The organism is Paracoccus sp. MC1854, from assembly GCF_014164635.1.
Taxonomy (GTDB): Bacteria; Pseudomonadota; Alphaproteobacteria; order Rhodobacterales; family Rhodobacteraceae; genus Paracoccus.
The window spans coordinates 113,153-169,447 of sequence record NZ_JACJFU010000006.1 but is presented as its reverse complement, the minus strand read 5'-3'; the positions used below and the strand labels follow the sequence as shown (position 1 = coordinate 169,447).

At 68.1% G+C, this 56,295-nt stretch carries 50 protein-coding genes, 2 tRNA genes, 1 other RNA gene, 1 pseudogene and 1 riboswitch (2 of these 55 only partly in view); of the genes and pseudogenes, 29 read left to right on the top strand and 25 right to left on the bottom strand.

What is annotated here, in order from left to right:
* On the top strand, window positions 1-450 hold the 3' portion of the coding sequence (locus H5395_RS07490) for a 5'-methylthioadenosine/S-adenosylhomocysteine nucleosidase (protein ID WP_182791941.1). It extends 291 nt beyond the left edge of the window; the window shows 450 of its 741 coding nt (coding positions 292-741); the start codon falls outside the window, past its left edge; its stop codon occupies window positions 448-450.
* Between the two features lie 55 nt (window positions 451-505).
* Window positions 506-919 carry a PaaI family thioesterase gene (locus tag H5395_RS07485; protein ID WP_182791940.1) on the top strand — a complete coding sequence of 138 codons (414 nt, stop codon included), beginning with the start codon at window positions 506-508 and terminating at the stop codon, window positions 917-919.
* A gap of 13 nt (window positions 920-932) precedes the next feature.
* On the opposite strand, the gene H5395_RS07480 is transcribed toward H5395_RS07485, so the two are convergent.
* Window positions 933-1,184: a PepSY domain-containing protein gene (locus H5395_RS07480; protein WP_182791939.1), complete on the bottom strand. Its 252-nt coding sequence runs from the start codon at window positions 1,182-1,184 to the stop codon at window positions 933-935.
* Window positions 1,185-1,263: 79 nt separating this feature from the next.
* On the opposite strand from H5395_RS07480, the gene ssrA reads away from it, so the two are divergent.
* Window positions 1,264-1,619: a transfer-messenger RNA gene (ssrA, locus tag H5395_RS07475) on the top strand.
* Between the two features lie 105 nt (window positions 1,620-1,724).
* Window positions 1,725-2,984 (top strand): glutamate-5-semialdehyde dehydrogenase, encoded by a 1,260-nt coding sequence (locus H5395_RS07470; protein ID WP_370576410.1) that lies wholly within the window; start codon window positions 1,725-1,727, stop codon window positions 2,982-2,984.
* A 6-nt stretch (window positions 2,985-2,990) separates the two neighbouring features.
* On the opposite strand, the gene H5395_RS07465 is transcribed toward H5395_RS07470, so the two are convergent.
* On the bottom strand, window positions 2,991-3,638 hold the full coding sequence (locus tag H5395_RS07465; protein WP_182791937.1) for a histidine phosphotransferase family protein: 648 nt from the start codon (window positions 3,636-3,638) through the stop codon (window positions 2,991-2,993).
* Window positions 3,639-3,680: 42 nt separating this feature from the next.
* Between H5395_RS07465 and H5395_RS07460 the strand changes: the two genes are divergently transcribed.
* The 3 genes from H5395_RS07460 to H5395_RS07450 all read left to right on the top strand — a co-directional run bounded on the left by H5395_RS07460 (window position 3,681) and on the right by H5395_RS07450 (window position 5,623).
* Window positions 3,681-3,860 (top strand): DUF3553 domain-containing protein, encoded by a 180-nt coding sequence (locus H5395_RS07460; protein WP_182791936.1) that lies wholly within the window; start codon window positions 3,681-3,683, stop codon window positions 3,858-3,860.
* Window positions 3,861-3,989: 129 nt separating this feature from the next.
* Complete coding sequence (locus H5395_RS07455) at window positions 3,990-4,772, top strand: GNAT family N-acetyltransferase (RefSeq protein ID WP_182791935.1); 783 nt, start codon at window positions 3,990-3,992, stop codon at window positions 4,770-4,772.
* Window positions 4,769-5,623, top strand: coding sequence for a 1-acyl-sn-glycerol-3-phosphate acyltransferase (locus tag H5395_RS07450; protein WP_182791934.1), 855 nt, complete (start codon window positions 4,769-4,771; stop codon window positions 5,621-5,623). Before H5395_RS07455 ends, H5395_RS07450 begins: the two co-directional genes overlap by 4 nt.
* Window positions 5,624-5,698: 75 nt before the next feature.
* Here H5395_RS07450 and H5395_RS07445 read toward each other — a convergent pair whose 3' ends face one another.
* Together H5395_RS07445 and H5395_RS07440 are read right to left on the bottom strand one after the other, a co-directional pair.
* Window positions 5,699-7,477 (bottom strand): SLC13 family permease, encoded by a 1,779-nt coding sequence (locus H5395_RS07445; protein WP_182791933.1) that lies wholly within the window; start codon window positions 7,475-7,477, stop codon window positions 5,699-5,701.
* A 94-nt stretch (window positions 7,478-7,571) separates the two neighbouring features.
* A complete protein-coding gene (locus H5395_RS07440) occupies window positions 7,572-8,384 on the bottom strand; it encodes a TIGR00282 family metallophosphoesterase (protein WP_182791932.1) in 813 nt (270 codons plus the stop codon).
* A gap of 120 nt (window positions 8,385-8,504) precedes the next feature.
* On the opposite strand from H5395_RS07440, the gene rarD reads away from it, so the two are divergent.
* A complete protein-coding gene (rarD, locus tag H5395_RS07435; protein ID WP_182791990.1) occupies window positions 8,505-9,380 on the top strand; it encodes an EamA family transporter RarD in 876 nt (291 codons plus the stop codon).
* Window positions 9,381-9,383: 3 nt separating this feature from the next.
* Here the strand turns inward: rarD and H5395_RS07430 are convergent, their stop codons facing one another.
* From H5395_RS07430 to glmU, 3 genes are read right to left on the bottom strand one after another with little or no spacing between them, the layout of a single operon-like run.
* A complete protein-coding gene (locus H5395_RS07430) occupies window positions 9,384-9,989 on the bottom strand; it encodes a phosphatase PAP2 family protein (protein WP_182791931.1) in 606 nt (201 codons plus the stop codon).
* A gap of 57 nt (window positions 9,990-10,046) precedes the next feature.
* Window positions 10,047-11,864 carry a glutamine--fructose-6-phosphate transaminase (isomerizing) gene (glmS, locus tag H5395_RS07425; protein ID WP_182791930.1) on the bottom strand — a complete coding sequence of 606 codons (1,818 nt, stop codon included), beginning with the start codon at window positions 11,862-11,864 and terminating at the stop codon, window positions 10,047-10,049.
* The gene (gene glmU / locus H5395_RS07420) at window positions 11,864-13,207 is read right to left on the bottom strand and encodes a bifunctional UDP-N-acetylglucosamine diphosphorylase/glucosamine-1-phosphate N-acetyltransferase GlmU (RefSeq protein ID WP_182791929.1); all 1,344 of its coding nucleotides are present in this window, start codon (window positions 13,205-13,207) and stop codon (window positions 11,864-11,866) included. Before glmU ends, glmS begins: the two co-directional genes overlap by 1 nt.
* Window positions 13,208-13,308: 101 nt before the next feature.
* Here glmU and H5395_RS07415 point away from each other — a divergent pair, with 101 nt between their 5' ends.
* Window positions 13,309-13,995 (top strand): HAD-IA family hydrolase, encoded by a 687-nt coding sequence (locus H5395_RS07415; RefSeq protein ID WP_182791928.1) that lies wholly within the window; start codon window positions 13,309-13,311, stop codon window positions 13,993-13,995.
* Between the two features lie 80 nt (window positions 13,996-14,075).
* Here the strand turns inward: H5395_RS07415 and nagZ are convergent, their stop codons facing one another.
* From nagZ to argS, 3 genes are all read right to left on the bottom strand, one after another.
* Window positions 14,076-15,098: a beta-N-acetylhexosaminidase gene (gene nagZ, locus H5395_RS07410; RefSeq protein WP_182791927.1), complete on the bottom strand. Its 1,023-nt coding sequence runs from the start codon at window positions 15,096-15,098 to the stop codon at window positions 14,076-14,078.
* Window positions 15,095-16,231 carry an SPOR domain-containing protein gene (locus H5395_RS07405; RefSeq protein ID WP_182791926.1) on the bottom strand — a complete coding sequence of 379 codons (1,137 nt, stop codon included), beginning with the start codon at window positions 16,229-16,231 and terminating at the stop codon, window positions 15,095-15,097. The genes nagZ and H5395_RS07405 overlap by 4 nt, the downstream gene beginning before the upstream one ends.
* 76 nt (window positions 16,232-16,307) lie before the next feature.
* Window positions 16,308-18,050: an arginine--tRNA ligase gene (argS, locus tag H5395_RS07400; RefSeq protein WP_182791925.1), complete on the bottom strand. Its 1,743-nt coding sequence runs from the start codon at window positions 18,048-18,050 to the stop codon at window positions 16,308-16,310.
* A 273-nt stretch (window positions 18,051-18,323) separates the two neighbouring features.
* Here argS and H5395_RS18830 point away from each other — a divergent pair.
* From H5395_RS18830 to metK, 3 genes and pseudogenes are all read left to right on the top strand, one after another.
* Window positions 18,324-19,835 (top strand): annotated as a pseudogene (locus H5395_RS18830) (DEAD/DEAH box helicase); the annotation flags it as partial.
* An 875-nt stretch (window positions 19,836-20,710) separates the two neighbouring features.
* Window positions 20,711-22,279 carry an apolipoprotein N-acyltransferase gene (lnt, locus tag H5395_RS07390; RefSeq protein WP_255440556.1) on the top strand — a complete coding sequence of 523 codons (1,569 nt, stop codon included), beginning with the start codon at window positions 20,711-20,713 and terminating at the stop codon, window positions 22,277-22,279.
* A 31-nt stretch (window positions 22,280-22,310) separates the two neighbouring features.
* A riboswitch (SAM-SAH riboswitch) is annotated at window positions 22,311-22,362 on the top strand.
* A gap of 3 nt (window positions 22,363-22,365) precedes the next feature.
* The gene (gene metK / locus H5395_RS07385) at window positions 22,366-23,532 is read left to right on the top strand and encodes a methionine adenosyltransferase (protein WP_182791923.1); all 1,167 of its coding nucleotides are present in this window, start codon (window positions 22,366-22,368) and stop codon (window positions 23,530-23,532) included.
* A 119-nt stretch (window positions 23,533-23,651) separates the two neighbouring features.
* Here metK and H5395_RS07380 read toward each other — a convergent pair whose 3' ends face one another.
* On the bottom strand, window positions 23,652-24,269 hold the full coding sequence (locus H5395_RS07380; protein WP_182791922.1) for an HNH endonuclease: 618 nt from the start codon (window positions 24,267-24,269) through the stop codon (window positions 23,652-23,654).
* Window positions 24,270-24,335: 66 nt separating this feature from the next.
* Window positions 24,336-26,933, bottom strand: a complete 2,598-nt coding sequence (locus H5395_RS07375; protein ID WP_182791921.1) for a penicillin acylase family protein — start codon at window positions 26,931-26,933, stop codon at window positions 24,336-24,338.
* Window positions 26,934-27,053: 120 nt separating this feature from the next.
* Between H5395_RS07375 and H5395_RS07370 the strand changes: the two genes are divergently transcribed.
* Window positions 27,054-27,920: an NAD(P)-dependent oxidoreductase gene (locus H5395_RS07370; protein WP_182791920.1), complete on the top strand. Its 867-nt coding sequence runs from the start codon at window positions 27,054-27,056 to the stop codon at window positions 27,918-27,920.
* Entirely contained in the window at window positions 27,917-28,324 is a 408-nt protein-coding gene (locus H5395_RS07365; protein WP_182791919.1) for a cupin domain-containing protein, read from the top strand. The genes H5395_RS07370 and H5395_RS07365 overlap by 4 nt, the downstream gene beginning before the upstream one ends.
* Before the next feature lie 175 nt (window positions 28,325-28,499).
* Here the strand turns inward: H5395_RS07365 and H5395_RS07360 are convergent.
* The 3 genes from H5395_RS07360 to H5395_RS07350 form a co-directional block, all read right to left on the bottom strand.
* Window positions 28,500-28,574, bottom strand: a tRNA-Glu gene (locus tag H5395_RS07360).
* Window positions 28,575-28,684: 110 nt separating this feature from the next.
* Window positions 28,685-30,427: a single-stranded-DNA-specific exonuclease RecJ gene (recJ, locus tag H5395_RS07355; RefSeq protein ID WP_182791918.1), complete on the bottom strand. Its 1,743-nt coding sequence runs from the start codon at window positions 30,425-30,427 to the stop codon at window positions 28,685-28,687.
* 279 nt (window positions 30,428-30,706) lie between these two features.
* Complete coding sequence (locus H5395_RS07350) at window positions 30,707-31,333, bottom strand: J domain-containing protein (protein WP_182791917.1); 627 nt, start codon at window positions 31,331-31,333, stop codon at window positions 30,707-30,709.
* 74 nt (window positions 31,334-31,407) lie between these two features.
* Between H5395_RS07350 and H5395_RS07345 the strand changes: the two genes are divergently transcribed.
* Together H5395_RS07345 and glpX are read left to right on the top strand one after the other, a co-directional pair.
* Complete coding sequence (locus H5395_RS07345; RefSeq protein ID WP_182791916.1) at window positions 31,408-31,668, top strand: BolA family transcriptional regulator; 261 nt, start codon at window positions 31,408-31,410, stop codon at window positions 31,666-31,668.
* A 93-nt stretch (window positions 31,669-31,761) separates the two neighbouring features.
* A complete protein-coding gene (glpX, locus tag H5395_RS07340) occupies window positions 31,762-32,730 on the top strand; it encodes a class II fructose-bisphosphatase (protein ID WP_182791915.1) in 969 nt (322 codons plus the stop codon).
* 115 nt (window positions 32,731-32,845) lie between these two features.
* On the opposite strand, the gene H5395_RS07335 is transcribed toward glpX, so the two are convergent.
* From H5395_RS07335 to H5395_RS07295, 9 genes are all read right to left on the bottom strand, one after another.
* Window positions 32,846-36,007, bottom strand: a complete 3,162-nt coding sequence (locus H5395_RS07335) for an efflux RND transporter permease subunit (protein WP_182791914.1) — start codon at window positions 36,005-36,007, stop codon at window positions 32,846-32,848.
* Window positions 36,008-36,010: 3 nt separating this feature from the next.
* Window positions 36,011-37,195, bottom strand: coding sequence for an efflux RND transporter periplasmic adaptor subunit (locus tag H5395_RS07330; protein ID WP_182791913.1), 1,185 nt, complete (start codon window positions 37,193-37,195; stop codon window positions 36,011-36,013).
* 65 nt (window positions 37,196-37,260) lie between these two features.
* Entirely contained in the window at window positions 37,261-37,914 is a 654-nt protein-coding gene (locus H5395_RS07325) for a TetR family transcriptional regulator (RefSeq protein WP_182791912.1), read from the bottom strand.
* Between the two features lie 154 nt (window positions 37,915-38,068).
* Window positions 38,069-38,827: an SDR family NAD(P)-dependent oxidoreductase gene (locus H5395_RS07320; protein WP_182791911.1), complete on the bottom strand. Its 759-nt coding sequence runs from the start codon at window positions 38,825-38,827 to the stop codon at window positions 38,069-38,071.
* Window positions 38,828-38,888: 61 nt separating this feature from the next.
* Window positions 38,889-39,821, bottom strand: coding sequence for a 3-keto-5-aminohexanoate cleavage protein (locus H5395_RS07315; protein WP_182791910.1), 933 nt, complete (start codon window positions 39,819-39,821; stop codon window positions 38,889-38,891).
* Window positions 39,822-39,831: 10 nt separating this feature from the next.
* On the bottom strand, window positions 39,832-40,776 hold the full coding sequence (locus tag H5395_RS07310) for a 3-hydroxyacyl-CoA dehydrogenase (RefSeq protein WP_182791909.1): 945 nt from the start codon (window positions 40,774-40,776) through the stop codon (window positions 39,832-39,834).
* Between the two features lie 14 nt (window positions 40,777-40,790).
* Complete coding sequence (locus H5395_RS07305; protein WP_182791908.1) at window positions 40,791-43,292, bottom strand: branched-chain amino acid ABC transporter ATP-binding protein/permease; 2,502 nt, start codon at window positions 43,290-43,292, stop codon at window positions 40,791-40,793.
* A gap of 7 nt (window positions 43,293-43,299) precedes the next feature.
* Window positions 43,300-44,175, bottom strand: coding sequence for a branched-chain amino acid ABC transporter permease (locus tag H5395_RS07300; RefSeq protein ID WP_182791907.1), 876 nt, complete (start codon window positions 44,173-44,175; stop codon window positions 43,300-43,302).
* Window positions 44,176-44,258: 83 nt separating this feature from the next.
* Complete coding sequence (locus tag H5395_RS07295; protein ID WP_182791906.1) at window positions 44,259-45,500, bottom strand: ABC transporter substrate-binding protein; 1,242 nt, start codon at window positions 45,498-45,500, stop codon at window positions 44,259-44,261.
* A gap of 134 nt (window positions 45,501-45,634) precedes the next feature.
* Between H5395_RS07295 and H5395_RS07290 the strand changes: the two genes are divergently transcribed.
* From H5395_RS07290 to H5395_RS07275, 4 genes are all read left to right on the top strand, one after another.
* Complete coding sequence (locus H5395_RS07290) at window positions 45,635-46,327, top strand: GntR family transcriptional regulator (protein ID WP_182791905.1); 693 nt, start codon at window positions 45,635-45,637, stop codon at window positions 46,325-46,327.
* A gap of 4 nt (window positions 46,328-46,331) precedes the next feature.
* Window positions 46,332-47,099, top strand: a complete 768-nt coding sequence (locus H5395_RS07285; RefSeq protein ID WP_182791904.1) for an SDR family oxidoreductase — start codon at window positions 46,332-46,334, stop codon at window positions 47,097-47,099.
* 486 nt (window positions 47,100-47,585) lie between these two features.
* Window positions 47,586-47,675 (top strand) — tRNA-Ser (locus H5395_RS07280).
* Between the two features lie 333 nt (window positions 47,676-48,008).
* Window positions 48,009-48,842: a DUF3883 domain-containing protein gene (locus H5395_RS07275; RefSeq protein WP_182791903.1), complete on the top strand. Its 834-nt coding sequence runs from the start codon at window positions 48,009-48,011 to the stop codon at window positions 48,840-48,842.
* A 3-nt stretch (window positions 48,843-48,845) separates the two neighbouring features.
* Here the strand turns inward: H5395_RS07275 and H5395_RS07270 are convergent, their stop codons facing one another.
* Window positions 48,846-49,229, bottom strand: a complete 384-nt coding sequence (locus H5395_RS07270) for a hypothetical protein (protein WP_182791902.1) — start codon at window positions 49,227-49,229, stop codon at window positions 48,846-48,848.
* A gap of 14 nt (window positions 49,230-49,243) precedes the next feature.
* Here H5395_RS07270 and H5395_RS07265 point away from each other — a divergent pair, with 14 nt between their 5' ends.
* The 9 genes from H5395_RS07265 to H5395_RS07225 form a co-directional block, all read left to right on the top strand.
* Window positions 49,244-50,605 carry a phage portal protein gene (locus H5395_RS07265; RefSeq protein ID WP_182791988.1) on the top strand — a complete coding sequence of 454 codons (1,362 nt, stop codon included), beginning with the start codon at window positions 49,244-49,246 and terminating at the stop codon, window positions 50,603-50,605.
* Window positions 50,606-50,609: 4 nt separating this feature from the next.
* A complete protein-coding gene (locus H5395_RS07260; protein WP_182791901.1) occupies window positions 50,610-51,626 on the top strand; it encodes a head maturation protease, ClpP-related in 1,017 nt (338 codons plus the stop codon).
* Window positions 51,627-51,629: 3 nt separating this feature from the next.
* Complete coding sequence (locus H5395_RS07255; RefSeq protein ID WP_182791900.1) at window positions 51,630-51,995, top strand: head decoration protein; 366 nt, start codon at window positions 51,630-51,632, stop codon at window positions 51,993-51,995.
* A gap of 49 nt (window positions 51,996-52,044) precedes the next feature.
* Window positions 52,045-53,058 (top strand): major capsid protein, encoded by a 1,014-nt coding sequence (locus tag H5395_RS07250; RefSeq protein WP_182791899.1) that lies wholly within the window; start codon window positions 52,045-52,047, stop codon window positions 53,056-53,058.
* Window positions 53,058-53,369 (top strand): hypothetical protein, encoded by a 312-nt coding sequence (locus H5395_RS07245; RefSeq protein WP_182791898.1) that lies wholly within the window; start codon window positions 53,058-53,060, stop codon window positions 53,367-53,369. The genes H5395_RS07250 and H5395_RS07245 overlap by 1 nt, the downstream gene beginning before the upstream one ends.
* A complete protein-coding gene (locus tag H5395_RS07240; protein WP_182791897.1) occupies window positions 53,366-53,980 on the top strand; it encodes a DUF6441 family protein in 615 nt (204 codons plus the stop codon). The genes H5395_RS07245 and H5395_RS07240 overlap by 4 nt, the downstream gene beginning before the upstream one ends.
* A 270-nt stretch (window positions 53,981-54,250) precedes the next feature.
* Window positions 54,251-55,807: an alkaline phosphatase gene (locus H5395_RS07235; protein ID WP_182791896.1), complete on the top strand. Its 1,557-nt coding sequence runs from the start codon at window positions 54,251-54,253 to the stop codon at window positions 55,805-55,807.
* 67 nt (window positions 55,808-55,874) lie between these two features.
* Window positions 55,875-56,294 carry a hypothetical protein gene (locus H5395_RS07230; RefSeq protein ID WP_182791895.1) on the top strand — a complete coding sequence of 140 codons (420 nt, stop codon included), beginning with the start codon at window positions 55,875-55,877 and terminating at the stop codon, window positions 56,292-56,294.
* A protein-coding gene (locus tag H5395_RS07225) for an ABC transporter ATP-binding protein (protein WP_182791894.1) crosses the window boundary here: on the top strand, window positions 56,272-56,295 show its 5' end (the start). It continues 678 nt past the right edge of the window; 24 of the gene's 702 nt are visible here — the first part of the coding sequence; the start codon lies at window positions 56,272-56,274; the stop codon falls past the right edge of the window. Before H5395_RS07230 ends, H5395_RS07225 begins: the two co-directional genes overlap by 23 nt.

Here is a 56,295-nt window from a genome sequence, read left to right as displayed (position 1 = left end):
GTCTGCCTTGGCAGCGCCGGGTCGCGGCATCTGGAGCAGGCAGGCGTCTATCAGGCGAGTTCGGTGTCCTATCGCGACATGGACGTGTCGGCCCTTGGCTTTCCGGCCGGCATCACGCCGGGGCTGGATCTGCCGGCCGAGGTGCCGCTCCCCTTCCGCATTCCCGGCATCCCCGAGGCGCGGCTGTCATCCGGCGCGGCGATCGTGTCGGGCGCGGGCTACGATCCCATCGACGCCGACATGGTGGACATGGAAAGCTTTGCCGTCTGCCGGGCCTGCCTCGCCTTCGGCCTGCCGATGATCGGGTTGCGCGGGATCTCGGACGGGGCCGCGCCGCTTGGCGGCTACATGGACTGGACGCGCTACCTGGCCGAGATCGACGGGCGGCTGGCGCAGGCGGTGGACAAGTTGGCCGCGTCAGTCGATGCGATCCTGCAGCCGGGCGCTTGACCTTGCGTGCCGCTTCGATCTTCCTCGCAGCGGCCCGACATAAAAGGACAGCCCGATGACCCGCGACGAACTCGACCGGATCGCCTTCGACCAGCCCGCCTTCGCGCAGCTTCTGGGCTTCCGCCTGGTCTCGGCCGAGCCGGACGAGGTGGTGGCGGAACTGTCAGTGACCGAGGACCTGGCCAATCGCAACGGCGTCATGCACGGCGGCGCGCTGATGGCGATGGCCGACAACTTGGGCGGCACCGCGACGATGATCAACCTGCCCGAGGGCAAGACCACCACGACGCTGGAAAGCAAGACCAACTTCCTGCGTCCGATCCGCATCGGGGACACGGCGCGAGCACGCTGTGTGCCCCTGCACAAGGGACGCACGACGATGGTCTGGCAGACCACCATCTCGCGCGGGGACGGCAAGCCCGCCGCCATCGTCACCCAGACCCAGATCGTGATCGAGTGGCGCGACTGACGGCGGGCGGCCCTCAGCGGGTCTGGCCGCTGACCGGATCGACCTTGATCTCGACCTCCTGCCCGCCGGTGGTCCTGTATTCGACCTCCCAGTAGCCGTCGTCGTCCCATGACACGTCCTCGATGAAGGCGAGGTCGGCCACGTTCGCCTCGACCGTGGCGACGATGCGCGACAGCGGCTGCGCGTCGGCGGGCGGCGGCGTGTCGGCCAGGGCGGGCAGGGCCAGGGCGCCCAGCGCAAGGGCGGCAAGTCCGGTGCGGATCATGTTTTTTCCTTTCCTTCTGGATGCCCGCCCAACGCCCCGGCCCTGCCGGCGTTCCCTCGTGGCGGCCATGTCCGCCTGGACCCTTGCAAGCGGCCCGGCAGCCTCCTAGATTGATCCCGTCCGGGTTCGCCCGGACTATGGACATAAACGCGCAGGTAATAAGCGGATCGGACCCGGGGGCGGTACCCGGCGGCTCCACCAGATCATCCCTCGTTGGGGGCGAATGGGGCCGAAACAGGATCGACGAACGTCTAAAGCTGTTTGCTTTGTCTCGGTGAGCTACCACCGTCATCGGTGCAAAAAGTACAGTTGCCAACGACAACCGTGCTCCGGTGGCTCTGGCTGCGTAAGCAGTTCGAGTTATCGAAACCTAAGTCCTTGCGCTTAGCCGCGTAAGGCGGGGTTCGCAGGCACCTGGCAACAGAAGCCTGCACTTTCCCCGTTCCATTGTCGTGCCGCTTGCCGCACACTGGCTTTCCGCCGGGGTCTGTGGCACCTCTGCCGGACCACGGGTCCCGGTCAGGCTTGACGATGAACGACATGCACGAATCCGCCGACGAACTGATCGCCCGCATGGGGGCGCTTGCCCGCGAGGCCGCGGCCGTGCTGGCGCAGGCCCCCTCCGGGCAGAAGCGGGACGCCCTGCTTGCCGCAGCAGCGGCGATCCGCGAGGCCGATGCCGGGATCATGGAGGCGAACGCCCGCGACCTGTCCCATGCCGCCGAAAAGAACCTGCCGCCCGCGATGGTGGACCGGCTGCGGCTGGACCCTGCCCGCATCGCGGCCATCGCAGAAGGGGTCGCGGCAGTCGCCCGGCAGCCCGATCCGGTCGGCCGGGTGCTGGCCGAATGGGACAGGCCAAGCGGGCTGCATATCCAACGGGTGGCCACCCCCATCGGGGTGCTGGGCGTGATCTACGAAAGCCGCCCGAACGTGACCGCCGATGCCGGCGCCCTGGCGCTGAAATCGGGCAATGCGGTCATCCTGCGGGGCGGGACCGACAGCATCCATTCCTCGGCCGCGATCCACCGCGCCATGGTGCAGGGGCTGCGCGCCGCCGGGCTGCCCGAGAATGCGATCCAGATCGTGCCGATGCGCGACCGCGCCGCCGTGACCGCCATGCTGCGGGCGCAGGGGCTGATCGACGTCATCATCCCGCGCGGCGGCAAGGGGCTGGTCGGGCTGGTCCAGTCCGAGGCGCGGGTGCCCGTCTTCGCCCATCTGGAAGGCATCTGCCACATCTATGCCGACGGCGCCGCCGACGCGGCCAAGGCCCGCCGCGTTGTGCTGAACGCCAAGACCCGGCGCACCGGCATCTGCGGGGCGGCCGAATGCCTGCTGATCGACCGCGCCTTCCGCGACAGGCATGGCGACGTGCTGCTCCGCGACCTTCTGGACGCGGGCGTCGAGGTGCGGGCCGATGGCGAGCTGGCCGACCTCCCCGGCACCCTGCCCGCCCGCCCCGAGGATTTCGGGCGCGAGTTCCTGGACAGCATCATCGCCGTGCGGCTGGTGGACGGGGTGGACGAGGCGATCGACCATATCCGCCGTCATGGCTCGGGCCATACCGAGGCGATCCTGACGGAAGACGACGCCACGGCGGACCGCTTCTTCCGCGGGCTCGATTCCGCCATCCTGATGCGGAACGCCTCGACCCAGTTCGCGGACGGGGGCGAGTTCGGGATGGGCGCCGAGATCGGCATCGCCACCGGCAAGCTGCACGCCCGCGGCCCCGTGGGGGCCGAGCAACTGACCAGCTTCAAGTATCTCGTGACCGGAGACGGGACGATCCGGGGCTGAACGGGCTCAGAAGCCGAGCGCCGCGCCTTCTGCATCCAGCGACCAGGCGATCGGGCGGCCGTGTTCGGCGGCCAGGGTTCCCAACATGGCGAAATGCACTTCGGAGGGCGCGGGCGCCGGATGCGGACCCTTGGCCGGTTCCAGCGACTGCCACAGCCCCGGTTCCGCCCGCATGCGCGAGGCCTGCCCCCGCATGCGCCATCCTGCGCCTTCGCGTATGACGGTCACGTTTCCGCCCCAGGGCATCGCCGTATCCATGCACATCAGCGACAGAAGCAGCATCCGCGCCTCGATCCGCGAGGTGTCGCCCCCCGCCTCGACGGCGATGGTCAGGCGCGCACCCCGGGCGTAATCATGGGCAAGCTGGGCAATTTCCATCACGGCCACGCGATGGTCGGGGGGGGCGTGACCGAAGGCCATCCGGTAAAGCCGCACCCGCGCCCGGGCGGCGCGCACGCTTTCGCCGATCAGCGTCAGTTCGGGAGAATTGGCGATGCCGGAATGTTCGCCCGACATTTCCAGCAACTCGACACCATTACCGATGGCGCCAAGCGGCGACACGAGATCATGGCACAAGCGGGCCGCGACAAGGCCGGCCAGTTCTGCGCCCGTTGCAGGGCCGGTTTGCCTCAACGGGATTGTGACGTAGGTCATCGTCCGGTAGCCTTGAGGCCCAAACCTCGCGAAAGGGCGCGGATGACTGTCGAGATCCTCGAACCCGGCATGCTGGTCAGGAACCGTGCCGCACCGGAATGGGGCGTGGGACAGGTGCAGTCGCGGATCGGCGGCAAGGTGACGATAAACTTCCCTGAAATGGGCAAGCTCGTGCTGGATGGGCGCCAAATCGAACTGGAATTGGTCAATCACGTCTCCTGACAATGTATTCAAGATTGCGCTCATGAAGTCGTTACAACTGCTCATTGAGTCAAGCGGATTTCCGCCGCTCGTGTGCCCTGTATTGTTCAGGCAACATTCCTGTCCTTTCACTGTGTCGGAAAAGCCACGATGAAGACTGATCCTGGCTGGCTGGCCGTGCGCCTTGGTGGGGACGACAGTGATCTGCGGGCGGCCCAGCGGTTGCGGTATCGCGTCTTCGTGCAAGAGCTTGGCGGCGACGGGCCGATGGTCGATCACGAGGCGGGGCTGGAACGGGACGAGTTCGATGTCATGGTCGATCACCTGATGCTGGTTGACACCCGGCGCGATCCTGCGGCGGGCGATCACGTCATCGGCGCCTACCGCCTGCTTCGCAGCGACGTGGCCGAGCGGTTCGGCCGCTATTATTCCGAAAGCGAATATGACCTGTCGCCGCTGAAGGCGTCCGGCCGGCGGCTGGTGGAACTCGGCCGGTCCTGCGTGGACCCGGCGTTCCGCGGCGGCTCGGGAATGTTCCTGCTGTGGAATGCGCTGGCGGATTATGTCCTGGACAACCGGATCGACATCCTGTTCGGCGTCGCGAGCTTTCACGGCACCGATGTCGCGCCGCTGGCGCAGGCGCTGTCATGGCTGCATCACAGGCACCTTGCCCCCCCCGAATTGCGCCCCGTGGCACGCCCGCCGCATTTCCAGCGCATGGACCTGGTGGCGCCGGAAAGCCTGAACCGCCAGGCGGCGATTGCAGCCATGCCCGCCCTGATCAAGGCCTATCTGCGACTGGGCGGAGTCGTCGGCGAGGGCGCATGGCTCGACCACGATTTCAACACGACGGACGTGTTCCTGTTGATGGATACCGCCGCAATGTCCGACCGGCACCGGCGCTATTACCAGGACCGCTGGCAGGGCGCATGACCAGCCCGCGCGATGCCGAGGACAGGCCCACGCGCCGCGCCGGCACATGGCGCGGCAAGCCGCCGCTTGCGGCCCCGCGCCCCTCACCGCTGGGCTGGGTGCTTGTTCTTCTGCGGGGCAGCGCGGTGCTGTCGGTCCTGCTGGCCGGCGTGCTGCTGATCCTGCCGCTGCGGGCGGCGGAATGCCTTGCCGCCGGTCGCCGTCGGCCTGTGACGGGCCCCTGGGTGCAGGGTGTCTGCCGGCTGTGCCTGTGGTGCTTGGGGTTCAGGTGGCGCAGGCTCGGGCAGCCGATGAAGGGTCCGGGCGCAATAGTCGCGAACCACTCAAGCTGGCTCGACATCTTCGCGCTGAACGCGGCGGCCCCGGTGTTCTTCGTCAGCAAGGCCGAGGTCGCGGGCTGGCCCGGCATCAACATCCTGACCCGCGTGACGGATACGCATTTCGTCACCCGCGACCCCCGCCTTGCCCGCGCGCAGGCGGCCGAGTTCACGGAACGCACCGCGCTGGGGCACCGGCTGCTGTTCTTTCCCGAAGGCACCAGCACCGACGGCCGGCGGGTTCTTCCGTTCAAGCCGACGCTGTTCCAAGCCTTTTTCGATCCCGCCCTGCCGAATGGGCTGGCGATCCAGCCGGTGAGCGTGCGCTACGAGTCTCCGCCCGGGCGCGATCCGCGCTTTTACGGATGGTGGGGCGACATGGACCTGGCCCCGCATCTTCTGGCCGTGCTGGCAGAGCCGAGGCAGGGGCGCATCACCGTGACCCTTCACCCGCCCATCCCGGTCGCGGGCCACGACCGCAAGACCCTGGCTGCCGCGGCGGAACACGCCGTCCACACCGGCTTCGGCGCCTGAGTAGCGAACCCTGCCCGTGGCGCGTCCTTCCATTCCCCAGGAAAGAAAACACCATCAAACCGGGGGACCGGACGGCTAGAGCGGCCAGATCAGCGGGATCGTCAGGCAGGCCACGATCCCCGTCACGATGTCCAGCGGGATGCCCAGCCGCATGAAGTCGGTGAACTTGTAGCCGCCCGGCCCGTAGACCATCATGTGCGTCTGATAGCCGATGGGCGTCGCGAAGGCGACCGAGGCCGAGAACATGACCGCCACCACGAAGGCGCGGGGGTCGTGGCCAAGCTGCAGGGCAAGCTCGATGGCGATGGGGGTCAGGATCACGGCCACGGCGTTGTTCGACAGGATCTCGGTCATGACGAGGCCGAGGAAATAGACCGCGATCAGCGTCCAGAAGGGGCTGAGACCCGACAGCATCGGCGCCACCGCATCCACGATCAGGTTGACCGCACCGGTCGCGTCCAGCGCCTCGCCGATCACCAGCATGGCGAAGATCAGGGCCAGCAGCCGCGCCTCGACGAAGCCGAAGGCCTCGTCGGCATCGACGCAGCGGGTGATCAGGATGATGGCCGAGGCGAGGAACGCCAGCCCCATGATCGGCGCCACGTCCAGCGCGGCCAGCAGCACCACGCCCAGAAGGGCGGCGGTGGCGATGGGCGCATGGCGGCGGCGGAAGGGCTTGGTGGTCGGATGCGACACGTCCACGAGATCCATGTCGGCGGCAAGCCGGGCGATGTCCTCGGGCGCGCCTTCCAGCAGCAGCGTGTCGCCGACCCGGATCTCCAGATCGTCAAGCTGCCGGCCGATGTTCTGGTTCCGCCGGTGCGCGGCGATGGGATAGATGCCATAGCGGCGGCGCAGCCGCAGATCGCCCAGCCGCCGCCCGATCATCCGCGCGCCGGGCGAGATCAGCACCTCGACCGTTTCGGTCTGCACCGAGGACAGCTTGTCCAGCGCGCGCAGGTCCTTGTCCTGCTGCATTTCCAGCAGGTCGGCCATTCCCGAGCGCAGCACCACCCTGTCGCCCGCCTCAAGCACGACCTCGCCCATCTGGCGACGGAGCGAGGCGTCCCCCCGCAGCACGTCGATGACCCGCACATCCTCGCGCTTGAAGGTCTTCACCTCGGCGATGTTCATGCCGACGAGATTGCTGTCCTGGGGGATGGCGATCTCGGTGAAATACTTCATCTGCGTCCTGTCGGTCAGGAAGGACGACATCGAGCCGCGCTCGGGCAGCAGGCGCCAGCCCACCAGCGCGATGAAGGCCGCACCCGCCGCCGTGACGGCAAGACCGACGGGGGCGATGTCGAAGATGCCGAAGGGCTCCATTCCGCGCGCGCGGACGACGCCGTCCACCAGCAGGTTCGTCGAGGTCCCGATCAGCGTGATCATGCCGCCCATCACGGTGAAGTAGCTCAACGGCATCAGCAGCTTGGACGCGGAAATGCCGGCCTTGCGGGCGACCTGGATGACGATGGGAATCATCACCGCCACGACCGGCGTGTTGTTCATGATCGCCGAGGCCACGCAGACAAAGGCGAACATCCCCGCGATGGTCATCAGCGGGTGGGTGTCGGCGCGGGCCGATACCAGCCGGCTCAACCGGTCCAGTGCGCCGGTCCGCAGCAGCCCGCCCATGATGATGAACATGAAGGCGATGGTCCAGGGCGCGCTGTTCGACAGGACGCCGACCGAGTCCTCGTAGGGCGCCAGGCCCAACACCAGCATCAGCGCGGCCACCCCCACGGCGATCACCTCGGGCGGGTGGCGTTCGCGCACGAACAGCACGAACATCCCGGCGATGATGACAAGGGTGGTGATGGCGGCGGTGCTGCCGGTCAGTTCGATTCCGAACATGCGGGGAACCTCGTTTCTGGGTATGCCGGTCGGCTGCCGGGGCGAGGGGTGCCCGATTTGCGCAGCAAGCGCAAGGAAAGCCCGGCTCGCGCCGTCAGGCGGGGGCCTGCATCAGCCGCCCGCCGTCGCGCACCGGCTCGACCGCCGTGGCAAGCCCGCTGCGGTCGTCGGTGACGACAAGGACGCCCGACAGTGTGGCCTCTCCCTCGGCGGGGGTGAAGCGGTCGCGCCCCATGCCGGTCAGGAAGCGGCGCATCGGCTCGGCCTTGTCCATGCCGATGACGCTGTCATAGTCGCCGCACATGCCGGCGTCGGACTGATAGGCGGTGCCGCGCGGCAGAACCTGGGTGTCGGCGGTCGGCACATGGGTGTGGGTGCCGACCACGAGGCTGGCGCGGCCGTCGCAGTAATGCCCCATCGCCATCTTCTCGCTGGTGGCCTCGGCATGGAAATCCACCACCGCCGCCTGCACCAGCCCGCCCGGGGGATGCGCCCGCAGCACTCGGTCCACGGCGCTGAAGGGATCGTCGAAGGGACGCTTCATGAACACCTGCCCAAGCGCCTGCAGGACCAGCACCTTGCGCCCGCGGGCATCCTCGAAGACCCGGTGGCCGCGGCCAGGCGCCTCGCGCGCATAGTTCAGGGGCCGCAGGACGCGCGGCTCATCCTCGACAAAGGACAGCATGTCCTTCTGGTCGAAGGCATGGTCGCCCAGCGTGATGCAATCGGCGCCCGCGTCCAGGATCAGCCGCGCGTGCGGCGCGGTCAGGCCCATGCCGCCGCTGGCATTCTCGCCGTTGACGATGGTGAAGTCGGCCTTCAGCCGCGCCTTCAGCCCGGCAAGCCGCTCGGTGATCGCCCGCCGCCCGGCCCGGCCCATCACGTCGCCCAGAAAAAGGATTCGCATGGGGCAGGGTTACGCTGCAGGCGGGAACGCATCAAGCGCCGCTTTCCGCTTCGCAGGAAATCCATGCGGCCTGCATGCAGCCAGTGGAAGCTGCCGCGCGGCGGGGCTATCGACATCGGCATGAGCCCCCATGATTCCCCCCGCGGTCTGGCCTTCGGCATCGGCGCCTACCTGATCTGGGGCGTGATCCCCCTGTATCTGCACGGCCTTGCCCATGTGTCGCCGGCCGAGGTGATCGCGCACCGGGTCCTGTGGTCGCTGCCCATCGCGCTGGTCGTGCTGGGGCACCATGGGCAGTTCGGGACTGTCATCGCCACCCTGCGCCAGCCGCGCCTGGTCGCAATGGCAGCCGTGACGGCGGCGCTGATCTCGCTCAACTGGCTGGTCTATGTCTGGGCGATCGCGAACGGCCAGACGATTGAGGCGGCGCTGGGCTATTACATCAACCCCCTGTTCAACGTGCTGCTGGGTTGGACGCTGCTGGGTGAGCGGCTGACGCGGCCGCAACTGGCCGCGATCTCGCTGGCCGCGCTGGCCGTGGCGCTGCTGACGATCGCGGCGGGCGGCCTGCCCGTGGTCGCGCTGTCGCTGACGCTGAGCTGGGGCACCTACGCTTATTGCAAGCGCCGCCTGCCCCTGCCCCCGAACGAGGGCTTCACGGTCGAGGTGCTGCTGCTGTTTCCCTTTGCCGCAGCTTACGTGCTGTGGCTGGCCTTCACCGGGCAGAATCACTTCGGCACCAACGCCCATGACACGCTGCTGCTGGCCGGGACCGGGCTGATCACCGCCGTGCCGCTGATGCTTTACGCCAACGGCGCCAAGCTGCTGCGACTGTCCACGATGGGCGTGCTGCAGTATGTGGCGCCGACAATGGTGTTCCTGACCGCGGTGCTGGTCTTCCGCGAACCCTTCGAGGGCGTGCGGCTGATCGCCTTTCCGCTGATCTGGGTCGCGCTGGTGCTTTACACCGCAACGCTGATCCCGCGCCGCGCCTGAGGATCACCCGCGACGGTCGCGCAGGCCCGCCCGCAGCCGGGGCCTGATCCGCGCGGCGTCGAACAGCGCGCTGACCGCCGCCTCGGCGACAAGGCCCACGACGGCGCCCGCCACCACATCCGCAAGATGGTGCTTGGCGCGGGGCACCTGCACCAATCCGACGATGCCCGCCGCCGCCAGCATCGGCCCGCCCGCATCCGGGGCAACCCGGCCGATGGCGCGGGCCGCAGCCACTGCATCCGCCGTATGCCCCGAGGGGAAGGAATTGTAATCCGGCTCATCGGGGCCGTTCACGCCGGTCTCGTAATGGCCTTCCTCCAGCAGCTTGTAGGGGCGGGTCCGCACCACGGCGGACTTGATTCGCGACTTGATCTGCGTCGCCACCCACAGCGAGGCCAACGCCCGCAGACCGCCCTCGGCCAGCCGCGAGCGTCCGCTGACAAGCCCCGCAACCGTCGCCACGGCCGCGAGGGTGAAGGCGGGGGGCTGGTCGGCGATCTCGCTGAGGAAACCCGCCGCCTCGACGGCGGCGTGGTCGCGGAACTGCCCTGCCTCGACGGACAGGGCAACGTCTGCTTCATGCAGGGTGTCGATGATGCTGTCGCTCATGGCGGACGAACACCCGACAAGGCCGAGTGGTTGCCGCCGGCCGAGGAAATCGCGCGCTCACTCCACCGTCACGGACTTCGCGAGGTTGCGCGGCTGGTCCACGTCCGTGCCCTTGGCGACCGCCGTGTGATAGGCGAGGAACTGCATCGGCACCGCGTAGACGATGGGCGCAAAGACCCCTGCGCCTGCAGGCATGGTCAGCGTGGCCCGGGCGCCCTCGCCCCCCGCCTCGATCCCCTCGGCGTCCGACACCAGCAGCACTTGGCCATGCCGCGCCATGACCTCCTGCATGTTCGAGACGGTTTTCTCGAACAGGGGGTCGCTGGGCGCGATCACGACAACCGGCACGTTGCGGTCGATCAGCGCGATCGGCCCGTGCTTGAGTTCACCCGAGGCGTAACCTTCCGCGTGGATGTAGCTGATTTCCTTCAGCTTCAGCGCACCTTCCAGCGCGATCGGGAACAGCGCCCCACGGCCCAGAAACAGCACGTCCTGCGCCTCGGAAAGCCAATCGGCCAAGCGGCGGCAGTCGTCACTGGCACCCACCGCCTGTGCGACCAAGGCGGGAACGGAGAGCAGGTCGTCCAGATGCGCCGACAGGTCCTGCGGCGACAGCACCCCCCGGTCGGATGCCGCCTTGAGCGCCAGCACCGCAAGCACCGCCAACTGGCAGGTGAAGGCCTTGGTCGAGGCCACGCCCACCTCGACCCCGGCAAGGATCGGCAGCGCGATGTCGGCGTCCCGCGCGATGGCCGAGGTGCCGACGTTCACCACCCCCAGCGTCTTCGCAACCTTGCCCTTGCAGTAGTGCAACGCCGCCAGAGTGTCCGCCGTCTCGCCCGACTGGCTGACGAAGACCGCCCAGCTTTGCGGCGACAGCGGCGGCTCGCGATAGCGGAACTCGGAGGCGACATCCACGTCGCAGGGCAGGCCCGCGATCCGCTCGAACCAGTATTTCGCCACATAGGCCGCGTAATAGGCCGTGCCGCAGCCAACCAGCGTCAGCCGGTCCACCTGTGCGAAATCAAGGCTGTCGGGCAGCACGATCCGCCCGTCCTTGACGTAATGGCCCAGCGCATCGCCCAGCACCACCGGCTGCTGGGCGATCTCCTTCGCCATGAAATGGCGGTAGCCGCCCTTGTCTATGGCGGTGGCCCCCACGTCGATGCGGGCGGTGTCGCGGCTGGTCTGCCGGTTCTCGCGGTCGAAGATCGCCGCACCTGCGCGGGTGATGACGACATGATCGCCGTCTTCCAGATAGGTGATCCGGTCGGTGAAGGGCGCCAGCGCAATGGCGTCCGAGCCGAGGAACATTTCCCCATCCCCATGCCCCAGCGCCAGCGGGCTGCCCTTGCGGGCGCCGATCATCAGGTCGGCCTCGCCCTCGAACAGGAAGGCCAGCGCGAAGGCGCCCTGCAGGCGGGCCAGCGTGGCGCGGACGGCCTCGACTGGCGTCATCCCCTGCGCCATGTGGTGGCCTGTCAGCAGCGCGACCGTCTCGGTGTCGGTGTCGGTCTGCGCGGCGATGCCATGGGCGGCGAGGTCGGCGCGCAGCTCGCGGAAGTTCTCGATGATGCCGTTATGGACGACGGCGATGGGACCGTGCTTGTGCGGGTGGGCGTTTCCTTCCGTCGCGGCGCCATGGGTGGCCCAGCGGGTATGGCCGATGCCGGCATGGCCTTCCAGCGGGTCCAGCACCAGCAGGTCCGACAGGTTCACCAGCTTGCCCACGGCGCGGCGATGGTCCAGCCGCCCCTCGCCGTCCACGGTCGCCACGCCCGCGCTGTCATAGCCGCGGTATTCCAAGCGCCGCAGCGCCTCGACCAGTTGCGGCGCCACCTGGTTCCTGCCGAGTATCCCGATGATCCCGCACATTATGCTTTCCCCTTCGCTGCCCGAAGCGCCTGCATGATCCTTGCGGCAAGTCCCGGCTTCGTCACCTGCCGGGTGCGTCCCAAGGCCAAGGCGTCGTCCGGCACGTCGGCCGTGATGACCGATCCCGAGCCGGTCATTGCCCGCGCGCCCACCCGCACCGGCGCGACCAGCATTGTGTCCGAGCCGATGAAGGCATCCGCCCCGATCACCGTGCGGTGCTTGCCGACGCCGTCGTAATTGCAGGTCACGGTGCCCGCCCCGATGTTGGTGCGCTCGCCGATCTCGGCATCGCCCAGATAGGTCAGGTGGCCGACCTTGACGCCCTCGGCCAGAACCGAGTTCTTCACTTCGACGAAGTTGCCGACATGGACATCGCCCCCCAGTTCCGCGCCGGGGCGCAGGCGGGCGAAGGGACCGACGGTGGCACCCGCCGAGACATGGCAGCCCTCAAGGTGGCAGAAGGGCAGGATCTCGGCACCGCTTTCGACGGTGACGCCGGGGCCGAAGACGACGTTCTGGCCGATGACCGCGTCGCGGCCGATGACGGTATCAGGCGCGAACCAGACCGTCGCCGGGTCGGCCATGGTGACGCCGTTCTCAAGGGCCTCGGCGCGGAGGCGGGACTGAAAGGCGGCCTCGGCTGCGGCGAGTTCGGCGCGAGTGTTGATACCCAGCGTTTCGGCCTCGTCACAGGTCACGACCGCAGCATCGCGTCCCTCGGCGCGGGCGAGGCCCACAACGTCAGTCAGGTAATATTCGCCCGCCGCGTTGTCGTTCCCCAGCCGCCCGACAAGATCGCGCAGCAGGTCCGCCTCCACCGCCATCACGCCCGAGTTGCACAGCCGGATCGCCCGCGTCGCCTCGTCGGCCTCCTTGAACTCCACGATGCGATCGAGGCTGTCACCTTTTGTGACCAGTCGGCCATAGCGGCCCGGATCAGCGGCCTCAAAGCCAAGAACGACCACATCCGCCGGGTGGCTGACCAGAGCGGCCAGTGTTTCCTCGCCAATGAAGGGGGTGTCGCCGTAAAGGACGACCACCTTGCCGTCGAAGCCCTCCAGCAGCGGCAGGGCCTGCGCCACGGCATGGCCGGTGCCGAGCTGTTCGGGCTGGATCGCGATCCGCGCCTCGGGGTTCAGCCTGCCCACAGCTTTCGTCACCGCCTCGGCCCCATGGCCCGCCACGACGATCACCCGCTCGGGGTCGAGGCTGCGGCCGGCGGCCAGCGCGTGCCCGACCAGCGGCACGCCCCCCAGCCGGTGCAGGACCTTGGGCAGATCCGACAGCATCCTGCTGCCCTGCCCCGCCGCAAGCACGATCAGCGCAACCGCACGTTCCGTCATCCGCCCCTCGCTTCATTGATCTTTGCGGGCCTTCTAGCTAGGCGCAGCGGGAACGGGAAGGGCCGCAGCGGTCACAGAACTTGTCGAAAGGTTACGGAAACATGGCGCAGGGCGGACGCGGCACGGTGGTCTTCGATCTGGACGGGACGCTGGCCGACACGTCGGCCGACCTGATTGCGGCGGCCAATGCCTGTTTCGAAAGCCGCGGGCTGGGCCGCCTGCTGGACCCCGCGGCGGATGCGGGGATCGCCTTTCACGGCGGCCGCGCCATGCTGCGCGCGGGCTATGCGCGGATGCCGGCCGACAGGCTGCTGCCGCCCGAGGCGGAGGAAGTCGATTTTCCCCGGCTTCTCGAATTCTATGACGGTTGCCTTGCCGATTCGACCCGCCTTTACGACGGCGCCGAACAGGCCATGACGGCGCTTGCGGCCCAAGGCTACAGGCTGGCGATCTGCACCAACAAGCCATCGGCCTTGGCCGAGAAGCTCCTGTCCGTCCTGAAGGTGCGCGAATATTTCACCGGCATGATCGGCGCCGACAGCCTGCCGGTCCGCAAGCCCGACCCCCGCCCCTATGTGGCCGCGGTCGAGCAAGCCGGCGGCGATGTCCGGCACTCGTTCCTGCTGGGCGACACCGAGACGGACGTGAAGACCGCGCGCGCCGCGGGCGTGCCGGTGGCCCTTGTCGGCTTCGGGCCGGAAGGCGCGGCTATCTCGCGGCTGGCGCCGGATCATGTTCTCGATGGATTCGAGGCGCTGCCAGCCTTGGCGCGATCCTGGCTGGGGTAAGGGGGGCGCTGCCACCTGCGGGGGGCATCTTCGCAGCGGCCTTTCCGATCGAACACAGGCCGCCAGACCGTTTTCCGGTTTCAGGCGGCAAGCACCGCGGCAAGTTCGGCCCGCAGCTCTGCGGCCGCAGTCCGGTCGGGTGCACCCCGGCGCGCAAGCGCGGCCTCGGCGCGGGCCATGGCCTGATGGGTCATGGACCCGGCGGCTTCGGCGACCTGCGCGAGCCCGGCGCGGCTGAGGTTGCAGGCCAGCACGAGGTCGCAGCCCGCGGCGATGGCGGCAGAGGCGCGTTCCGCCGGGGTGCCGGTTAGGGCGTTCATGCCGATGTCATCGCTCATCAGCAGGCCCTGAAAGCCGATCCGCTCGCGGATCAGCCGGATCGCGGCGGGCGAGGCGGTGGCGGGCCGGTCGTCCAGTTCCGTCAGCCGGATATGCGCGGTCATGCCCATGGGCAGGTCGTTCAGCGCCCGGAACGGGGCAAAGTCGGTGGCGTCGAGTTCATCCAGCGGCACGTCCAGCACCGGCAGGTCATGGTGGCTGTCCACCCGCGTCCGGCCATGGCCCGGCAGGTGCTTGACGATCGGCAGCACGCCCGCGGCAAGCAACCCGTCCGCCGCGGCCCGGCCCAGCAGGGACACGGCTTCCGGGTCCGTGCCGAAGCAGCGGTTCTTCAGAAACGAATGGGTGGCGGCATCCGCGATGTCGAGGCAGGGGGCAGCGTCCGCGTCGATGCCGACGGCGCGCAGTTCCTGCCCCATCAGCCGGTGGCGCAGTTCGACCGCCCGGCGGCCGTCGGCGGCGCTTTCCATCGCGGGCGGCCATTCGGTCCAGTGCGGCGGACGCAGGCGCTGGACGCGGCCGCCCTCCTGATCGACCATCACCACCGCCTCGCGTCCGACGGCCTCGCGCAGGTCGCCGGTCAGGCGGCGCAACTGGCCGGGGTGATCGACGTTGCGGGCAAAGAGGATGAAGCCCCAGGGATCAGCGTCCCGCAGAAAGGCGCGCTCATCTGCGCCAAGCGTCAGCCCCTCGACCCCCAGAATGGTGGCGCCATGCGCCTTTGCCCCGCCTGTCCGGGACGAGGCGGTTCCAGCAAAGCTCACTGCGCCGCCGCGGGAATGCAGTCGGTGCCGGCGGCGATCAGCGCGGCGCAGAACCTGCGGGCCTCGTCGCGGGTTTCGAAGCCCGCGATGCGCAGCCGGTAGAAGGTGCGGCCGCCGGCCTTGTGCTGCTGCACCACCGGGGCTTTCCCGGCAAAGAGGTCGCCATAGCGGCCGGACACGCGGCCCCATTCGCTTTGTGCGATGGCGTCGCTGTCAAAGGCACCGATCTGGACCAGCGGTGAACCGGAGGCGACCCGCGGCGCCTCGACCGGTGCGGCCTCTGCCAGGAGAGGCGCCTCGACCATAGCGGCGGGCGGCGAGGCCGCTGCCGGCGCCGCGAGCGCGGCAACGACACGGGGACGCGGCGCGGGACGGGTCGGCGTCGTCACCGAGGGCAGTGCCCCGGCCTCGGCCAGCGCGGCGGTGATGGCGGTGTCCGTGGTGGGTTCGCCATTCACATCCGTGACGGCGGCGGCGACCGAAACCGCATCCGCTTCGGAGGGGGCGACGGCCGGCACCCCGGCGGCAGCGGCGGCAGCTGCTTCCTCCTCGGCCTCGATCCGGGCAAGGCGCGCGGCCTCGGTATCGGACATGGCCACGAGCGGGACGGTGTTTTCCTCGACCACCTCGTCGGTGACCGGGGCCTCGCGCGCCGTGACGCCCAGTTCGCCCATGGCGACGTCCTGGCCGCTCAGCGCGGTCGGCGCGGGCGCGATCGCCACGCGTTCAAGCGGCACCCTTTCGGTCCCGGCGGCCACGTCGTTGACGGCAAAGCCCGAGCGGTCGGACAGCATCCCGCCCGGCTCGTCGGGGGCGATCCGGCCCTCGCCCTCGACCGCGCGGATGACGGGAACGCCAGACACGTCGCGCACAACAAGCTGATAGCCCCAGATCATCAGGCTGATCATCAGGACGACCGACACGAGCGCGCCAAGGTAATGCGTCAGCCGCGCGACCCGGCCCAGCACGCTGTCGCGGTCGCTGAGCGGCACACCGTCCGCGATCACGGCGCGGTGCGCATCGTCCCAATCCTCGTCCCATTCATGCGACCGAAAGGACGCGTCGGGCTGGCCGCGCCCATGAGGTCCGCGTGCGTCGTCATACCCGCCGGAGCGGAAATCCACCACCGTCATCGTATCCTGTCCTGCCTGTTCCGGGTAAACCCCGGTTTTCATTGCCGCTCAACGTTCCGGCCGGATGCGTCTTCGGTCAGCGCATTTCCTTGGCCGGCGTGACGCCCAAGATAGTCAAACCAGCCGAAATGACAACGCCGACTGCGCGGGCAAGCGCGATTTTCGGCGCTGTTGCGGCGATGTCACCATCCTGGACGAAACGCAGCGTCGCCTCGTCGTTGCCGAGGTTCCACAAGGCATGCAGGTCCGACGCGAGGTCGTAAAGGTAGAAGGCGATCCGGTGCGGCTCATGCGCGCGGGCGGCGATTTCCACGGTGCGGGGCCATTCGGCGATCCGGCGCGCCAAGGCCTGCGCGGCCGGGTGTTCCAGATCCGAGACCGCCCGCGTCAGCGCGGCGTCCGAGATGTCCACACCCATGTCGCCCGCCCGGCGCAGCACGCTGTTGATGCGGGCGCTGGCATACTGGACATACCAGACCGGGTTGTCCTTGGACTGTTCCAGCACGCGATCGAAGTCGAAATCCAGCGCCGCGTCGTTCTTGCGCGTCAGCATGTGGAAGCGGGTGACGTCGCGGCCCGCCTGTTCCACCACGTCGCGCAGGGTGACGAAGGTCCCGGCCCGCTTGGACATCTTGAACGGCTCGCCGTTCTTCCACAGCTTGACCAGCTGGATCAGCTTGACATCCAGCGGCACCCGGCCGTTCGACAGGGCCGAGACCGCCGCCTGCATCCGCTTGACATAGCCGCCATGGTCGGCCCCGAAAATATCGATCAACTGGTCGAAGCCCCGGTCGATCTTGTCCCAGTGATAGGCGATGTCGGGGGCGAAATAGGTCCAGGAGCCGTCCGACTTCTTCACCGGCCGGTCCACGTCGTCGCCATGGGCGCTGGACCGGAACAGGGTCTGCTTGCGCGGTTCCCAATCGTCGGGGGTCTTGCCCTTGGGCGGCTCAAGCGTGCCTTCGTAGATCAAGCCTGCGGCCCGCAGCCGGTCGATGGCGGCCTCGATCCGGCCGGTGCCGTAAAGCGCCTTTTCCGAGGAATAGACGTCCATGCGGATGCCCAGCAGCGCCAGATCCTCGCGGATCATGTCCATCATCGCCTCGGTGGCGAAGTCGCGCACCTCGGCCAGCCAGACGGATTCGGGGCGGTCGAGCAGGCTGTCGCCATGGCGCACCTTCAGCGCCTCGCCCACCGGGATCAGGTAGTCGCCGGGATAGAGACCCTCGGCGATCTGGGGTTCAAGCCCATGCGCCTCGCGGTAGCGTTCATAGGCGGAACGGGCCAGCACATCGACCTGCGCGCCGCCGTCGTTGATGTAGTATTCACGGGTCACGTCCTCGCCCGCGAACTGCAGCAGGTTCGCCAGCGCGTCACCGAAGACGGCGCCGCGCATGTGGCCGACGTGCATGGGACCCGTGGGGTTGGCGCTGACGAACTCGACGTTGACGCGCGGGCCGTTCCCCGCAGGGACGCGGCCATAGTCGCCGGGGGCGGACAGGGCCGCGCGCAGCACCTCGGCCCAGGTGCCGGGGACAAGGCGCAGGTTCAGGAAGCCCGGCCCCGCGACCTCGGCGCTTGCGATGCGGGGATCGTCGGTCAGGCGGGCGGCCAGCAGGTCGGCGATCTCGCGCGGCTTCATCCGCACGGGTTTCGCCAGCACCATCGCGGCATTTGTGGCCATGTCGCCATGGGCGGCGTCGCGCGGGGGTTCCACCGCGACGGCGGCGAAGTCCAGGCCGGCGGGCAGCCTGCCCTGTTCGGTCATGTCGGTCAGCGCCTGGATCACCAGCGCGCGGATATCGGCGAAGATATTCATGGGTCTCTCATCCTGTCCGTCCTGCGATAGCGAAGCCGCCTGCCCGCCGCAACCGCGCCGGGAAATGAACGCCCCGCCCGGGCGCAACTTGACACCATCGCAGCAGGCCCCCACCTGCATCCGATCGCGCTTTTCATTGACCTGCGGCCGGTTCTGCGGTAGGTGCGCGAGGCCCGCATCCGGCGGGCAACCGAGGGGCGCATGGAAGGCCGCGTCCCGCATATCGCGCGAACTCGCGCGTCGGACAGCGACACCTCCTTTCGAAAGACGCCTATGACCAAATTCTCCGATCTCAAGCTCGACCCCAAGGTGCTGCAGGCGATTGCCGAGGCGGGCTATGAGAATCCGACGCCGATCCAGGCGGGCGCCATCCCGCCTGCGCTGGAAGGCCGCGATGTGCTGGGCATCGCCCAGACCGGCACCGGCAAGACGGCGGGCTTCGTGCTGCCGATGATCACCCTGCTGGGCCGGGGCCGGGCGCGGGCGCGGATGCCGCGTTCGCTGGTCCTTTGCCCCACCCGTGAACTGGCCGCGCAGGTGGCCGAGAACTTCGACACCTATGCCAAGCACACCAGGCTGACCAAGGCGCTGCTGATCGGCGGCGTGTCCTTTGGCGAACAGGACAAGCTGATCGACCGCGGCGTCGATGTGCTGATCGCGACCCCCGGACGCCTGCTGGACCATTTCGAGCGCGGCAAGCTGCTGCTGACCGGCGTGCAGATCATGGTCGTGGACGAGGCTGACCGGATGCTCGACATGGGCTTCATCCCGGATATCGAACGCATCTTCCAGTTGACCCCGTTTACCCGGCAGACGCTGTTCTTCAGCGCCACCATGGCGCCCGAGATCGAACGGATCACCAACACCTTCCTGCATGCCCCCGAGCGGATCGAGGTCGCGCGCCAGGCGACCACCTCGGAAACCATCACCCAGAAGCTGGTCGAGATCACCCCCACCCGCCGGGATCAAAGCGCCAAGCAGAAGCGTGAGCTGCTGCGCGCCCTGATCGACGCCGAAGGCGAGGGACTGAAGAACGCCATCATCTTCTGCAACCGCAAGACCGATGTGGACATCGTCGCCAAGTCCCTGAAGGCACATGGCTATGACGCGGCCCCCATCCACGGCGACCTGGACCAGCGGGTGCGCACGGCGACGCTGGACGGCTTCCGCGAAGGCACGCTGCGGTTCCTCGTGGCCTCGGACGTGGCGGCGCGGGGGCTGGACATTCCAGCGGTCAGCCATGTCATCAACTTCGACCTGCCCAGTCATGCCGAGGACTATGTCCACCGCATCGGCCGCACCGGCCGGGCCGGGCGCGAGGGCACGGCGATTTCCATCGGCACGCCCTCGGACGAAAAATATCTGTCGGCGATCGAGGCGTTGGTGAAGCAGACCCTGCCCCGCGCCACATTGCCGGAAGGCTTCCAGCTTTCCGACGCGGCCCAGAAACCGCCGCGCCCCGCATCCGAGCGTGGCAACCAGCGTGGAGCCCCGACCCGCACGCGCTCTCGCCGCAGTCCGCCGCGGGATGAACCGGCGAGGGAAAAGGCGGACGTGATCGAAAGCCCCATACTCCAGGAATCCAAGGCCGGCAGCGCTGGCGAAAGCCGCAAAGCTGCAAGCAACGGCGCCCGCGAGGAGCGTGAGGACCGCAGCCGCGAGCGTCGGGACGAGCGGCGCGAGCCTGCGCGCGAGGAACGCCGCGACGACCGGCGCCCCCGCGACCGGGGTCCGGCAGTGACCGGCATGGGCGATCATACGCCCGATTTCCTGATGACCAGCTTCAACGACGCTCTGGTCGTGACCGAGGCCCGCATGACCAGTGCGGCGCAGCGCAGCGAGGACGCGCCGCGTGAACAGGCGATCGCTGCAGAAGCCGATGGGCAAGAGGCGGCGGCCCCTCGCAAGGCGGACGGCAATGGCGAGGCCGAGACGGCTGCGCCCTCCAAGCGCACGCGGTCCCGCCGCAGCCGCTCGGGGCGGGCCGTGAAAGAGACGGCGGCCGACGATCAGGTGCTTGACGCAGTTGCGGAAAGCGCGGACCCGGCCGAGACGGTGGCTGACGCAGGGACCGAGGACTCGGCGCCCGAGATCGCGGTCGAAAGCGAGGTTGCCGCAGAGGCCCCCGCGCAGGACGCACCGTCGAAAGCGACTCAGCCCGAGGGTGACGCAGAAGCCCCGCCGGCCAAGGCCAAGCCTGCAAAGCAGGCCAAGCCTGCCGCGAAGCCCCGTGCAACCCGAAGCCGCCGCAAGCCTGCCAAGGCCGACCCAAGCGTCGAAGAAGCCGGAGCCGCCGAGGCCCCGCAGCCCGAAGCGCCTGCCGGGTCTTCCGAAACCCCCGCAGCCGAAGAAGGGCGGGACGCAGGCCCCGGAGAGGTCACGGCCCTGAACATCGACGAGGCCGCAAACCCGCCGGACATCGGGTCAGCCCCGGAAGCATCCGCCGATAGCCGGGATGCGCGGGCAGAGCAGGAAGATGGCCGCCCCGACGCGGAAGCAGGCGTTCCACCGGAAGGTTCGGCCCCCGCCGATGCCGACCAAGCAGGTGACGCTGCTGCTTCTGGTCTGCAGGCCGATCAGGGTGACCAGCCCGTGCCGGACGCGGACCAGACCGAAGCGGGCCGGGTCTCGGACTCGGCCCCGCAGGCCTGACGGAAGGGATGCAGCCGGCCGGCGCGCCGCTCGCCAAGGCTGCTGCGCACCCCGGCGGGACCGTGATGGCCGGGCGGATCGCGACCGACTTCGCCATCGGCGTCATTGCCGCCATGGGCCAGGCGCCGTGGGGGCTGTGGCCGCTGACGGTGCTTGCGCTGGCTGCCATGCTGTGGCGCCTGTCGGGGGTGGTCTCTGCCCGCGGGGCGGGCTTGCGGGCGCTGGCTTTCGGCGCGGGGCATTTCGCCTTGGCGCTGTTCTGGATCACCCAGCCGTTCCTTGTCGAAGCCGAGATCTACGGCTGGATGTCGCCCTTCGCCCTGATCCTCATGGCGATCGGGGGTGGGTTGTTCTGGGCGGTTCCGGCATGGATCGCGCCTCGGTCGGGCCGGGACCGGCGCAGCCGCGCGGCAGCCCTGGCGCTGGCGATCCTGGTCTCGGACTGGCTGCGGGGCTGGATCTTCACCGGCTTTCCCTGGGCGCTGACCGGCCATGTCTGGATCGACACGCCAGCCGGGCAGATCGCGGCATGGTTCGGGGCCATGGGACTTTCGGCGCTGAGCATGGGCGCGGCGCTGCTGATCGTCCTTGGGACGCGGCCTTCGCGCTCTCCGAACGGGCCGGCAGCCCTGCTTCCCGGCCTCGCCAATGCGGCGATGCTGATCGGGGCGGCATGGTTCGCGGGCCTTGCCCGGCTGAACCAGCCCCTGCCCGCCGACCACCCCCGGATCATCCGTCTGGTCCAGCCGAACGCCGACCAGACCCTGAAGTGGCACCCCCAGTGGGCGCCCATCTTCTACGAACGCCTGACCAGCCTCTCGGCGCTGCCGCTCAAGCCCGAACTCGGGACCGGGGGGCCGGATGCCGTTGTCTGGCCCGAAACGGCAGTGCCCTTCCTGCTGGAGGACGCCCGACCGGTGCTGACCGACATCGCCGCGGCTTCAGGCGCCACCACGATCACCGGCATCCAGCGCAGCGAAGGCTCGGCCTGGTTCAACAGCCTGGCCGAGTTCACCGCCGACGCCCGCATCGGCGCGGTCTACGACAAGTTCCACCTTGTCCCCTTCGGCGAATACATCCCCTGGGGCGATGCGCTGGCGCGCTTCGGCATCACCGCCTTCGCGGCGCAATACGGCAACGGCTACAGTTCAGGCCCCGGCCCGCAGGTGCTGGCGCTGGACGGCCTGCCGCCCTTCCAGCCGATGATCTGCTACGAGACGATCTTCGAACGTCACCTCCTGCGCGGCCATCGCCCCGAGTGGATCCTGCAGATTACCAACGACGCCTGGTTCGGCACCTGGTCCGGTCCCTACCAGCATCTGGCGCAGGCGCGGCTGCGGGCGATCCAGTCGGGCCTGCCGGTGCTGCGCTCGGCCAATACCGGCATCTCGGCCGTGATCGACGCCCGCGGACAGATCCGGGCCGTTCTGCCGCTGGATCAGGCCGGCATCATCGACGCGCGGCTGCCGGGCGCCCTGACACCGACCCTGTGGTGGCGCTGGGGCGATGCGCCGATGCTGACGCTGATGGCAATGGCGCTCGGTTGGCTTGCCATCGCCCGCAGGCGCAGGCATTGACTCGACCGGGCCGCTCGCGTAGGCCCACGCATGACCCCCACAACGGCTTCCTGGCGTGGCACGGTCTTGTTCCCAATGGAGCGTTCATGTCCCGTCAGAACTACGTCTTCACCTCCGAGTCCGTCTCGGAGGGTCATCCCGACAAATTGTGCGACCAGATTTCTGACGCGGTTCTCGACGCGCTGCTGGCCGAGGAACCCGAGGCCCGCGTCGCCTGCGAGGCTTTCGCCACCACCGCGACCGTGGTGATCGGCGGCGAGATCGGCCTGAAGGACGAGGGCCGGCTGGCCGAGGTCATGGGCGACGTCCCCGAGATCGCCCGCGGCGTCATCCGCGACATCGGCTACGAGCAGGAAAAGTTCCACTGGAACACCTGCCACGTCCTGAACTTCCTGCACGAACAGTCCGCCCATATCTGGGGCGGGGTCCAGACCGGCGGCGCGGGCGACCAGGGGATCATGTTCGGCTATGCGGTGAACGAGACGCCGGAACTGATGCCGGCGCCGATCCAGTATGCCCATGCGATCCTGCGCCGGCTGGCCGAGGCGCGCAAGTCGGGCGCGGAACCGACGCTCGGCCCCGACGCCAAGTCGCAGCTTTCCCTGCGCTACGAGGATGGCAAACCCGTCGAGGTCACGCAGATCGTCGTCAGCCACCAGCACAGGGACGAGGCGCAGACCTCGGACGACATCCGCGCCATCGTGGAACCCTATGTGCGCGAGGTGCTGCCCCAGGGCTGGCTGACGGAAAACACCGTCTGGCACGTCAACCCGACCGGCACCTTCGTGATCGGCGGCCCTGACGGGGATGCGGGGCTGACCGGGCGCAAGATCATCGTGGACACCTATGGCGGCGCGGCCCCGCACGGCGGCGGCGCGTTTTCCGGCAAGGACCCGACCAAGGTGGACCGCTCGGCGGCTTACGCAGCGCGCTATCTGGCCAAGAACGTGGTCGCGGCCGGGCTGGCGGATCGCTGCGTGATCCAGCTCAGCTACGCGATCGGGGTCGCGGCGCCGCTGTCGATCTATGCCGACAGCTTCGGCACCGGCAAGATCTCCGACGCGGAAATCGAGCGCGCGGTGGGCGAGGTCATGGACCTGACCCCCAAGGGCATCCGCGACAAACTGGACCTGTGCCGCCCGATCTATCGCCGCACCGCCGCCTACGGCCATTTCGGCCGTGCACCCGAGGCGGATGGGGGCTTCAGTTGGGAACGCACCGATCTGGCCGAGGCGCTGAAGAAGGCGGTCTGATCATCTCGGTAATCGAAGTGGTCCGCGGGAGCTTCCAGCGGACCATGGAGCGCTTTTCATGCCGGGAAGATGTCAGGCCACCAGCTTGGCCGACACCAGAACGCCGAACTGGCCGAAGGTTATTCGCTGTAGCCGTAGTCCCATACAAGGTTCTCGACAGGTGGGAACTTGCGCGGCAGGTTGCGCGGATCGAACGGAAGTCCATCGAGGATTGCTTCCTCGACAGGCTGATCAAGACACCCATGCTGTGTCGAATAGAAGTAACATATCTTCAAATACCTCCTCAGCACGGCGAGGCTCGGGAACGTGAAGTACCGTTGATGCCACGCCATCAGCTCTTGGTTTCCACGGCTTGTATTGCATCGCGGGCAAGAGCGCACCTGATTGAGCGGGATGTTGTGACCCTTCAGTCTGCTTCTTGGTATTAGATGATCCCAATGATAGGTCGGGGCAATGCAGCCGAGGTGTGCGCAGATCGGCTGCGCGTCTTGCGCCAGCGCATCATCCCGATCGAGGCTGCTGATGTTCTTTCTTCGCTTCCGAAAATCCGACATCGTGATATTGGCGGCTTTAGTCCGGCCGTCTGGATAGGGGTTTGGCTTTCCAGCCTTTGCACTTACCATCATGCGCCGCGTGACCACCAACATGGAATATGTACACAGGATGTGATCCTCAACGGTATGCAGCTTGCGTTGGGCTTTGGGACTGCTCCACTCCCATCTGGTTGGCACGAGCATGTCTTTCCCTCTTGTTTTCCTTCTTACCAGGATAGTCCGGCATACGCTCCTGTGATGTGAAGGCGCTCACTCTTGCACCGTCAGCACCGTCACGCCCACTGCCCCTGCCCGTGCCAGCGTCGGGTCCAGCGACATCGCCACATATTCGCCCCGCCGCCAGCGTTCGGCCTGGTCGTCGTAATGGCGCGACAGCGGGTGGCCCGACTGCCCGGTGGCGATCACGAAGACCGAGCTGTCCGGGTCGGCGAGGTCGTAGACGCCGCGATAGCCCGCCCCCCCTACTGCGGCCCAGGGGTTCGTTCCGCCCCCCAGCGTGGGCGCGCGGGCGATGCTCGACCCGTCGCCCGAGGTGGACTGGACGAGGCTTACCACCCATCCGATCACCGGCATCCTCCCAAGCGCGGGATGTTCGTGTCGCGCCACATGGATGTCGCCCCAGCGCCAGCTTTCCACATCCGGCCCGAAGCGCGCCGTCAGGTCGATCAGGGCCGCGTCCATGGCCTGCCGGGCGATGGTGGCGCAGTCCTCGACGGGGGCGGACTGGGCCACGTCGCACCAGGCCGAGGCCCCGTCCGTGTCGCGGAACACGCGGTCGATGAAGGACGGCTGCAACCTGCCCCCAAGTTCGCCGGCCAGCGGGCCAAGCTCGTCATGGATCAGCCGCTCCTGCAGATGCCGCATCCAGGCGGAATAGATCAGCGGTTCGGGCAGATGCTCGCTCATATTGCCGTCCCACTCGGCCAGCAGGGCCAACGCCTCTTGCCGCTGGCGTTCCGGGGTGCCCGGCGCAGCAGGGTCGCCGGTGAACCACAGCTCGGCGCCGACGATCGGCAGAAGCGCACGGGCGGTGGGGCTGACCGTATCGAGCTGCGCGTCGATGAAACTGTCGCGTGAATGGATCTCGCGCGCAGCAAGCAGCCGAGACAGCCGCGACAGCCGCAGCGGATCATCGCGGTCATACCCGAGGTTCGGGGGGCGGGTGGCCCCCTTGCCGGTGCCGGCGGCAGGGTTCGTCTCTTCGAAGGATGAGGCAGGGATGGTCGTCAGCGCGGCCTGCGGATCGGAACCATCCGATGCGGTGCCGCCGGGCGGCGGGATCAGCGCAATCCCTGCGCCCGCGGCCCGCTCGGCCCCCGTCGCGGCCACCATGCCCTGCAACAGCGCGGTGGCCCTCAGCGGATCGCCGGGGGCAACGGGATCGAGCCAGCGCACATTCGGATCACGCCCCGGCGCGGGCATTCGACCCGCTGTCGGATGCTCGGCGGCACGGCGCGGGATCTCCCCGGCAAGGACCTGCGCGATGCCGTCTTCGTCGGCCAGCGTCACCTCGACCGCCGGGGCGACGATGCCGCGGGCGGCCCGCTGCGCCTCGGCGCGGTCCGGTGACTGCATCAGCGCGACCAGCGCGGTCATGGTGGTGTCGGCGGTCGAAAGCCCGGTCCAGCGCAGCGCGGGGACATGGCCCATAGGCGTCACCCCGGCCAGACCAAGCTGCGCGGGCGGGATGACGGGGCCGGCCTCGGTCTCGCGCAGGGTGATGCGGCGGTCGCTTGCGCCGTGGACGCGGATGATCTCGTGCCGGGTGCTGAAATCGCGCCAGCCGCCATCGCCCAGATAGCGGTCGGGGGCGCCGGGCTGCACCTCCTCCATCACGATGTCCTGATCGTCCACCCAGGCCGGGGTCAGCCCCCAGGCAAGGCCGGGGTTGCGCCCGGCCAAGATCGCCGGAATGCCGGGGATCGTGCCGCCGATGACGCTGCCCGCCTGCAGGTCCATCCGCGCCAGATACCACAGCGAGGGCGCCGTCAGCGCCACATGGGGATCGTTCGCCAGCAGCGGCGCACCCGCCGCTGTCCGCTCGGCTGCGGCGGCAAATGCATTGGCAGTCGCACCCAGACCGACGCCGACATAGCCGACCAGCGAGTCGAACCAGTCCGGCGCAGGGGTTTCGGGAGGCACGACGAAGCGGGCACCGCTGCCGAACAGCGCGGCATAGCCGGGCAGCGGCGGCTCGCCTTCCGCGCCGACCAGATCGCCCGCCCGCTGGGGGGCGGCAATCGACACCCGCGCCCGCATCACCTCGGCCCGGATCTGACCCGAGGCGCCTGCCGCCACCAGCTTGAGGATCGCCAGCGAATCCGCCGGCTGCCAATAGGCGATGTCGCCCGGCAGCAGGAAGAACTCGGGCGCGCCTCGGCCCCGTGCGCCTTCGTTCACCTGCTGCACCCAGGCGTTGACCCCGTCGGCATAGGCCAGCAGCGCGGCCTGCGTGGGTTCGTCCTGCGCCTCGACCGAGGCCTGCGCGTTCCGCCACAGTCCAAGCCTGCGGGCAAGGTCGTCGGCGGCATAGGCGCGCTCGCCGAACATCTCGGCCAGCCGCCCCTGCGCGGCGCGGCGCAGCACCACCATCTGGAACAGCCGGTCCTGTGCATGGGCAAAGCCCAGCGCGAAGAAGGCGTCGTGGTCGGTGGCGGCAAGGATATGGGGCACGTTCTCGGTCGTGCGCACGATCTCGACCGGCTGCTGCACCCCTGCCAGTGCGAATTGCGCGTCGTAGTCGGGCAGCGAACGGACGGCGAAATACCACGCCAGCACCACCGCCGCCACGAACCCGATCATCAGGCCGATGGTCAGCCGGACCAGCCAGCGAAACAGCAAAAGCATGGGTGGGGAACGTCCTTGAAATCGGCGGGCGCCGGTTGACCGGGGCGCGGAGGCAATGGAATGTGCAAGGCTGATAGGGCAGCGGCCGCGGCTTTTCAACGCGGCAGACCGGAGGGATTGATGGCGCGGGTGGCATTTCTGGGACTGGGCGTGATGGGCTTTCCGATGGCGGGGCATCTTGCCGCCGCAGGGCACGAGGTCACCGTCTACAACCGCACCGCCGCCAAGGCCGAGGCCTGGTCCAGCCGCCACAAGGGCCGCCACGCGACGACGCCCCGCGCCGCAGCCAAGGGGGCCGAGTTCGTCATGGCCTGCGTCGGCAACGACGACGACCTGCGGCAGGTCTGCACCGGCGAGGACGGCGCCTTCGCGGGCATGGCCAAGGGCGCGGTCTTCGTCGATCACACCACGGTCTCGGCACAGGTCACGCGCGAGCTGGCGGTGGTGGCGCAGGCGGCGGGCCTCGGCTTCGTGGACGCGCCGGTCTCGGGTGGTCAGGCGGGAGCCGAGAACGGGCAGCTTTCCATCATGTGCGGCGGCTCGCCCGAGGATTACGCCAGCGCCGAGCTGGTGATGGCCGCCTATGCCCGCATCTGCCGCCTGATGGGGCCCTCGGGTGCCGGGCAGTTGACAAAGATGTGCAATCAGATCGCCATTGCGGGACTGATGCAGGGGCTTGCCGAGTCGCTGAACTTCGCTGAACGCGCGGGCCTTTCGATTCCCGAGGTGGTCGGGGTCATCAGCCAGGGCGCCGCCGGAAGCTGGCAGATGCAGAACCGCCATGCCTCGATGGCCGAGGGGAAATACGACTTCGGCTTCGCGGTGGACTGGATGCGCAAGGACCTTGGCATCTGCCTTGCGACCGCCAACGAAACCGGGGCGAGCCTGCCCGTCACCGCGCTGGTGGACCAGTTCTACAAGGACGTGCAGGGGATGGGCGGCGGCCGCTGGGACACCTCATCCCTGATCGCGCGGCTGCGCCGGTGACCGCGCCGGTCGTCCACAAGGGCGTGGGCGAGCCGCGCCCCGCGTGGTTCGAGAACAGGTTTGCGGCGAACGGCTGGACCGGCGCCTGGCGGAACGGCGTCCACGAGTTTCGCCACTACCATGCGACGACGCATGAGGCGCTGGGCTGCTACGCGGGCTGGGCCGACATCCAGCTTGGCGGCCCTTCTGGCGAGATTCACCGGATCGAGGCGGGGGACGTGGTCGTGGTCCCCGCCGGGCTGGCCCATTGCAACCGTGGCCAGAGCGACAATTTCGCCTTAGTCGGCGCCTGTCCGGGCGGTGTTACCCCGGACATGCAGAAAGGCGAGGGCGACCCCTCGATCACCCTACCCCGGCCGCCGCATGACCCCGTGCTGGGTGCCGGCCGCGGCTTTTCAGCCTGACCGGGAAGCGGAGGTCCATTGCCCTCGTTCATGTCCATCCCGGCCACATGAGCCCGACAGTGTTCGATGCTGTGGGCAGGTGACCTGAACCGGCGGCGGAGCCCTCGCCATCTTCGGCGACCAGATCGCCAAAGACCGCACCATGAACGGCCAGCTTCTTGCTATAAAGGGAAAGTGGCAGCCCGTAGGGGAGTCGAACCCCTCTTTTCAGGTTGAAAACCTGACGTCCTAACCGATAGACGAACGGGCCACCTTTTCGCGTCTGCAGCCTTGGCCGCGCGGCGTGGAGCGGTATCTAGGCAAAGCCAGGCGTGGCTGCAAGCAGAAAATTCATCGCCTTGCCGAAATTCCCGTGAAGCGTCAGGGGGCCTCGGCGGCGTCATCCAGACGCAGGCGGACGCGCTGGCGCCCCCCCCAGACCGAGAGTTCGAGTTTCCCCGCGAGATGAAGGCGGCGCCCCCTTGCCGCCAGCAGCGCAGGGCCAAGCGGCCCCTGCATCGCGCCCCAGGCGACCGCGTCCAGCGGGGCCAGGCCGGGACTGCGGGTGCGCAGGCGCAGGTGGGATTCGCCCATCGTGTCGGCGCGCTCGATGATCTGGCCCGACAGCGCGAAGCGGGGCGCAGGAGCGCCCGCGCCGAAGGGACCGGCGCGGTCCAGCGCCTCGATCATGTCGAGGGTAGCGGCGCGGGCGTCCAGCAGGCCCGAGATGCGCAACGCGTCCCCGCCCTCCCCCTGCACCGCGCCCGCGACGAGTTCGGACAGCCGCGCCATAGCCGCGGGTATCATCGCCGGCTCGACCGTCAGACCGGCGGCCATGGCGTGGCCGCCGCCGCGGGTGATCAGCCCCTCGGCCTCAAGCCGCTGGATGGCGCGGCCAAGGTCCACGCCCGGCACCGAGCGGGCCGAGCCTTTTCCGACGCCGCCCGAGACGCCGATCACGACCGAGGGCCGGCCCGTCGCCTCTTTCAGCCGCGCGGCGACGATGCCGACGACGCCGGGATGCCAGTCCTCGCCCGCCGCCCAGGACAGCACGGGATCGTCGCGCGCCTCGGCCTGCGCCAGCGCGGCCTCGCGCACCATGCCCTCGATCGCCCGCCGCTCGCGGTTCAGCGCATCGAGTTCCAGCGCCAGCGCCCCGGCCTCGGACGGGTCCGTGGAACTGAGGCATCGCGCGCCCAGGTCCGCCCGCCCCACCCGTCCGCCCGCGTTGATCCTCGGACCCAGCAGGAAGCCCAGGTGAAAGGCCGAGGGCGCGCTGTCCAGCCGCGCCACGTCCGACAGCGCCACCAGCCCCGGCCTTGCGCGGCGGGCCATGATCGCAAGCCCCTGCCGCACGAAGGCGCGGTTCACGCCCACCAGCGGGGCCACGTCGGCCACCGTCGCCAGCGCCACCAGATCGAGCAGCGGGATCAGGTCGGGCTCGGGCGCCCCTTGCGCGCGCAGGACACGGTTGGCCTGCACCAGCGTCAGAAAGACCACCCCGGCCGCGCAGAGATGCCCCAGCGCGCCGTCCTCGTCCGCGCGGTTGGGGTTCACCACGGCCAGCACGGGCGGCAGGGTCTCGCCGCCCTGATGGTGGTCCAGCACGACCACGTCGGCACGGCCGCGGGCGACGGCCAGCGCCTCGTGGCTGAGCGTGCCGCAGTCCACGCAGACGATCAGCGTGTGGTTCTGCGCGAGCCGGTCAATGGCCGGGGCGTTGGGTCCGTAACCCTCGTCGATGCGGTCGGGGACATAAAGCGTCGCGTCCCGCCCCTGCGCGCGCAGCCAGCAGAGGATCAGCGCCGCCGAGGCGCCGCCGTCCACGTCATAGTCGGCGAAGACGGCGATGCGCTCGCCCGATGTGAGTGCGGCGACCAGCCGCTCGGCGGCCAGGCCCATGTCGCGCAGGCGCAGGGGATCGGGCAGCAGGTCGCGCAGGCACGGGTCGAGATGGCCCGGCGCGTCCTCGGGCGTGACGCCACGGGCGGCGAGGATGCGGGCCACGGGCAGCGGAAGGCCCGCCGCCTGCGCCAGCCCTTCGGCGATCCGTTCCCCGGCGGGATCGGGGCCGGTCCAGCGGCGGCCGGTCAGAGAGCGTTCGACATCAAGGAAGGTGGTCATGCCGCCGCTTGTCGCCAAGCCGGTGCCCGGGCGCAAGCCCGATGGGGCGACGTCCCGCTGTTGTGAAACAGCGCGCCAGAAAGAAAGGGGTTTCACACGCCCGAGCCTCTGCGGGATATTCGACCCCGTTCGAAGAACAGATGGCTGCGGAGGATCGGAAGTGTTCCGGTGGGCTTCCGCACACCCGGAGGAGAGACAGCCTTGACGGCCGTTTTCTCCGCGAGATGGGTCCGGTGGCTTTCAGCGGGGAAGGCCCGGCCCAAGCCGAAGCGGCGCCCATCACTCCTTGAAGCTGCGGCTGTCCTTGATCTGGTCCCAGGCCCAGACGACCTCCTGCAGGCGGTCCTCGTCGGAACGGTCGCCGCCGTTCATGTCGGGGTGCAGGTCCTTGACCAAGGACTTGTATTGCTTGCGGATCTCCTGCTTGGTCCAGCTGTCCTTGGCGTCCAGGATCTCCAGCGCGCGGCGCTCGGTGGGCGGCAGCTTGCGGGTGGCGCGCAGGCGGGCCTCGGGGTTGGTGCCATTGGCGCCAAGGATCTCCAGCGGGTCGCTGACGCCGTGGCGGGCCCAGGCCTGTTCCTGCGTGGCCCGGCCAAAGGGGCGGGTCGGGCGTTCCCAGACGGTGGCGTTGTCCAGAAACTCCTGGAACTCGGCCTCGGACTGGCCCTGAAAGTAGTTCCAGTTGGTGTTGTATTCCCGCACATGGTCCTTGCAGAACCAGTAGTAATCGTCCAGCTGCTTGGGCGACTTCGGCGCGCGATACTGGCCCGGCTGGGTGCAGCCGGCCTTGTCGCACCTGCGGGTCGAGGTCTCGAAGGCGCCGGACATCCCGCGACGGCCCTTGGACCGCCGCTTCTTGTCCGAAGCGGCGGAGATATCGAAACCGAACGGGTCGCTGTTGGTCATGAATGGCCTGCTTTTCGACTCGGGACCGGGAGTGTAGGTCATTTCACCGGAAGAAAAAGAGGGAGCGGCCGGAAATGCAGCAGACTATCGCCGAAGAGATGCAGGCACGCCTGATGGAGCTTGAGCCGACGCGGCTTGAGGTCATCGACGAAAGCGAACAACACCGCGGCCACGGGGGCTGGCGCGAGGGCGGGCAGACGCATTTCCGCATCCGCATGGCCTCGGGTCGCTTCAAGGGGCTTGGCCGGGTGGAACAGCACCGGCTGGTCAACCGCACGCTGGGCGACATCGTGCCCCGTATCCACGCGCTGGCGCTGGAGCTATCGGCAGAGTGATTGTCCTCATTTGTATCTGTTAGCGCCCACAGGCTGGACGGAACCACGGGCCGGGCCTAAGAGCGCCTGCAAACGGCCAGCAAGGATCGACAGATGAGCGCCTCTACCACCGATTTCAACGACCGGATGCTTTCGCTGGGCCTCGCCCGCGTCAGCGAGGCCGCAGCCCATGCCTCGGCCCGGCTGATCGGCCGCGGCGACGAGAAGGCCGCCGACCAGGCTGCCGTCAACGCCATGCGCGACCAGTTGAACAAGCTGGATATCCGTGGCGTCGTCGTCATCGGCGAGGGAGAGCGCGACGAGGCGCCGATGCTGTTCATCGGCGAGGAAGTCGGCAGTGGCGACGGCCCCGAGGTGGACATCGCGCTGGACCCGCTGGAAGGCACCACCCTGACCGCCAAGGACATGCCGAACGCGCTGACCGTGATCGCCATGGCCCCGCGCGGCACGCTGCTGCACGCCCCCGACGTCTACATGGACAAGCTGGCGGTGGGTCCGGGCTATGACACGGATGTAGTCAGCCTGGACATGACTCCGACCGAACGCGTCCATGCGCTGGCCAAGGCCGGCGGCGTCAAGCCCGAGGACATCACCGTCTGCATCCTCGAACGCCCGCGGCACGAGGCGATGATCGCCGAGGTCCGCGCCACCGGCGCCGCGATCCGGCTGATCACCGACGGCGACGTCGCCGGCGTCATGCATGTGGCGGAACCCGAGAAGACCGGGATCGACATGTACATGGGTTCGGGCGGGGCGCCCGAGGGCGTGCTGGCCGCATCCGCGCTGAAATGCATGGGCGGGCAGATCTGGGGTCGGCTGCTGTTCCGCAACGACGACGAACGCGGGCGTGCCGCGAAAGCCGGCATCACCGACCTGAACCGCATCTACACCCGCGACGAGATGGTGACGGCGGACGTGATCTTTTCCGCCACCGGCGTCACCAACGGGTCCATCGTCAAGGGCCTGCGGCGCGAGCCGAACTTCATCGAGACCGAGACGATCCTGATGCGGTCCAAGACGGGCTCGGTCCGGCGGATGATCTACCGCAACCCGATCCGCTGACCCCTGCCCCATCGACGAACGGTCGCCGCAGAACTCCTGCGGCGACCGTTTCGTTTCCAGGTGGCCCGAATGAAAAGGCCCCGTCCATGGACGGGGCCTTTCGATCGGCAGCGCCTCAGGTGGCGGGCGCTTCCGCCGGCATCCGCTTGCGCGTGAACAGCCGGGTGACGATCACGAAGAAGACCGGCACGAAGATCAGCGTCAGGGCGGTCCCGGTGAAGGTGCCGAAGAACGCGGGATAGCCGATGGCGTGGCGCGCGCCCGCCCCCGCTCCCGAGGACAGGATCAGCGGCATCACCCCCAGCCCGAAGGCCAGCGAGGTCATCACGATCGGCCGCAGCCGCAGCCGCGCGGCGGTGCGGACCGCCGTGACCGCGTCCTCGCGGAAGGAATCCATCCGCTCCCGCGCGAACTCGACGATCATGATGCCGTTCTTCCCGGTCAGGCCCACGACGGTCAGCAGGCCGACCTGGAAGTAGACGCCGTTCTCCTGCCCGCCGACCCAGGCGCCGATCAGGGCGCCAAGGACACCCACCGGCATCGCCAGCAGCACCGCGATGGGGATGGTCCAGCTTTCGTAAAGCGCGGCAAGGCACAGGAACACCGTGGCCAAGGCCAAGGCGTAAAGCGCATAGGCGCCCGCGCCCGCTTCCTTCTCTTCCAGCGAAAGGCCGGTCCATTGCAGACTGAAGCCCGGGGGAAGCTCGGCCGCCAGCCGCTCCATCTCGATCAGGGCGTCACCGGTCGAGTAGCCGCGTGCAGGCATCCCGTCGATCGCCATCGCGGCCTGCGCGTTGTAGCGCTTGACCTGCTGCGGGCCATAGATCCAGTCCTGCGTGGCGAAGGTCGAGAAATCCACGAACTCGCCGTTGGCGTTCTGGATGCGCCACAGTTCCAGGTCGCGCGGCGCGCTGCGCGCCCATGGTTCACCCTGCACATAGACGCGCTTGATGCGGCCCTCGTAGATGAAGTCGTTGACATAAGCGCCCGACCACACCGTCGCCAGGAACGAGCCCACGTCGGTCGCGGTCACGCCCACGGCCCCGGCCTTGGCCCAGTCGATGTTCAGCTCGAACTGCGGCGCGTCCTCGACCCCGTTGGGGCGCACGGCGGTCAGCACCGGGCTTTCACTCGCCATGCCCAGCAGCATGTTGCGCGCTTCCAGCAGTTCCTCGTGCGACTGGCCAGCCGAGGCCGTCAGGTAGGCCGAGAAGCCGCTGGCGTTTCCGAGTTCCAACACCGCGGGGGGGACGATGGGGATGACTATGGCCTCGCGGATGCCGCCCATCAGCGGACCGAAGGCGCGCGCGGCGATGGCTTGGGCCGAGCGTTCCGGATCGGCCCGTTCCTCCCAATCCTTCAGGCGGACGAACATCATGCCCATGTTCTGCCCCTGCCCCGCAAAGGAAAAGCCGCGCACGGCAAAGACGGATTCGACATTCTCGGCCTCGGCGGTGGTGAAATAGTCCGAGACCTTGTCCATGACAGCCTCGGTCGCCTCGGCGGTGGTGCCGGTCGGGGCCTGCACGATGGTCATGATCGCGCCCTGGTCCTCGTCGGGCAGGAAGGCTGTGGGCGTGCGCTGGAACATGAGCACCATGCCGGCCAGCAACAGGCCATAGACGATCATCATCCGCCACGGACGCGCCGTCGTGCTGCGGACGATGGCCATGTAGCCATTGGTGACGCGGCCGAAGTTCCGCTCGAACCAGTCGCTGAAGCGGCTGCCGAGCCAGGCCATCGCGCCCATCCGGCGGCCGGACGAATGGCCGTGGTGATGCGGCTTCAGCATCGTCGCGCAAAGCGCGGGCGTGAAGGTCAGCGCGATGAAGACCGACAGCATCATGGCGGACACGATGGTGACGGCGAACTGCTTGTACATCTCGCCGGTCGAGCCGCCGAAGAAGGCCATCGGCACGAACACCGCCGAGACGACGATGCCGATGCCGACCAGCGCGCCCGAGATCTCGTCCATCGACTTGCGCGTGGCCTCGACGGGACCCAATCCCTCGTCGCGCATGATCCGCTCGACGTTCTCGACCACCACGATGGCGTCATCGACCAGAAGGCCGATGGCCAGAACCATCGCCAGCATGGTCAGCGTGTTGATGCTGAAGCCCAGCACCGCCATGATCCCGAAGGTGCCGAGGATCACGACCGGCACCGCCAGCGTGGGGATCAGCGTCGCCCGGAAGTTGTGCAGGAAGATCAGCATGACCAGGACGACCAGAATGATCGCCTCGATCAGCGTGTGCACCACCGCCTCGATCGAGATCAGGACGAAGGGCGTGGTGTCATAGGGGATGACATATTCCACGCCCGCCGGCATGAACTGGGCCAGTTCGGCCACCCGCGCCTTGACCAGTTCCGCCGTGTCGAGCGCGTTCGCGCCCGAGGCAAGCTGGATCGCAAGGCCCGAGGAGGACTGGCCGTTGTAGAAGCCCTCGATCTCGTAGTTCTCGGACCCCAGTTCGGCGCGGGCCACGTCGCGCAGCAGGACCAGCCCACCGTCGGTGTCGGCCCGCAGGACGATGCGCTCGAAGTCCTCGGGCGTCCGCAGCAGCGACTGCGCGGTGATCGTGGCGTTCAGTTGCTGGCCTTCCGGCGCGGGCATCGCGCCAAAGGCGCCCGCGGAAATCTGGGCGTTCTGGGCGCGGATCGCGCCCACCACCTGCGCGGGCGTCAGGTCATAGTATTTCAGCTTGGTCGGGTCCAGCCAGATCCGCATCGAGTATTCCGACCCGAAGACCTGCACGCTGCCCACGCCGTCGATCCGCGAGATCGGCTCGACCATGTAGGAGTTGAGATAGTCCGCAAGGTCGATGGCGCTGCGCGTCCCGTCGGTGGACACCAGCGCCACGACCATCAGGAAGCCGGTCGCCGATTTCTCGACCGTGACGCCTTGGCGCGCCACCGCCTCGGGCAGCCCGGCCTCGGCCTGCGCCAGCTTGTTCTGGACCTGCACCTGCGCGATGTCGGGGTTGGTGCCCAGTTCGAAGCTGAGCGTGATCTGCGCGCCGCCTGTCGAGGTCGTCGAGGATTCGATGTTCCGCAGCCCGTCAAGGCCGGTCATCTCGCGTTCGATGAGCTGGACGACGGTGTCGGCCGATGTCTGCGCCGAGGCGCCGGGGTAGGCCGTCCTGATGACGATCGAGGGGCCGGCGATCGAGGGATATTGCGAAACCGGCAGTTGCAGGACCGACAGCAGGCCCAAGCCCATGATGATGATGGCGATGACCCATGCGAAGATGGGCCGGTTGATGAAGAAGCGGGCCATGCGTCAGTTCCCTTCGGCCGGCGCGGCTGCTTGGGCCGGTGCCGCGGCATCCGCTGCCGGCCGGGCTGCGGCGGGCTGTTCGGCGGGCGCGATCTCGACCGGGGCGCCGGGCGCGACCTTCTGGAAGCCGGTGCTGATGATCTGGTCGCCGGGGTTCAGCCCGCCGGTGACCACCCAGTTGTTCGCATCCGAGGTGAGGATCGTCAGGTCGCGCACCGCGACCGTCCCGTTCTCGGCCACCCACACATGCGGAACGCCCTGCGCGTCGCGCATCACCACGGATTGCGGGACGAGGTAAACGCCCTGTTCCTCGATCTGCGGCAGCAGCACCTCGACATAAAGGCCGGGCAGCAGCAGCTTGTCGGGGTTGGGGAAGGCGATGCGCAGGGTGATCATGCCGGTCGTCGGCTCGACCTGCGGCTCGGCTGCGCGCAACTCGCCTTTGACGGGATATTCGTCGCCCGTGGGCAGGATCAGCGTGGCCTGCCCCGTCGCCAGCACGCCACCCTGGGTTTCGGCCTGGCGCCAGCGCAGCAGGTCGTTGGCCGACTGCGTCACGTCCACATAGACCGGATCAAGCGCCCGGATCGTCGTCAGCGGCGTGGGCTGCTGGGCCGCGACCAGCGTGCCCGGCGTGGCCTGGGAAAACCCGATGGCGCCGGCGATGGGCGCGCGAATGGTCGTCCGCTCGTAGTCGATCTCGGCCGATTGCAGTTGCGCCTGCGCCAGTTGCAGCGCGGCGTTGGCCCCGTCGCGGGCGGCCACGGCGCTGTCGCGCCTCTGGCCCGATCCGGCGTTGGTGGCCAGCAGTTCCTCGGCACGCCGGGCCTCGCGCTCGGCAAGATCGTAGTTCGCCTGCGCCTGCGCCACGCTGGCCTGGGCTGCGGAGACGGCGGCGGCGTAGGTCTCGTCCTCGATGGTGTAAAGCGGCTGGCCCGCTTCGACCTCGCGGCCTTCCTCGAACTGCCGTTCGCGGATGATGCCCGACACCTGTGGCCGCACCTCGGAGATGGTCGAGGCCTTGATGCGGCCAGGCAGACGCGCGGTCAGGGTATAGTCGGTCGGCTCTGCGGCGATGACGGTCACGGACGGGGTTGGCGCCTGCGCCGAAACGGCAAGCGGCGAAAGGCTGACAAGCAGCGCGGCAATCACGCCCAGCGCGGGCGAAGAGGAACGGAATCGGAGCATGTGGAGCTTTCCGGTTGTCGGGAGAAACGGCTTGGCGGGGTTTCGGCGCGTCGGCGCCGGAAAAGTCAATGCTTGATCGCGGGGCTTGCGCGACCGGGGGGGCGGGTCATCCGCCCGGCCGTCGGAGCTGCGCGCAGCAGGTCCATTTGACGGCGCAGCAGCCTGCCGCCGAAGGACGCCAGCGGAAAGCCCTTGCCGGATCGCAGCCATTCGCGGAGAAGGCCGACCACGGTGACGGACAGGACGATCTGCGCCTCGTGCGGGGTGAAATCGGGATGCAGCGTCCCGTTGTCCCGCGCGCGCTGCATGATCCGCAGGATCAGCGCCCGCATCTCGGCATCCAGCCGGGCGAGCGTGTCGTTGCGTTCCGCCGGCGTCAGGTTTGACATGATGCGGAAGATCCGTTGCCGCCCCTCGTCCTTCTCAAAGGATTGCAGGGCCTCGACCGTCGCGTCCAGCAGGCATCCCAGCGGGTCCGGCCCGGCATCGGCGACCCCGGCGAGGATCTGTTCCTGCGGCAGGAAGCTGCGCTGGTGCAGGGCGGCAAGGACCTCGGTCTTGTCTTTGAAATGCCAGTAGAACGCCCCGCGTGTGACCCCTGCCGCGCGCGAGACCGCGTCCAGCGTCGTGGCCGCAAAGCCCCGCTCGCAGAACATCCGCTCGGCCGCATCAAGGATGGCCTGCCGCGTCAGCTCCGAATCTTCCCGTGTCTTCCGCATGCGGCCCTTCCTTGCATCGGGCCGATATAGACATTCATGTATGTATGTAAACACCTGCCGCTGTAAAATTTCGCAGGCCCGCTGTCCTGCGGGTGGCGGTCATGCCGGGGGCATAGCCATCGTCACGGCACCCCGGTCCCGCGCAGGCACCGGTTCATTCGGCGGTCCAGCCGCCATCCAGCACGATCGAAGATCCTGTCATCAGGGCAGAGGCCTCGGACGCCAGATAAAGCGCCGCGCCGGTGATATCCTCGACCTGACCCAGACGCCCCAGCTTTATCATCCGCAGGGCATGGTCCAGGAAGGCCGGGTTCTCGAAATAGGGTTTCGTCAGCGGCGTCTCGATAAAAGTCGGACAGATCGAGTTCACGCGGATGCGGTGCGGCGCAAGTTCGATCGAGGCGGCCTTCGTCAGCCCCTCGATCCCCCATTTCGAGGCGCAGTAGACCGAGCGGTCCTCGGCCCCGATATGCCCCAGCATCGACGACATGTTGATGACCGACCCGCCCCGGCCAAGCGCAGTCATCCGCCGCGTCACCGCCTGCATCGCGAAAAAGGCCGCGCGCAGGTTCAGGCCGATGATCAGGTCGAAGTCTTCTTCCGTCACCTCGGTCATCCTGCGGGGGCGGTTGGTGCCGGCGTTGTTGACGAAGACATCCAGCCGTTCCAGTCCGTCCACGACCGCCCGGAAGGCGGCAAGGTCGGTCACGTCGCAGGGCCGGGCCTTGGCGCGATAGCCCGCGTCACGCAACCCGGTGGCGACGGATTCGATTTCGTCCCCGGTTCTCGCGCAAAGGATCACCTCGGCACCCGCCTGGGCGAAGACCTCGGCGATGGCGCGGCCGAGGCCGCGGCCCGCGCCGGTGACAAGCGCGGTGCGCCCCTTCAGCGAAAAGTCGGGGAACGGGGTCATCGGCATCTCCGGATGGAAGGTTCGGATGCCGCCCCGCCCTCGGGACGAGGCGGCGGAGAAATCAGAAGTTGACCTGGTCGCCGCCCTTCAGCGCCAGCAGCTCGCGCGCCTCGTCGGGGGTCGCGACCTGCAGGCCCAGCCCCTCGATGATCTGACGGGCGGCGCGGACCTGCTCGGCGTTGGTTTCCGCAAGCCGGCCCTTCCCGGCCCAGAGGTTGTCCTCCAGCCCGACCCGCACATGGCCGCCGTTCGCGGCCGAGATCGCGGCGATGGACAACTGGTTGCGCCCCGCCCCCAGCACCGACCAGCGATAGTTGTCGCCGAACAGCCGGTCGGCGGTGCGCTTCATGTGCATCACGTCTTCCAGATGCGCCCCGATGCCGCCCATCAGTCCGAAGACCGTCTGGATGAACAGCGGGCCGGTCACGAGCCCGCGGTCGAAGAAATGCTTGAGGTTGTAAAGATGCGACGTGTCGTAGCACTCGAACTCGAAGCGCGTCCCGCCCTCGCCCAAGGTCGTCATCACCTGTTCCACATCGCCGAAGGTGTTGCGGAAGATGATGTCCTTGTTGCCGAGGTATTCCCGTTCCCACTGGTGCTTCAGTTGCGCCTCGTAGCGGTCGAGCATCGGGAACAGGCCGAAGTTCATCGTGCCCATGTTCAGCGAGGCCACTTCGGGCTTGTAGTGCTTGGCGGGCTGGATCCGCTCGGCGATGGACATGGTGGGCGCGCCGCCGGTGGTGATGTTCAGGACGGCGGCGGTCTGCTGCTTGATGACGCTGAGGATCGGGTGGAAGGCCTCGACCGACTGGTCGGGGCGGCCGTCCTCTTCGTTGCGGGCATGCAGGTGGATGATGGCGGCGCCCGCCTCGGCGGCGCCCACCGCGGCCTCGGCGATTTCCGAGGCCGAGACCGGCAGGAACTTCGACATCGAGGGCGTGTGGATCGCGCCGGTGACGGCGCAGGTGATGATGACTTTGCCCTGAAGGCTCATGGTCTTGTCCTCAATTGTGGGATCGGGTTTCACGCTGCGCCAGATGCGCAGCCAGCGCAGCGAGTTCCTCGTCGCGCCATTCCTGACGGGCGCGGACCGCAACGGGGGTCGAGACGTCGCGGAAGGCGGCGCCCACCTTGGCGGCAGCCTCGGCCGAGAAGGCCGCGTCGCCGACCTCGACACCGGCAAGGCCCGCCATCATCGCGCCATAGCGGTCCAGATAATCGGCGGCACCGCCGGGGGCGTTCAGGTTGATCGTCTCCATCGGTCCCATGAAGGCCCAGCGGCGGCCCAGCCCGTGGCGCATGGTGTCGTCCAGCCCCTGCACGTCCACATAGCCCTCGGCGATCAGGCGCAGGCTTTCGGCCAGCAGCACGGCCTGCAGGCGGTTCAGGATGAAGCCGTCGATCTCTTTCTTCAGCACCACCGGCACCTGTCCGGCGCGGGCGTAGATGTCACGCGCGCATTCGGTCACGGCCGGATCGGTGAAGGGCGCGGGCGAGATTTCCACCACCGGCACCAGATGCGGCGGGTTGACCGGGTGGCCGACAAGGCAGCGCGCGGCGCCCGGCAGCCCTTCGGCGAAGCTCGACGCCTTCAGCGCCGAGGAGGAGGAGGCGAGGATCGTATTTGGCCCTGAAAGGCGGTCGAGTTCGGCAAAAAGCCTGCGCTTGATGTCGAGGACCTCGGGCCCGCTTTCCTGCACCATGTCCACGCCGGCCAGCACCTCGCCAAGGTTGCGCACCGGCTGGATGCGGGCCGCCGTGGCGGCGGGATCGTCACCGGCCTGGCCGAAGGGGGCGACCCGTTCGATCATGGTGGCGACATCGGCGGCAAGCCGGTCCAGAACGCCCGCGTCCTTGTCCCAGACGCCGACCTCGAAGCCCGCGCGGGCAAAGACGAAGGCCCATGAGCGGCCGATCAGCCCCGCGCCGACGATGGCGATGTGATTCATCCCCGTTCCCCCTTTCATAGCCACAGCATCTCGCGCCGCAGGTCGAGGTCCGTGGCGATGCGGCGCGATTCCACCTCATGCAGCACGCGACCGCGTTCAAGGACAATGGTGCGGTCGGACAGAGCCAGCGCCAGGTCGAGGTTGTGGTCCACGATGACGATGGACAGCCGGTCGCGCAGCCGGTCGAAGGTGCGGAACAACTGTTCCACGATCGCCGGTGCAAGCCCCTCGAAGGGTTCGTCCAGCAGAAGCACCCGGATGTCGCCCGACAGCGCGCGGGCGACGGCGGCCATCTGCTGCTCGCCGCCTGACAGGCGGTCGGCGGGCGTGTCCAGCCGCTCGCGCAGGCGGGGGAAATATTCGAGGATCTCCTCTGAGGTCCAGTGGGTGCCTTCCCCGGTCTGGCGGCGGATGCGGCCGAGTTCCAGATTCTCGCGCACCGTCATGCCCGCGAAAAGCCCCCGGCCCTGCGGCACATAGCCGATGCCCTTGCGCGCGATCCGGGCGCTGGACAGGCCAACAAGCTCGCTTCCCATCAGCCGGATCGAGCCGGAAGACGGCGTGACGATCCCCGTCACCCCCTTCAGCACCGAGGACTTGCCCGCCCCGTTCCGGCCCAGCAGCGCAAGGATCTCGCCCTTGTGCAGGTCAAAGCCGACGTCGTTCAGGATGTGGCTTTTGCCATAGTGAAGGTTCATCCTGTCGATGGACAGGATCGTCTCGTCCGAGAACTGCCCCTGCCGGGCCGAGGCCGCGACGGCGCTGGTGCCCGAGCCGATATAGATCTCGCGCACCTTGGCCGAGTTGCGGGCGTCGTCCACGGTGCCGTCCAGCAGCACGCGCCCTTCGGCCATCACCGTCACATGGTCGGCAAGATCGAACACCCGGTCGATGTCATGTTCGACCAGAAGCACCGGGATGCTGGTGGACACGTCCTTGATCAGCAGCCCGACGCGCTCGCGTTCAGCGACCGACAGGCCCGCCAGCGGCTCGTCGGCCAGCAGGATCTTCGGTTCTGTCGACAGCGCAAGGCCGAGGTCCAGCAGCCGCTGGCCGCCATAGGACAGCGAGCCCGCGATGGCGTTCTCCATCCCCCTCAGCCCGATCCAGTCGAGCATTTCGTCCACCTTGGCATTCACCTCGGCCACGCTGCCGGCCGGGCTGAGGGCACGGGTACGGCTGGGATGATGGGCCTGCACGGCCAGGCGCAGGTTCTCGCGGATCGTCAGGTCGGGAAAGAGGCTGGTGATCTGGAAGGACCGGCCGAGGCCCAGCCCCGCGATCTGGTCGGGCGTGCTGCCCGAGATGTCGCGACCGAGGAAGCTGACCTTGCCGCTGTCGGCGGGGATGATGCCGGACAGCAGGTTGAAGGCCGTGGTCTTGCCCGCGCCGTTCGGCCCGATCAGGGCATGCAGCGTCTTGTCGCGAACCCGGATCGACACGCCGTCCACCGCCTTCAGCGCCCCGAAGGTCTTCGAGATGTCGTCGGCGACCAGCACGTTGCCGCCGCCTGCGTCGCGACCCCGGATGGCGGCGGGCAGCGGGTGCTTTTCGATCTTCCGGTCGGCCATTGCGGCGCCGGTCATGGCCTCGGGGAACAGGCGGCGCCTGACCTGCGCGCCGATGCCCACCAGGCCCTGCCGCGCAAACAGGACGAAGCCGAGGAAGATCAGGCCGAACCAGAACAGCCAGTTCTCGGTATACATCGACAGGTATTCGCGGAACAGGATGTAGAACAGCGCGCCCAGCGCCGGCCCCAGGAAGCCCCGCATGCCCCCGATGACCACCATCGCCAGCAGCTCGCCCGAGAAGATCACCGACATCGGCTCGGCCGAGGTCAGGCGGTTCTTGTAAAGCAGCAGCGCCCCGGCCAGCCCCGTCACCGTCGCCGACAGGACAAAGGCCGCCAGCTTGTAGCGCTGGACGTGATAGCCCAACGCCTGCGCCCGGTTCTCGTTCTCGCGGATGGCGACGAAGACGCTGCCGACCGGCGACTGCAGGACGCGCAGCATCAGCGCCATCACCAGGAAGGCAAGCACCGCCACGACGATGTAGAAGTTGAGGTTGTTGTCCAGCAGGCCCGGCCGCTCGATCCCGCCAAGCCCGTTCTCGCCGCCCGTGACCTCGGTCCAGCGGAAGGCCAACTGGAACCCCATCGCCGACAGCGCCAGCGTCATCAGCGAGAAATAGACGCCCCGCCGCCGCAGGACCAGGAAGCCGATGACCGCCGCGAGTGCCGCCGTGAACAGCAGGGCCGCAACCAGCGAAACGGCCATGCTGGCATTGCCCAGCCGCAGCGCGGTGATGCCCGCGACATAGGCCCCCAGCCCGAACCAGGCGCCATGGCCGAAGGACACAAGGCCGGTATAGCCCGCAAGGATGTTCAGCCCCATCGCCGCGAGGGCGAAGATGACCACCTCGCTTGCGCTGTTCGGGCCGAGGCCAAGCAGCGACAAGGCCCAGGGCAGCAGGATCAGCGCCGCTGCCGCGACCGTCAGTGTTCGCATGTTCTGCATGGAAGACCTATTCGAAACGGGTGATGCGCTCGCCCAGCAGGCCGCGGGGACGCAGAAGCAGGACCATGAACATCAGCAGGTAGATGGCCATCATCGAGAATTGGGACTGCCCCAGCCCGATCATCAGGCCCTTGACCAGCCCGACCATGATCGCGGCGATGACCACGCCCCAGAAGGACCCGAGGCCCCCGATCACCACGACCACGAAGGCCGCGGTCCCGACCTCGACCCCCATCAGCGGATGGACGGGCTGGATCGGCGCCATCAGCACGCCCGCAAGCGCGGCGATCCCGATGGCCAGCGCCACGACGGTCGAGAGATAGGGTCGCAGCGAAATGCCCAGCGTGCCGAGGATGTCGGGGTTCTGGATGCCGGCGCGGACGATCCGGCCAAAGGGCGTGCGGTTCAGCAGGTACCAGACGCCTGCCACCGTTGCGACCGCCACGGCGATCAGGAACAGCCGGTAGCGCGAATAGACGAAATCACCCATGAAGACCTGCCCGCGCAGGGCATCCGGCATGGAGTAGGCGCGCGGCGTCGCGCCGAAATACCATCTGAGGCTTTGTTCGATGATCATCGCAAGGCTGAAGGTCAGCAGCAGCGAATACAGCGGGTCCTCGCGGTAGAAGCGGGTGAACAGCACGCGCTCGACGACGACGGCCACGGCCGCCGCGATCAGCGGCGCCACGACCAGCGCGCCAAAGAAGCCGATATGGGGCGACAATACGAAGGCCAGGTAGGCCCCCAGCGTGAAGAACGCGCCATGGGCAAGGTTCACGATGCCGCCGAGCGAGAAGATCAGCGACAGGCCAAGCGCGATGAGCATGTAGTAGAAGCCATCGAGCAGGCCGTTCAGAAGCTGGGACAGAAAGATCGATACCATTCGGATGACCTGTCATGAAGGCTGGCCGGGCGCGCCAACCGGCGCACCCTGTTTTCATCGGAAAGCCGGCAAGGCCCCTTGCCTCAGAACGAGCAGGTGCCGCCCACGGCATCCTCGATCAGCACCTCGAGCGGCTGGTCGGCGTTCGGCACCGGGTCCGAGGTCGTGAAGATGTCCCATTCATTCTGGACCTCGGAAGCATCCAGCGCCGTGACCGCATAGACTTCCTGCAGCAACTGGTGGTTTGCCGGGTTGAAGCGGCCCCGGCGTTCCTTCAGCACGTCGAAATCGGTCGCCGGGTCTTCGAGGAACGAGATCAGCGCCTCGGTGTCGGTCCCGCCGACCCGGCCGATCGCATCGGCCATCACCCGCAGCCCCATGTAGTCCAGATAGGCCTGGTTGTCGGCGGGACGGCCGTATTTCTCCATGAAGGACTGGGCGAAGGCCTGCGAGCCGTCGGCCTTGACTTGGTGGGTCCAGACGCAGGGCCATGTCCCCTGGAAGTCCCGCGCCCCGATCGCCCAGGCGATCACGGTGTTGTAGTCGAAACCCGCCAGCGGGATATCCAGCCCGAATTCCGCATATTGCTTGAAGAAGCTGGCCGTCTGGGTCCCGGCAAGGTTCGAGATCAGCACATCCGGCGCCGCCGCCCGGATGTTGAGCAGATAGGAAGAAAAATCCGTCGCATCCGTCGGAATCAGATCGTCGCCGACCGTCCGTCCACCGTGCCGTTCAAGGAAGGCCAGCGCCCCGTTGCGCAGATCATGGCCGAAGGCATAGTCGGCGCTGAGGATATACCACGCCTTGTCCTTCACCATGTCGTTGTTCAGCAGATAGTTGCCTTCGGCGTTCACCACCATCGCGTTCTGCACCTCGACGTGGAACATGTGGCGGTTGCAGTCCTGCCCCCGCAGCGTGTCCGAGTTCGCGCCGGTGTTGATGAACAGCTTGTTGGCCCGCGCCGCGACCTGAGAGATCGTCAGCGCCGAGGCCGACGAAATCTCGCCCATGATCAGCGCCACGTCCGGCCGTTCGGCCAGCCGCTCGGCCTTTGTCGTCGCGGTCTGGGGGTTGACCGAATCTTCCTTGATCACCTCCAGCATGCGGCCGCTGATGCCGCCGCCGGCGTTGATATGCTCGACCGCCAGATCAACGCCCATGACCGCATATTCACCCATCGGACCCAGGAATCCGGTGCGCGGCGTCAGGTGGGCGATGACGATGGGATCGGTCTGCGCACGTAGGATGGATGGCGCGGCAAGGCCCATCACGCCGAACGCCGCGCCCGTCTTCAGCAACTGCCGTCTTCCGATTGTCTTCAGCATGAACGTCCCCTCCCCGAGACTTCACTTGCGCGAACCGCATGCCAGCGATGCTTACTTGACCGGCGATGCAATCCAGTGTGATCTCAGATCATACTGCTGACCGATTTTCCGCCTGTCAACACCGGAGGTCGCCCATGAACGACCTGAACATCCAGCCGCTTGCCCCTCGGCCGTCGCTGACGGAACAGGCCTATGCCGCCATCGCGCGGATGCTTCTGGACGGCACGCTGAAGCCGGACAGCCAGACCTCGATCCGGGAACTGGCGGGAGAGCTGGATGTCTCGCCCATGCCGGTCAGGGAAGCGGTAGGCCGGTTAGTCGCCCAAGGGGCGCTCGCGGTCCGCAGGAACCGCGCCGTCGAGGTGCCGCGGATGACCGAGGACGAGTTCCGCGAACTGACCCGTACCCGCATCCTGATGGAATGCGAGGCGGCGCGGCTTGCAGTGGACAGGATCACGGACAGCACGGCCGGGGAACTGCGGGCGCTGCACGAGGCGTTCCGGCTGGAAATGACCGGGGGCAGCCGGGCGGATGCCCTGATGCTGAACCGCCGGCTGCATTTCACGCTCTACGATGCCGCATCCTCGCCCACCCTGCGGCAGTTGATCGGCATGGCCTGGCTGCGCGCGGGACCGCTGATCTCGCTGGACATCGGTCCCACCGCGCAGGGCGACCGGGCCGGTCACTCGATCATCGCCCACGGGAACCTGATCGCGGCGGTGACCGCGCGGGACCGCGAGGCCGCGGCCGAGGCGATCCGGTCCGACATCTCGGTGGCGGCAGAGGTTATTCTCGCGCAGCGCGACTATTTCAACATGAAGGAATGACCGGATGAACCTTGAACTGGACGGCGCGCGGGTGATCGTCACCGCAGGCGCCTCGGGGATCGGACGCGCCATCGTTGACGCGTTCCTTGCGGCAGGCGCCCGCGTTGCGACCTGCGACATCGACGCCGAAGCGCTTGGGACATTGCCGCAGAACGTCATCTCGCAGCGGGTCGATGTGTCCGACGCGGCGGCGCTGCGCAGCTTCATCGACCAGTCCATCGCCGCGCTGGGCGGCCTCGACTGCCTGGTGAACAACGCCGGGATCGCCGGCCCGACCGGCCGAATCGAGGACATCGACCTCGCCGACTGGAGCCGCACGCTGAACGTGGTGCTGACCAGCCAGTTCGTGGCGGTCGGCAGCGCCGTTCCTGCCCTGCGGGAAAGCGCCAACCCCTCGATCGTCAACCTGTCGTCCGTGGCCGGCCGGGTCGGCTTCGCCCTTCGCACCCCCTACGCCGCCGCGAAATGGGGCGTGATCGGCCTGACGAAATCGCTGTCGATCGAGTTGGGAGAGGACAATATCCGCGTGAACGCGATCCTGCCCGGCATCGTCTCGGGCGACCGCCAGCGCCGCGTGCTCGAGGCCAAGGCGCAGCTTCGCGGCCAGAGCTTCGCCGAGCTTGAGGCAGAAGCCTTCCGCTACACCTCGATCAAGGAATACGTCCCGCCGCAGGCGATCGCGAGCCAGGTCCTGTATCTCGCCTCGCCGCTGGGCAGGTTCATCTCGGGGCAGAGCATCTCTGTCTGCGGTGACACCCGCATGCTGGCCTGAGGCAGCCTCTCGGAAGAACGCCCGTGTGATGGGACGGACAACCGTATCTGCACGTTGTGCAGACGAGGGACAGACCTCCCTGCCCTTCGGTTCATAGCCAAGTGGCAGAGCCAATCAACGGCCACGCGGCACCTGCTGAGTGATGTTTCCGCCAACTCCCGGCCTCTCCGCGAAGCGGCTTCCTCTCCCTACCCGCCGCACTTGCAAACCTGCCATGGAGGCCTGACTTTCTTCATGGCAAAGCAACCTTTGTTCCGCTCACTTTCCAGGTGGCAGCGGCTTGCAGTGGCGAGTACTTTCAGCCTGCAGCAGCACAACAGCAGGTGAAAGAGCCCCCTGCGCGCAAGAGCGGCACCCTTCATGACAGAGCAGTTCGGCCCGTGTCTGCCGTGGCAGCAACGGCCCAGGTCCTCCTTGCCGATTTCCGGGCCAACGCAGAGAAAAAGCCCTTGTTCCCCTTGGCCTCCTGCTGCTAGACCCCCCGGCGGAGATGTGGCCGAGTGGTCGAAGGCACACCCCTGCTAAGGGTGCAGGCGGGAAACCGCCTCGAGGGTTCGAATCCCTTCGTCTCCGCCACCTTCAATTCGCGAACCCATGACGAGGCCCCTGACAGGGCCTTTTTTCTTTTTTCAAAGGGGTTGAGCGGAGCCATCCGACTTTCGGAGACTGGGCGATGGCCCGAAAACGGTCTCTGAACGCCCCGCGTCTCTTTCCACCCGCCCTTCACCAAAATCGAGACGGATTCAAAAGGTAACGTTTTTTAGCCCCTTGGCAGAAGCGGATTGCGCCGGGGTCGATGCGCGTTCGACCGCTGTCGGTGCGAACGGAGACACCCGAAGGCGACGTGGTTGTGCGGGGTGGCGCGAAGTCCCTGATGACAAAAAGACTTCTCCCGCATAGCCTGGCGCAATGTCGAACAGGCCCTGGACGGATGAAGAGAACGACCTGATCGTTGCGGATTACTTCGCGATGCTGGCTGACGACATCGCCGGGCGACCCTACAACAAGGCCAAGCACAATCGGGATCTTCAGGCCCGCATCGACCGCAATCGCAGTTCCATCGAGTTCAAGCACCAGAACATCAGCGCAGTGCTGAAGGGGCTCGGCGAGGACTGGATCCCAGGCTACAAGCCCGCCTTCAACTTCCAGATGACGCTGGTGGATGCCGTGGCGCGCTGGCTGGCGCTGAATTCGGCATGGCTTGGTCGCCAACCTGGTCTGCGGCCTGCGGGTGGCCTGCAAGAGGCAACGCAGATCTGGATCGGGCCGCCGCCTACCTTGTCGAACCAGCCGCCGCCGCAAGAGCTGGAGCAGATGCTGCACATCGCCCGAAAGTTCGACGTGGCAGGCCGGGACGAGCGCAACCGTGCCCTCGGCCGTGCCGGCGAGGAGCGCGTGCTGGCGCACGAGCGGACGGCCCTACGGTCGGCGGGCCGGGACGACCTGGCCCGTAAGGTGCGCTGGGTCTCGGATGAGGACGGCGACGGCGCGGGCTATGACATCGCCAGCTTCGCCCCGGATGGGCGCTCGCGCCTGATTGAAGTCAAGACGACGAATGGCTGGGAGCGGACGCCCTTTCACATCACTCGCAACGAACTGGCGGTTGCCGAGGAGCGTCGCTCGGAATGGCGCCTGTTCCGGCTGTGGAATTTCTCACGCGAGCCGAAGGCGTTCGAACTGCACCCGCCGCTGGATGCGCATGTCTCGCTCACCGCCATGTCCTTTCAGGCGAGCTTTCATTGAAGGTCAGCCGAGCGCGCGCTCGACCTGTTCCTGCCAAGCATCCCCCGCCGGAAAGCACAGATCGTAGAGGCTGACCGCCAAGGCCTCACGCCCGCAGGTCGGCCGTTTCAGCACCTCTGGCGAGAGATAGGCCAGCCGCAACTGTCGGCTGACATGGCGTTCCGCCAGCCCGACGGCTTCGGCCAGGTCCTGAATCGTGGCAAACTCGCCGGCCTCCATCCGCCGCCGCCAACCCCATGCCCGGCCGATGGCCCGCAGGATGTGGGGCTCCTGTGTCTGGTCCTCGCTTGGCCGGTAATCGGCGGGTGGCATGATTTTCGGCCGCCCGTTTCGCTTGCGGACCGTCAGGGGGATCAGTACGCGGATCGTGTCGCTGTTCTTGGTCATTCGGCAGCCTCCAGATTGCGCGGCGCAACCATTTCGCGGATGATGCCTGCGAAGCCTTCACCTCGAACCTCGTCGGCGACGGGATCAAGCCCTCGTCGCTGATCGGGGACGCGGCGCTCCGGGACCGGGTCCAGCGGCTCTGGCTCGCCTGGACCGACGAGGCCGACGCGGACGGGCTGACCGACTTCTACGGGCTGCAGGCCATGGTGGCGCGGGAGATGTTCGTGGCCGGCGAGTGCTTCGTGCGGCTGCGCCCGCGCCGGGCCGAGGACGGGTTGCTGGTGCCGCTGCAGTTGCAGCTTCTGCAGTCGGAGATGCTGCCCTTCGAGAAGACCGAGGTGCTGCCCTCCGGCAACCGCATCCGCTGCGGGATCGAGTTCGATGCGATCGGCCGGCGCGTGGCCTATCACTTCCGCCGCCGCCATCCGGGCAACAGCACCGATCAGGGGCCGGTGCCCCCGGAGACCGTGCGCGTGCCGGCCGCGGATGTGCTGCACATCTACCGGCCGATCGACGCGCGCCAGATCCGGGGGCTGCCGCATGTAGCACCCGCGATGGTGCGGCTGTTCCTGCTCGACCAGTATGGCGACGCCGAGCTCGACCGGAAGAAGACCGCGGCGATGTTCGCGGGTTTCATCACCAAGACCGCCCCGGAAGAGCCGATGATGGGCGAGGCGGAGGCGGACCTCAATGGAACGGCCATCGCCAGCCTCGAGCCCGGCACCATGCAGGTGCTGCTGCCCGGCGAGGACGTGAAGTTCTCGAGCCCCGCCGACGTCGGCGGCGGCTACGAGGCGTTCCAGTACCGGACGCTGCTGGCGGTCTCGGCATCGCTGGGGCTGCCCTATCACTGCCCTTATCATCTGGTCACCGGCGATGTCCGGCAGGCGAACTACTCGAGCCTGCGGGCGGAGCTGGTCGAGTTCCGGCGCCGCATCGGACAGCTGCAGCATGGCTTGATCGTGCACCAGCTCTGCCGGGCGGTCTGGCGCCGCTTGCTGGAAACAGCCGCGCTCTCCGGTGCGCTCGATGTAGATCCCGCTGCGGCGCGGCCGGTGCAGTGGATCCCGCCGCGCTGGGACTGGGTCGATCCGCTCAAGGACATCCAGGCGCAGGTGCTGGCGATGGAGGCAGGCATCACCTCGCGGCGCAAGGTGGTCGAGGCCACCGGTTATGACGTCGAGGACGTGGACCGCGAGAACGCCGCCGATGCGCACCGCGTCGATCGTCTCGGCCTCCGCTACCGCACGAGCCCGGGCGAGACGCAGGGAGCCCGCGCGACACCGGCGACGCGGGCACAGCCCGGCGATGGCGACACCGGCACCAACGGCAGCGACGTCGCTAAGTCGACCGGTCCCGGCCCCGAACAGGAGTGACGACATGGCAAGCTGGTATGCGATCCGCGCCCGGGGAACCGGCGCGGAAGTGGCGATCTATGACGAGATCGGGGCCTACGGGGTCTCGGCGAAGGGGTTCCTTGCGGAGCTTGGCGCACTGCCCGAGGGCAGGCCGGTCGATCTGCGGCTGAACAGCCCCGGCGGGTCGGTCTTCGACGCTGTCGCGATCTTCAACGCGCTGAAGCGGCATGCCGGCACGGTCACGGTCTGGATCGACGGCATCGCCGCCTCGGCCGCCTCCTACATCGCCATGGCGGGCGACGAGATCGTCATGCCCGAGAACGCGTTCCTTATGATCCATGATCCTGCCGGTCTGGTGATGGGCACGGCCGAGGACATGCGCGCCATGGCCGAGGCGCTGGACAAGGTGGGTGGCAGCCTCGCCGCCGGCTACGCCGCGAAATCTGGCCGCCCCGCTGACGAGATTGCGGCGCTGATGGCCGCCGAGACCTGGCTGGATGCCAGCGAGGCGCTGGCGCTCGGCTTTGCCGACCGGCTTGCCGAACCTGTGCGGATCGCTGCCAGCTTCGATATCACGCGCTTCCGCAACGCGCCGCCGGCGCTGGCGGAAGCGGTCGCGGCTGGACCCGACAACGGCGATGACGACGGCACCGATGCCGACGAGGCCACCGGTGCTGCCGCGGAGAGCGATGAGGCCTCTGCCACCGACGAAGAAGCGATCGCCGGGACGGACGCCCAACAGCCGCCGGTCAAGACGCCACCACCCAACGGCGCACCCCCCGATCCCGCGGCGATCCGCGCCGAGGCGATCTCGCACGCCCGCGCCGTCGTCGATCTCTGCCGGCTTGCCGGACAGCCGCAGATGGCCGGGCGCTTTCTGGAAAGCAATGCGGACCTCGACCACGTCCGCGCCGCGCTGCTCGCAGCGAAAGCCGAGGCCGAGCCCGAGATTGCCGGCCATCACGCGCAACCGGGCCGCCCATTGAGCACCCGCCCCTGGGGCGAGATCGTCGCCCGCACCTTCAGGCCGAAAGGATGACCCATGACCACGCTCACCGAGACCCCGCATCCCGGCGGCTTCCTCGTCTGGGAGGCGTTCCGCGACTACACCCGCGAGACCATCACGGTTGCAACCGGCACGCTCGAGCCCGGCACCGTACTGGGCAGGATCACCGCCTCCGGCAAATACGCCGCCCACGATCCCGCGGCCGTCGACGGCACCGAGACCGCCGCTGCGGTGCTCTGGGGCAAGGCCGACGCGTCGGGCGGCGATGCGCTCGCCGTCGCCCTGATCCGCGGTCCCGCGATCGTCAACCGCCACGATCTCGTCTTCGCCGGCACGCCGGGCGCCCCCGAAATCGCCGCGGCCCATGCTGCCCTTCTGGCGGCAGGCATTCTCGTCCGCTGATCCGCGGCTCCGGCCCGCGGGTCCGAAATTCTCGAACGGAGGCATTCCCATGGCCACGATGGACATCTTCGAAGGCGATGCCTTCACCATCATCGAACTCACCCGCGCGCTGGAAAACATTCCCTTCCGGCCCGCGATCCTGTCGGGCACGGGCCTGTTCTCGCCGCGGGGCGTGCGTGCGCGCACCGTGGTGATCGAGAGCCGCGACGGCACGCTGTCGCTGATCCCGTTCTCCGAACGCGGCTCGGCCTACGAGCAGCAGATGCCCGAGCGGCGCGAGATGCGCGCCTTCGTGTGCCGCCAGTTCAAGAAGCAGGACGTGCTCTGGGCTTCGGAAATCCAGGGGATCCGCGACTTCGGCTCGGACAGCGCTGCCCAGCAGGTGCAGAGCGAGGTCGCCCGCAAGCTCGGCCGTCTGCGCCAGGATGCCGAGGCCACCTTCGAGTACCACCTGCTGAACGGCATTCAGGGCATCGTGAAGGATCCGAAAGACGGCGCGACCGTGATCAGCTACTTCACCGAGTTCGGCATCACGCCCGCCGCCGAGATCGACTTTGACCTCGACAATGCCTCGCCGGCCTCGGGCGCGCTCCGGAAACGCTGCCAGGTCCTGATCGAGGATGTCGAGGCGTCGATGGGCGGCCTGGCTGCCGGCGCGATCCAGGTGCGCGCGGAATGCGGCTCGGCCTTTTTCGCCGATCTGGTCGCGCACAAGGAGGTGCGCGAGACCTATCTCAACACCGCCGCTGCCGCCGATCTGCGCGGCCGGGTGGCTGACGAGGTCAGCTTCGGCGGCATCACGTTCCGGCGCTATCGGGGTGGCGCGGGCTTCGGCGTGCCGACCGACAAGGCCTTCTTCTATCCCGAAGGCGTCGAGGGGCTGTTCGAGATCTACCACGCCCCCGCTGACACCTTCGAGACGGTAAACACGCTGGGTCTGCCGCTCTACGCCCGCACCATCCCGGACCGGGACCGCGACGAATGGGTGCGGCTCGAGATCGAGAGCAATCCGCTGCCGATCTGCACCCGGCCGCAGGTGCTGCGCGCGGCGCGGCGGACGTGATGTCCGCCTTTGCCGCCGCCGTCGACACGCTCTTCGCCGACCCGAATATCGCCCGGGATGCGGTCTATATCGCCGACGGCGGGGCGCCTGTTCTGGTGCGCGTCGTTGCCCGCCGCGCCGATGCCGTCAATGACTTCGGCGACGCGAGGCTCTGGTCCGAGACCACCCGGATCGACCTGCGCATTGCCGAGGTGCAGCAGCCTCGCCCCGGCGACCGCATCGAGATCGACGGCGAGGCTTTCCTCATCCAGGGCGAGCCCCTCCGCGACCGTGAGCGGCTGGTCTGGACCGTGGAGCTGAGGTCCGCGTGAAACTGAAGCTCGACATTGATCCCGACATCGCTGCGATGATGGCGGCCGAGGTCGCGGCGGGCGAACGCGCGGTGACCTCCGCCATGCGCGCGGCCGGGACCGGGCTGAAGAGTGCCTGGCGGTTGCAGATCACCGGCGCGGGGCTCGGCATGCGGCTGGCCAACTCGATCCGAAGCCAGAGCTTCCCGAGGTCGGGCGAGAGCCTCGATGCGGCGGCGCTGGTCTGGTCGAAAGCGCCGGTCATTGTCGGCGCACATGATACCGGGCCATTGATCCGCTCGAAGAACGGGTTCTGGCTGGCGATCCCGCTGCCCGCCGCAGGCAAATCCCTGCGCGGCGGGCGCATCACACCCGGCGAATGGGAGCGGCGGCGCGGGCTGCGTCTGCGCTTCGTCTATCGGCGCAGGGGCCTGAGCCTGCTGGTCGCCGAGGGGCGGCTGAACACCAAGGGCCGTGCAGTGGCGTCGCGCTCGAAGACCGGCCGGGGGCTCACCACCGTGCCGATCTTCCTGCTGGTGCCGCAGGTCAGATTGCGCAAACGGCTGGATCTGGCGCGCAATGCGGTGCCGGGGCTGATCGTGGCGAACTGGCCGGGGGAGCAGGTTCGATGATCAAGCGCAGGCTCCGGCTTCACGGTGCATATGCATCGTGGATCATGGATGCTCTTGCCCGATCACCGCACGGGCCTGGGAGCGAACGTTCGCTGCAGATGCTAAACGTCCTGTGCAGTGGGCCGGTCGTCGAGCTTTCTCCAACGCTCAGGCAGGAACACGCCGCCCGCCCCTGGCGTCACGAGCCTGTCACGACGCAGTCACGCGCGCGTCACCTTCGCGGCCTATCTGCAGCCGCGAAATCGCTGCTGTCTCGGAAGGACTGCTCACATGCTCAGAACGCTTCTCCTCGGGGTCTCGCTGCCGATGCTGGCGCTGCCCGTCGCTGCCCAGGACCTGCCGCAGGCGCAGGATGCCTGGTTCACCGCCGGGCAGGAGGCGGTCGCCGCGCGCCTCGCCAACCAGCCGATCACGACCCGGGCGAAGAACGTGATCCTCTTCACCGCGGACGGAAATGGCGTCGGCACCAACTACGCCATCCGCCTGTTCGAGGGACAGGCGCAGGGCGGCCTCGGCGACGACCATGTGCAGCCGCATGAGGCATTCCCGAACGTCGCGCTGATCAAGACCTACACCACCAACGGCCAGACGCCCGACTCGGCGCCGACCGCCTCGGCCATGAACAATGGCATCAAGAGCAAGAACGACGTCATCAACATCCCTGACACGGTCGCCGTCGCGGACTGCGCGGCAGGGCTGCAGACCGAGGTCAAGCTGCTCTCGGAGATCGCCTCCGAGATGGGCAAGTCGGTCGGCGTGATCTCGACCGCGCGCCTGACCCATGCGACCCCGGCGGCGGTCTATGCCCGCACCGTGGCGCGCGACTGGGAGGACGACAGCCTCGTGGCCGAGGGCTGCGCGCAGAAGGACATCGCCGCGCAGCTGATCGACCAGATGCAGGCGGGCGTGATCGACGTCGCGATGGGCGGTGGCCGCCAGCACTTCCTGCCGGCGGAGGTGACCGACAGCGAGGGCAAGCCGGGCAAGCGCGCCGACGGCCGCAACCTGATGGACGAAGCCAGCGCCCTCGGCGCCACCGTGGTCGAGAACGACACCGATTTCGCGGCGCTTTCCACCGCCGGGAACAACGCCCCGATCCTCGGCCTCTTCGAGGCCAGCCACATGAAATACGAGCATGACCGTACCGGCGAGCCGACGCTGGCCGAGATGACCGAGGCGGCGATCAACGCGCTCGGCTCGAACGAGGAAGGCTTCTACCTCAGCATCGAGGCGGGGCGCGTGGACCACGCCAACCACGCCGGCAACCTCTACCGCACGCTGACCGACGGCATTGCCTTCAACGACGCGATCCGCAAGGCCGTCGAGCTGACCGATGCCGAAGACACGCTGATCATCGTCACCGCCGACCACGAGCACGCGATCGCCTTCAACGGCTACTGTGGCCGCGGCTCGTCGATCGTGGGTCTCTGCATGGAGATCAACAACGACGGCGTCGAGGCGCTCGCCACGCCGAACCTCGGCGACGACGGCAAGCCCTACACCGTCGCGGGCTTCCTGAACGGCCCCGGCGCGGTGCTGGTCGCGCAGCCGACGGACACCGCGGCGGTGGACACCGGCACAGCAACGGATGCGGCCGCCGAGTCGCAGGCTCTCTACGCCGCCCCGGAAGGCCGCCCGGCCGTCTCCGAGGAAGAGGCGAGCGACCCGGACTATCTGCAGCAGGCGCTGATCCCGCTGAACTCCGAGACCCATTCGGGCGCGGACGTGGCAGCCTTCGCGCGCGGCCCCTGGGCGCACCTGATCGGCGGCGTGCTGGAGCAGAACGCGATCTTCCACGTCATGCACCACGCCATCACCGCCGAGTGAGCTGACGAACCGCGAAAGCAGGCCCCGGACCTCGGGGCCTGTCCGCCATTTCACCGAAAGGACGCCCATGCACCGCCGAACGCTCCTCGCCCTCGCGCCCGCGCTTCTGCTGGCCCGCCCGGTGCTGGCCGACGACGCGATCCGGCTGCGCGACCTCTACAACAAGGACCTGAGCTTCTCGGACCTCGCCCTCGGCCGCGAAGGCAGCCGCGTGACCATCGCCGGCTACATGGCACCGCCTCTGAAGGCCGATTCAAAGTTCTTCGTGCTGACCAAGATGCCAATGTCGGTCTGCCCCTTCTGCGAGCCGGGGATGCCCTGGCCCGACGACATCCTCGCCGTCTATGCCAAGCGCGTGGTGGACGTGATCGCGTTCAACGTGCCCATCCACACCACGGGCGTGCTGGAACTGGGCGACTACGTCGACCCGGAGCTGGGCTTCTACAGCAAGGTGCGGCTCGCCGATGCAACCTTCGCCCGCGCCTGAG

Excerpts from the sequence above, each read along its gene's own strand:
- H5395_RS07485 (WP_182791940.1), top strand. The coding sequence starts at position 506 with ATGACCCGCGACGAACTCGACCGGATCGCCTTCGACCAGCCCGCCTTC.
- H5395_RS07480 (WP_182791939.1), bottom strand. The coding sequence starts at position 1,184 with ATGATCCGCACCGGACTTGCCGCCCTTGCGCTGGGCGCCCTGGCCCTG.
- H5395_RS07470 (WP_370576410.1), top strand. The coding sequence starts at position 1,725 with ATGCACGAATCCGCCGACGAACTGATCGCCCGCATGGGGGCGCTTGCC.
- H5395_RS07465 (WP_182791937.1), bottom strand. The coding sequence starts at position 3,638 with ATGACCTACGTCACAATCCCGTTGAGGCAAACCGGCCCTGCAACGGGC.
- H5395_RS07460 (WP_182791936.1), top strand. The coding sequence starts at position 3,681 with ATGACTGTCGAGATCCTCGAACCCGGCATGCTGGTCAGGAACCGTGCC.
- H5395_RS07455 (WP_182791935.1), top strand. The coding sequence starts at position 3,990 with ATGAAGACTGATCCTGGCTGGCTGGCCGTGCGCCTTGGTGGGGACGAC.
- H5395_RS07450 (WP_182791934.1), top strand. The coding sequence starts at position 4,769 with ATGACCAGCCCGCGCGATGCCGAGGACAGGCCCACGCGCCGCGCCGGC.
- H5395_RS07445 (WP_182791933.1), bottom strand. The coding sequence starts at position 7,477 with ATGTTCGGAATCGAACTGACCGGCAGCACCGCCGCCATCACCACCCTT.
- H5395_RS07440 (WP_182791932.1), bottom strand. The coding sequence starts at position 8,384 with ATGCGAATCCTTTTTCTGGGCGACGTGATGGGCCGGGCCGGGCGGCGG.
- rarD (WP_182791990.1), top strand. The coding sequence starts at position 8,505 with ATGAGCCCCCATGATTCCCCCCGCGGTCTGGCCTTCGGCATCGGCGCC.
- H5395_RS07430 (WP_182791931.1), bottom strand. The coding sequence starts at position 9,989 with ATGAGCGACAGCATCATCGACACCCTGCATGAAGCAGACGTTGCCCTG.
- glmS (WP_182791930.1), bottom strand. The coding sequence starts at position 11,864 with ATGTGCGGGATCATCGGGATACTCGGCAGGAACCAGGTGGCGCCGCAA.
- glmU (WP_182791929.1), bottom strand. The coding sequence starts at position 13,207 with ATGACGGAACGTGCGGTTGCGCTGATCGTGCTTGCGGCGGGGCAGGGC.
- H5395_RS07415 (WP_182791928.1), top strand. The coding sequence starts at position 13,309 with ATGGCGCAGGGCGGACGCGGCACGGTGGTCTTCGATCTGGACGGGACG.
- H5395_RS07405 (WP_182791926.1), bottom strand. The coding sequence starts at position 16,231 with ATGACGGTGGTGGATTTCCGCTCCGGCGGGTATGACGACGCACGCGGA.
- argS (WP_182791925.1), bottom strand. The coding sequence starts at position 18,050 with ATGAATATCTTCGCCGATATCCGCGCGCTGGTGATCCAGGCGCTGACC.
- lnt (WP_255440556.1), top strand. The coding sequence starts at position 20,711 with ATGCAGCCGGCCGGCGCGCCGCTCGCCAAGGCTGCTGCGCACCCCGGC.
- metK (WP_182791923.1), top strand. The coding sequence starts at position 22,366 with ATGTCCCGTCAGAACTACGTCTTCACCTCCGAGTCCGTCTCGGAGGGT.
- H5395_RS07380 (WP_182791922.1), bottom strand. The coding sequence starts at position 24,269 with ATGCTCGTGCCAACCAGATGGGAGTGGAGCAGTCCCAAAGCCCAACGC.
- H5395_RS07375 (WP_182791921.1), bottom strand. The coding sequence starts at position 26,933 with ATGCTTTTGCTGTTTCGCTGGCTGGTCCGGCTGACCATCGGCCTGATG.
- H5395_RS07370 (WP_182791920.1), top strand. The coding sequence starts at position 27,054 with ATGGCGCGGGTGGCATTTCTGGGACTGGGCGTGATGGGCTTTCCGATG.
- recJ (WP_182791918.1), bottom strand. The coding sequence starts at position 30,427 with ATGACCACCTTCCTTGATGTCGAACGCTCTCTGACCGGCCGCCGCTGG.
- H5395_RS07350 (WP_182791917.1), bottom strand. The coding sequence starts at position 31,333 with ATGACCAACAGCGACCCGTTCGGTTTCGATATCTCCGCCGCTTCGGAC.
- H5395_RS07345 (WP_182791916.1), top strand. The coding sequence starts at position 31,408 with ATGCAGCAGACTATCGCCGAAGAGATGCAGGCACGCCTGATGGAGCTT.
- glpX (WP_182791915.1), top strand. The coding sequence starts at position 31,762 with ATGAGCGCCTCTACCACCGATTTCAACGACCGGATGCTTTCGCTGGGC.
- H5395_RS07335 (WP_182791914.1), bottom strand. The coding sequence starts at position 36,007 with ATGGCCCGCTTCTTCATCAACCGGCCCATCTTCGCATGGGTCATCGCC.
- H5395_RS07330 (WP_182791913.1), bottom strand. The coding sequence starts at position 37,195 with ATGCTCCGATTCCGTTCCTCTTCGCCCGCGCTGGGCGTGATTGCCGCG.
- H5395_RS07325 (WP_182791912.1), bottom strand. The coding sequence starts at position 37,914 with ATGCGGAAGACACGGGAAGATTCGGAGCTGACGCGGCAGGCCATCCTT.
- H5395_RS07320 (WP_182791911.1), bottom strand. The coding sequence starts at position 38,827 with ATGACCCCGTTCCCCGACTTTTCGCTGAAGGGGCGCACCGCGCTTGTC.
- H5395_RS07315 (WP_182791910.1), bottom strand. The coding sequence starts at position 39,821 with ATGAGCCTTCAGGGCAAAGTCATCATCACCTGCGCCGTCACCGGCGCG.
- H5395_RS07310 (WP_182791909.1), bottom strand. The coding sequence starts at position 40,776 with ATGAATCACATCGCCATCGTCGGCGCGGGGCTGATCGGCCGCTCATGG.
- H5395_RS07305 (WP_182791908.1), bottom strand. The coding sequence starts at position 43,292 with ATGCAGAACATGCGAACACTGACGGTCGCGGCAGCGGCGCTGATCCTG.
- H5395_RS07300 (WP_182791907.1), bottom strand. The coding sequence starts at position 44,175 with ATGGTATCGATCTTTCTGTCCCAGCTTCTGAACGGCCTGCTCGATGGC.
- H5395_RS07295 (WP_182791906.1), bottom strand. The coding sequence starts at position 45,500 with ATGCTGAAGACAATCGGAAGACGGCAGTTGCTGAAGACGGGCGCGGCG.
- H5395_RS07290 (WP_182791905.1), top strand. The coding sequence starts at position 45,635 with ATGAACGACCTGAACATCCAGCCGCTTGCCCCTCGGCCGTCGCTGACG.
- H5395_RS07285 (WP_182791904.1), top strand. The coding sequence starts at position 46,332 with ATGAACCTTGAACTGGACGGCGCGCGGGTGATCGTCACCGCAGGCGCC.
- H5395_RS07275 (WP_182791903.1), top strand. The coding sequence starts at position 48,009 with ATGTCGAACAGGCCCTGGACGGATGAAGAGAACGACCTGATCGTTGCG.
- H5395_RS07270 (WP_182791902.1), bottom strand. The coding sequence starts at position 49,229 with ATGACCAAGAACAGCGACACGATCCGCGTACTGATCCCCCTGACGGTC.
- H5395_RS07260 (WP_182791901.1), top strand. The coding sequence starts at position 50,610 with ATGGCAAGCTGGTATGCGATCCGCGCCCGGGGAACCGGCGCGGAAGTG.
- H5395_RS07255 (WP_182791900.1), top strand. The coding sequence starts at position 51,630 with ATGACCACGCTCACCGAGACCCCGCATCCCGGCGGCTTCCTCGTCTGG.
- H5395_RS07250 (WP_182791899.1), top strand. The coding sequence starts at position 52,045 with ATGGCCACGATGGACATCTTCGAAGGCGATGCCTTCACCATCATCGAA.
- H5395_RS07245 (WP_182791898.1), top strand. The coding sequence starts at position 53,058 with ATGTCCGCCTTTGCCGCCGCCGTCGACACGCTCTTCGCCGACCCGAAT.
- H5395_RS07235 (WP_182791896.1), top strand. The coding sequence starts at position 54,251 with ATGCTCAGAACGCTTCTCCTCGGGGTCTCGCTGCCGATGCTGGCGCTG.
- H5395_RS07230 (WP_182791895.1), top strand. The coding sequence starts at position 55,875 with ATGCACCGCCGAACGCTCCTCGCCCTCGCGCCCGCGCTTCTGCTGGCC.